At 61.2% G+C, this 47,233-nt stretch carries 53 protein-coding genes and 2 tRNA genes (1 of these 55 running past the window's edge); 25 read left to right on the top strand and 30 right to left on the bottom strand.

Annotated elements, in window-relative coordinates; translation table 11 throughout:
- The first annotated feature begins 455 nt into the window (after positions 1 to 455).
- The 4 genes from ACR0J1_RS11980 (at position 456) to ACR0J1_RS11965 (ending at position 4,338) form a co-directional block, all read left to right on the top strand.
- Positions 456 to 1,205, top strand: coding sequence for a 5-oxoprolinase subunit B family protein (locus ACR0J1_RS11980; RefSeq protein WP_480733041.1), 750 nt, complete (start codon positions 456 to 458; stop codon positions 1,203 to 1,205).
- On the top strand, positions 1,202 to 2,197 hold the full coding sequence (locus ACR0J1_RS11975; protein WP_480733040.1) for a 5-oxoprolinase subunit C family protein: 996 nt from the start codon (positions 1,202 to 1,204) through the stop codon (positions 2,195 to 2,197). Before ACR0J1_RS11980 ends, ACR0J1_RS11975 begins: the two co-directional genes overlap by 4 nt.
- 12 nt (positions 2,198 to 2,209) lie before the next feature.
- Positions 2,210 to 2,971, top strand: a complete 762-nt coding sequence (locus ACR0J1_RS11970) for a LamB/YcsF family protein (RefSeq protein WP_480733038.1) — start codon at positions 2,210 to 2,212, stop codon at positions 2,969 to 2,971.
- Between the two features lie 119 nt (positions 2,972 to 3,090).
- Complete coding sequence (locus ACR0J1_RS11965; protein WP_480733037.1) at positions 3,091 to 4,338, top strand: hypothetical protein; 1,248 nt, start codon at positions 3,091 to 3,093, stop codon at positions 4,336 to 4,338.
- A 68-nt stretch (positions 4,339 to 4,406) separates the two neighbouring features.
- On the opposite strand, the gene ACR0J1_RS11960 is transcribed toward ACR0J1_RS11965, so the two are convergent.
- Both ACR0J1_RS11960 and ACR0J1_RS11955 read right to left on the bottom strand, forming a co-directional pair.
- A complete protein-coding gene (locus tag ACR0J1_RS11960; RefSeq protein WP_480733036.1) occupies positions 4,407 to 5,780 on the bottom strand; it encodes a D-alanyl-D-alanine carboxypeptidase family protein in 1,374 nt (457 codons plus the stop codon).
- Between the two features lie 281 nt (positions 5,781 to 6,061).
- Entirely contained in the window at positions 6,062 to 6,763 is a 702-nt protein-coding gene (locus ACR0J1_RS11955) for an HAD family hydrolase (protein WP_480733035.1), read from the bottom strand.
- 94 nt (positions 6,764 to 6,857) lie between these two features.
- On the opposite strand from ACR0J1_RS11955, the gene clpS reads away from it, so the two are divergent.
- The 4 genes from clpS to hemF are packed head-to-tail and all read left to right on the top strand — an operon-like array spanning position 6,858 to position 9,899.
- A complete protein-coding gene (gene clpS / locus ACR0J1_RS11950) occupies positions 6,858 to 7,199 on the top strand; it encodes an ATP-dependent Clp protease adapter ClpS (protein WP_480534657.1) in 342 nt (113 codons plus the stop codon).
- A gap of 9 nt (positions 7,200 to 7,208) precedes the next feature.
- Entirely contained in the window at positions 7,209 to 8,171 is a 963-nt protein-coding gene (locus ACR0J1_RS11945; RefSeq protein ID WP_480733034.1) for a class I SAM-dependent methyltransferase, read from the top strand.
- 37 nt (positions 8,172 to 8,208) lie between these two features.
- A complete protein-coding gene (locus tag ACR0J1_RS11940) occupies positions 8,209 to 9,009 on the top strand; it encodes an SDR family NAD(P)-dependent oxidoreductase (RefSeq protein ID WP_480534661.1) in 801 nt (266 codons plus the stop codon).
- A gap of 5 nt (positions 9,010 to 9,014) precedes the next feature.
- The gene (gene hemF, locus ACR0J1_RS11935; RefSeq protein ID WP_480733033.1) at positions 9,015 to 9,899 is read left to right on the top strand and encodes an oxygen-dependent coproporphyrinogen oxidase; all 885 of its coding nucleotides are present in this window, start codon (positions 9,015 to 9,017) and stop codon (positions 9,897 to 9,899) included.
- A 3-nt stretch (positions 9,900 to 9,902) separates the two neighbouring features.
- Here the strand turns inward: hemF and ACR0J1_RS11930 are convergent, their stop codons facing one another.
- From ACR0J1_RS11930 to modA, 4 genes are all read right to left on the bottom strand, one after another.
- Positions 9,903 to 10,310, bottom strand: a complete 408-nt coding sequence (locus tag ACR0J1_RS11930) for a hypothetical protein (protein WP_480733032.1) — start codon at positions 10,308 to 10,310, stop codon at positions 9,903 to 9,905.
- 119 nt (positions 10,311 to 10,429) lie between these two features.
- A complete protein-coding gene (modC, locus tag ACR0J1_RS11925; RefSeq protein WP_480733031.1) occupies positions 10,430 to 11,527 on the bottom strand; it encodes a molybdenum ABC transporter ATP-binding protein in 1,098 nt (365 codons plus the stop codon).
- Entirely contained in the window at positions 11,524 to 12,216 is a 693-nt protein-coding gene (gene modB, locus ACR0J1_RS11920) for a molybdate ABC transporter permease subunit (protein WP_480733030.1), read from the bottom strand. Before modB ends, modC begins: the two co-directional genes overlap by 4 nt.
- A gap of 4 nt (positions 12,217 to 12,220) precedes the next feature.
- Positions 12,221 to 12,973: a molybdate ABC transporter substrate-binding protein gene (gene modA, locus ACR0J1_RS11915; protein WP_480733029.1), complete on the bottom strand. Its 753-nt coding sequence runs from the start codon at positions 12,971 to 12,973 to the stop codon at positions 12,221 to 12,223.
- A gap of 186 nt (positions 12,974 to 13,159) precedes the next feature.
- On the opposite strand from modA, the gene ACR0J1_RS11910 reads away from it, so the two are divergent.
- Together ACR0J1_RS11910 and ACR0J1_RS11905 are read left to right on the top strand one after the other, a co-directional pair.
- The gene (locus ACR0J1_RS11910) at positions 13,160 to 14,413 is read left to right on the top strand and encodes an aminotransferase class V-fold PLP-dependent enzyme (protein ID WP_480733028.1); all 1,254 of its coding nucleotides are present in this window, start codon (positions 13,160 to 13,162) and stop codon (positions 14,411 to 14,413) included.
- Between the two features lie 78 nt (positions 14,414 to 14,491).
- Positions 14,492 to 14,567, top strand: a tRNA-Val gene (locus ACR0J1_RS11905).
- 203 nt (positions 14,568 to 14,770) lie between these two features.
- Here the strand turns inward: ACR0J1_RS11905 and ACR0J1_RS11900 are convergent.
- Complete coding sequence (locus ACR0J1_RS11900; RefSeq protein WP_480733027.1) at positions 14,771 to 15,007, bottom strand: hypothetical protein; 237 nt, start codon at positions 15,005 to 15,007, stop codon at positions 14,771 to 14,773.
- Positions 15,008 to 15,480: 473 nt separating this feature from the next.
- On the opposite strand from ACR0J1_RS11900, the gene ACR0J1_RS11895 reads away from it, so the two are divergent.
- Positions 15,481 to 15,921 carry a hypothetical protein gene (locus ACR0J1_RS11895; protein WP_480733026.1) on the top strand — a complete coding sequence of 147 codons (441 nt, stop codon included), beginning with the start codon at positions 15,481 to 15,483 and terminating at the stop codon, positions 15,919 to 15,921.
- 165 nt (positions 15,922 to 16,086) lie between these two features.
- A complete protein-coding gene (locus ACR0J1_RS11890; protein ID WP_480733025.1) occupies positions 16,087 to 16,536 on the top strand; it encodes a hypothetical protein in 450 nt (149 codons plus the stop codon).
- A gap of 22 nt (positions 16,537 to 16,558) precedes the next feature.
- Here the strand turns inward: ACR0J1_RS11890 and ACR0J1_RS11885 are convergent.
- The 3 genes from ACR0J1_RS11885 to ACR0J1_RS11875 form a co-directional block, all read right to left on the bottom strand.
- Positions 16,559 to 16,635, bottom strand: a tRNA-Arg gene (locus ACR0J1_RS11885).
- Between the two features lie 22 nt (positions 16,636 to 16,657).
- The gene (locus ACR0J1_RS11880) at positions 16,658 to 17,134 is read right to left on the bottom strand and encodes a GNAT family N-acetyltransferase (protein WP_480733024.1); all 477 of its coding nucleotides are present in this window, start codon (positions 17,132 to 17,134) and stop codon (positions 16,658 to 16,660) included.
- Entirely contained in the window at positions 17,135 to 17,446 is a 312-nt protein-coding gene (locus tag ACR0J1_RS11875) for an ETC complex I subunit (RefSeq protein ID WP_480733023.1), read from the bottom strand.
- A 146-nt stretch (positions 17,447 to 17,592) separates the two neighbouring features.
- On the opposite strand from ACR0J1_RS11875, the gene ACR0J1_RS11870 reads away from it, so the two are divergent.
- Both ACR0J1_RS11870 and uvrB read left to right on the top strand, forming a co-directional pair.
- Positions 17,593 to 18,054, top strand: coding sequence for an SRPBCC family protein (locus ACR0J1_RS11870; protein ID WP_480733022.1), 462 nt, complete (start codon positions 17,593 to 17,595; stop codon positions 18,052 to 18,054).
- Positions 18,055 to 18,123: 69 nt separating this feature from the next.
- Complete coding sequence (gene uvrB / locus ACR0J1_RS11865; RefSeq protein ID WP_480733021.1) at positions 18,124 to 20,310, top strand: excinuclease ABC subunit UvrB; 2,187 nt, start codon at positions 18,124 to 18,126, stop codon at positions 20,308 to 20,310.
- Between the two features lie 8 nt (positions 20,311 to 20,318).
- Here the strand turns inward: uvrB and ACR0J1_RS11860 are convergent, their stop codons facing one another.
- The 3 genes from ACR0J1_RS11860 to ACR0J1_RS11850 form a co-directional block, all read right to left on the bottom strand.
- Positions 20,319 to 21,122: a DUF3800 domain-containing protein gene (locus ACR0J1_RS11860; RefSeq protein ID WP_480752349.1), complete on the bottom strand. Its 804-nt coding sequence runs from the start codon at positions 21,120 to 21,122 to the stop codon at positions 20,319 to 20,321.
- A gap of 200 nt (positions 21,123 to 21,322) precedes the next feature.
- The gene (locus ACR0J1_RS11855) at positions 21,323 to 21,613 is read right to left on the bottom strand and encodes an antibiotic biosynthesis monooxygenase family protein (protein ID WP_480733019.1); all 291 of its coding nucleotides are present in this window, start codon (positions 21,611 to 21,613) and stop codon (positions 21,323 to 21,325) included.
- A gap of 186 nt (positions 21,614 to 21,799) precedes the next feature.
- Positions 21,800 to 22,153: an MmcQ/YjbR family DNA-binding protein gene (locus ACR0J1_RS11850; RefSeq protein ID WP_480733018.1), complete on the bottom strand. Its 354-nt coding sequence runs from the start codon at positions 22,151 to 22,153 to the stop codon at positions 21,800 to 21,802.
- Positions 22,154 to 22,233: 80 nt separating this feature from the next.
- On the opposite strand from ACR0J1_RS11850, the gene ACR0J1_RS11845 reads away from it, so the two are divergent.
- The gene (locus tag ACR0J1_RS11845; RefSeq protein WP_480534694.1) at positions 22,234 to 22,464 is read left to right on the top strand and encodes an aspartate aminotransferase; all 231 of its coding nucleotides are present in this window, start codon (positions 22,234 to 22,236) and stop codon (positions 22,462 to 22,464) included.
- 60 nt (positions 22,465 to 22,524) lie between these two features.
- Here the strand turns inward: ACR0J1_RS11845 and ACR0J1_RS11840 are convergent, their stop codons facing one another.
- The 3 genes from ACR0J1_RS11840 to ACR0J1_RS11830 all read right to left on the bottom strand — a co-directional run bounded on the left by ACR0J1_RS11840 (position 22,525) and on the right by ACR0J1_RS11830 (position 23,781).
- Positions 22,525 to 22,917 (bottom strand): excalibur calcium-binding domain-containing protein, encoded by a 393-nt coding sequence (locus tag ACR0J1_RS11840; protein WP_480733017.1) that lies wholly within the window; start codon positions 22,915 to 22,917, stop codon positions 22,525 to 22,527.
- Between the two features lie 64 nt (positions 22,918 to 22,981).
- Complete coding sequence (locus tag ACR0J1_RS11835) at positions 22,982 to 23,389, bottom strand: universal stress protein (protein ID WP_480733016.1); 408 nt, start codon at positions 23,387 to 23,389, stop codon at positions 22,982 to 22,984.
- A 65-nt stretch (positions 23,390 to 23,454) separates the two neighbouring features.
- A complete protein-coding gene (locus ACR0J1_RS11830) occupies positions 23,455 to 23,781 on the bottom strand; it encodes an antibiotic biosynthesis monooxygenase family protein (RefSeq protein ID WP_480534699.1) in 327 nt (108 codons plus the stop codon).
- Positions 23,782 to 23,911: 130 nt separating this feature from the next.
- Here ACR0J1_RS11830 and ACR0J1_RS11825 point away from each other — a divergent pair, with 130 nt between their 5' ends.
- On the top strand, positions 23,912 to 24,598 hold the full coding sequence (locus ACR0J1_RS11825; protein ID WP_480733015.1) for a hypothetical protein: 687 nt from the start codon (positions 23,912 to 23,914) through the stop codon (positions 24,596 to 24,598).
- Positions 24,599 to 24,604: 6 nt separating this feature from the next.
- Here the strand turns inward: ACR0J1_RS11825 and ACR0J1_RS11820 are convergent, their stop codons facing one another.
- The 4 genes from ACR0J1_RS11820 to ACR0J1_RS11805 all read right to left on the bottom strand — a co-directional run bounded on the left by ACR0J1_RS11820 (position 24,605) and on the right by ACR0J1_RS11805 (position 29,744).
- On the bottom strand, positions 24,605 to 26,890 hold the full coding sequence (locus ACR0J1_RS11820; protein ID WP_480733014.1) for a glycosyl hydrolase family 28-related protein: 2,286 nt from the start codon (positions 26,888 to 26,890) through the stop codon (positions 24,605 to 24,607).
- A gap of 126 nt (positions 26,891 to 27,016) precedes the next feature.
- A complete protein-coding gene (locus ACR0J1_RS11815) occupies positions 27,017 to 27,418 on the bottom strand; it encodes a DUF4864 domain-containing protein (protein WP_480733013.1) in 402 nt (133 codons plus the stop codon).
- 48 nt (positions 27,419 to 27,466) lie between these two features.
- Complete coding sequence (locus ACR0J1_RS11810; RefSeq protein ID WP_480733012.1) at positions 27,467 to 29,041, bottom strand: lysine--tRNA ligase; 1,575 nt, start codon at positions 29,039 to 29,041, stop codon at positions 27,467 to 27,469.
- A gap of 229 nt (positions 29,042 to 29,270) precedes the next feature.
- Positions 29,271 to 29,744: a hypothetical protein gene (locus ACR0J1_RS11805; RefSeq protein WP_480733011.1), complete on the bottom strand. Its 474-nt coding sequence runs from the start codon at positions 29,742 to 29,744 to the stop codon at positions 29,271 to 29,273.
- A gap of 216 nt (positions 29,745 to 29,960) precedes the next feature.
- Here ACR0J1_RS11805 and ACR0J1_RS11800 point away from each other — a divergent pair, with 216 nt between their 5' ends.
- A complete protein-coding gene (locus ACR0J1_RS11800; protein ID WP_480733010.1) occupies positions 29,961 to 30,383 on the top strand; it encodes a tellurite resistance TerB family protein in 423 nt (140 codons plus the stop codon).
- Here the strand turns inward: ACR0J1_RS11800 and dacB are convergent.
- From dacB to ACR0J1_RS11785, 3 genes are all read right to left on the bottom strand, one after another.
- Positions 30,380 to 31,861: a D-alanyl-D-alanine carboxypeptidase/D-alanyl-D-alanine endopeptidase gene (dacB, locus tag ACR0J1_RS11795; RefSeq protein WP_480733009.1), complete on the bottom strand. Its 1,482-nt coding sequence runs from the start codon at positions 31,859 to 31,861 to the stop codon at positions 30,380 to 30,382. The genes ACR0J1_RS11800 and dacB overlap by 4 nt on opposite strands.
- A gap of 67 nt (positions 31,862 to 31,928) precedes the next feature.
- Positions 31,929 to 32,549, bottom strand: a complete 621-nt coding sequence (locus ACR0J1_RS11790; protein ID WP_480733008.1) for a nicotinate-nucleotide adenylyltransferase — start codon at positions 32,547 to 32,549, stop codon at positions 31,929 to 31,931.
- Between the two features lie 32 nt (positions 32,550 to 32,581).
- Positions 32,582 to 32,944, bottom strand: coding sequence for an MOSC domain-containing protein (locus ACR0J1_RS11785; RefSeq protein WP_480733007.1), 363 nt, complete (start codon positions 32,942 to 32,944; stop codon positions 32,582 to 32,584).
- Between the two features lie 246 nt (positions 32,945 to 33,190).
- Here ACR0J1_RS11785 and ettA point away from each other — a divergent pair, with 246 nt between their 5' ends.
- A complete protein-coding gene (gene ettA, locus ACR0J1_RS11780) occupies positions 33,191 to 34,858 on the top strand; it encodes an energy-dependent translational throttle protein EttA (protein ID WP_480733006.1) in 1,668 nt (555 codons plus the stop codon).
- Positions 34,859 to 34,865: 7 nt separating this feature from the next.
- Complete coding sequence (locus tag ACR0J1_RS11775) at positions 34,866 to 35,459, top strand: hypothetical protein (RefSeq protein ID WP_480733005.1); 594 nt, start codon at positions 34,866 to 34,868, stop codon at positions 35,457 to 35,459.
- Between the two features lie 84 nt (positions 35,460 to 35,543).
- Here ACR0J1_RS11775 and ACR0J1_RS11770 read toward each other — a convergent pair whose 3' ends face one another.
- Positions 35,544 to 36,137, bottom strand: a complete 594-nt coding sequence (locus ACR0J1_RS11770; RefSeq protein WP_480733004.1) for an REP-associated tyrosine transposase — start codon at positions 36,135 to 36,137, stop codon at positions 35,544 to 35,546.
- A gap of 327 nt (positions 36,138 to 36,464) precedes the next feature.
- Between ACR0J1_RS11770 and ACR0J1_RS11765 the strand changes: the two genes are divergently transcribed.
- Both ACR0J1_RS11765 and ACR0J1_RS11760 read left to right on the top strand, forming a co-directional pair.
- On the top strand, positions 36,465 to 36,671 hold the full coding sequence (locus tag ACR0J1_RS11765; protein ID WP_170378838.1) for a cold-shock protein: 207 nt from the start codon (positions 36,465 to 36,467) through the stop codon (positions 36,669 to 36,671).
- A gap of 166 nt (positions 36,672 to 36,837) precedes the next feature.
- On the top strand, positions 36,838 to 37,392 hold the full coding sequence (locus tag ACR0J1_RS11760; RefSeq protein WP_480733003.1) for a L,D-transpeptidase: 555 nt from the start codon (positions 36,838 to 36,840) through the stop codon (positions 37,390 to 37,392).
- Here the strand turns inward: ACR0J1_RS11760 and ACR0J1_RS11755 are convergent.
- A complete protein-coding gene (locus tag ACR0J1_RS11755; protein WP_480733002.1) occupies positions 37,389 to 38,003 on the bottom strand; it encodes an SOS response-associated peptidase in 615 nt (204 codons plus the stop codon). The two genes, ACR0J1_RS11760 and ACR0J1_RS11755, sit on opposite strands and share 4 nt — an antisense overlap.
- Before the next feature lie 10 nt (positions 38,004 to 38,013).
- Positions 38,014 to 38,634, bottom strand: a complete 621-nt coding sequence (locus ACR0J1_RS11750; protein WP_480733051.1) for an arylesterase — start codon at positions 38,632 to 38,634, stop codon at positions 38,014 to 38,016.
- A gap of 68 nt (positions 38,635 to 38,702) precedes the next feature.
- On the opposite strand from ACR0J1_RS11750, the gene ACR0J1_RS11745 reads away from it, so the two are divergent.
- Both ACR0J1_RS11745 and ACR0J1_RS11740 read left to right on the top strand, forming a co-directional pair.
- Entirely contained in the window at positions 38,703 to 39,398 is a 696-nt protein-coding gene (locus ACR0J1_RS11745; RefSeq protein ID WP_480733001.1) for an ABC transporter ATP-binding protein, read from the top strand.
- Positions 39,395 to 41,923 (top strand): ABC transporter permease, encoded by a 2,529-nt coding sequence (locus tag ACR0J1_RS11740; RefSeq protein ID WP_480733000.1) that lies wholly within the window; start codon positions 39,395 to 39,397, stop codon positions 41,921 to 41,923. Before ACR0J1_RS11745 ends, ACR0J1_RS11740 begins: the two co-directional genes overlap by 4 nt.
- 2 nt (positions 41,924 to 41,925) lie before the next feature.
- Here ACR0J1_RS11740 and ACR0J1_RS11735 read toward each other — a convergent pair whose 3' ends face one another.
- Complete coding sequence (locus ACR0J1_RS11735; protein WP_480732999.1) at positions 41,926 to 42,372, bottom strand: RrF2 family transcriptional regulator; 447 nt, start codon at positions 42,370 to 42,372, stop codon at positions 41,926 to 41,928.
- Between the two features lie 94 nt (positions 42,373 to 42,466).
- Here ACR0J1_RS11735 and ACR0J1_RS11730 point away from each other — a divergent pair, with 94 nt between their 5' ends.
- Positions 42,467 to 43,036 carry a gamma-glutamylcyclotransferase family protein gene (locus ACR0J1_RS11730; RefSeq protein WP_480732998.1) on the top strand — a complete coding sequence of 190 codons (570 nt, stop codon included), beginning with the start codon at positions 42,467 to 42,469 and terminating at the stop codon, positions 43,034 to 43,036.
- 145 nt (positions 43,037 to 43,181) lie between these two features.
- On the opposite strand, the gene gltX is transcribed toward ACR0J1_RS11730, so the two are convergent.
- On the bottom strand, positions 43,182 to 44,507 hold the full coding sequence (gene gltX, locus ACR0J1_RS11725; RefSeq protein WP_480732997.1) for a glutamate--tRNA ligase: 1,326 nt from the start codon (positions 44,505 to 44,507) through the stop codon (positions 43,182 to 43,184).
- A gap of 206 nt (positions 44,508 to 44,713) precedes the next feature.
- Between gltX and ACR0J1_RS11720 the strand changes: the two genes are divergently transcribed.
- The gene (locus ACR0J1_RS11720; protein ID WP_480534737.1) at positions 44,714 to 45,646 is read left to right on the top strand and encodes an MBL fold metallo-hydrolase; all 933 of its coding nucleotides are present in this window, start codon (positions 44,714 to 44,716) and stop codon (positions 45,644 to 45,646) included.
- Positions 45,647 to 45,650: 4 nt separating this feature from the next.
- Here the strand turns inward: ACR0J1_RS11720 and ACR0J1_RS11715 are convergent, their stop codons facing one another.
- Both ACR0J1_RS11715 and ACR0J1_RS11710 read right to left on the bottom strand, forming a co-directional pair.
- Positions 45,651 to 46,982 carry an NAD(P)/FAD-dependent oxidoreductase gene (locus ACR0J1_RS11715; RefSeq protein ID WP_480732996.1) on the bottom strand — a complete coding sequence of 444 codons (1,332 nt, stop codon included), beginning with the start codon at positions 46,980 to 46,982 and terminating at the stop codon, positions 45,651 to 45,653.
- A gap of 150 nt (positions 46,983 to 47,132) precedes the next feature.
- Positions 47,133 to 47,233 carry the final stretch of a hypothetical protein gene (locus tag ACR0J1_RS11710; RefSeq protein ID WP_480732995.1) on the bottom strand. Its footprint extends 166 nt past the window's final position, so 101 of the gene's 267 nt are visible here — the last part of the coding sequence; its start codon lies off the right edge, out of view — the gene reads right to left on this strand; the stop codon is at positions 47,133 to 47,135.

The raw sequence follows: 47,233 nt of genomic DNA, 5'->3' as shown, positions 1-47,233 counted from the left end.
ACCGTCTCTCCGATGCGTCTCAACCGTCTCTCCGGTCCGTCCCCGCCGTCTCCAGCGTCCCAACAACAACCTCAGCTGCGCCGGTGAAGGGCGTTCTAAGGTTTACTGTCTGCCTCCGCAAGAAGAAAAACACAAAATGTGCAATTTTTTTGCCGATCACGATTTTACCTATATTTATCAAACATCTAACCCGGACCATCCGCCACAATAGACCCCACCTCTGGGGCGCTCCATATGCAGGAACATACCAATACCCCCGGCCCGATACGGCGCCAACACCAGATATAGTAAGGTAACATGGCGCGCCCACAACAGCGCCGACTCGGATCGGGGCGGGCGATTCACACTGCGCGAGGGAAAACCCGCGATTCTGCGGCGGGTGAGACCACTTCAAAGTCTTGCGCATCGCCGCCGGATACGTTCAGGTCGCACAAAGCCTCCGACGCGGAACGATGATGACCCAAGCCGATCCCTTTCCCCTGATGCGCCCTGTCGGTCTTGATGGCCTGCTGATCACGTTTGCCGACACCATGACCGAACCCTCGAACCGCGCGGCACTGGCCTTTCGGGGCGCGGTTGAGGAACTGCAGATGGACGGTGTGCTTGAGACCTCGGCCTCGCTGGCGTCGGCTTATATGAGGTTCGATCCGCTCAGGCTGCCTCATGCCGAAGCCGAGGCCCGGATTACCCAGCTGCTGGACAGTCGCGACTGGTACAACGCGCCCCTGCCCGCCGGGCGGCGGTTCTGGCGGGTGCCGACGGTTTACGGCACCGATCTTGCGCCGCAGCTTGAGGACGCCGCAGCCGCCGCCGGGCTTACACCTGCGCAGGCCATCGAACGGCTGAGCCAGACGCGAGTGCGGGTTCTGACCATCGGCTTTGCGCCGGGGCAGCCCTATCTTGGCCCTTTGGGCCCTGAGTTTAACATTCCGCGCCTCAAGGAACTGACGCCGATGGTGCCCGAGGGGGCTCTGGTGCTAGCGATCTCGCAATTCGTGCTGTTCTCGGGGCCAACGCCGACCGGGTGGCGGCATGTGGGCCAGACCGCATTTCGCTGCTTTCGGCCCGATATGGAGCAGAGCTTTGCGCTCAACCCCGGGGATGAGATGCAGTTCATCCCCGTCTCGCGCAATGCGCTGGACGAGATCCGAGCAACCTGCACCGATGGCACCGGCGGCGCGCGTTGTGAGGAGATCGCGTCATGACCCTGATCGTCCACCGCATCGGCCCGGCCTGCACTATTCAGGATCACGGGCGCACCGGGTATCTGGCTCAGGGGCTGTCGCGCTCGGGGGCGACGGATGTTCTGGCCTTGCACGAAGGGGCGGCGTTGCTGGGGCAGAGCCCGGATTGCGCTGCACTGGAAATGGCGGGGATGGGCGGTACCTTCGAGGCGACCGCCCCGACAGCCATAGCGCTGACGGGCGCGCGGATGCAGGCCAGCATCGATGGCAGCCCCGTGATGTGGAACGCCTCGCATCAGATGGAGGCCGGGCAGCGGCTGGAGATTGGATCGGTGCTGCAGGGCGGCTATGGGTATCTGCATCTGGGCGGCGGGATTGAGGCCGAGATGGTGCTGGGCTCCCGTTCGGCACATCTAACCGCCAGAATCGGGCGCGCGGTGCAGGTAGGGGATACCTTGCCCGCGGTCGGAACCGGCAAAACGGGCCTGAAGTTGCGGGCAGACGACCGGTTCTCGGGCGGGCTGCTGCGGATGGTGGCCAGTTTTCAGACGTCATTGTTTGATGACGAAACGCTGACACGTTTCACGGACACCGATTTCCGACGCGGCGCGCGGGCCAACCGGATGGGGATGCAGTTGGAAAGCAAAGGCGAGGGGTTTGCCGCAAAGGGTCAGCTCAACATCCTGTCCGAGGTTATCACCCCCGGTGATATCCAGATGACCGGCACCGGCGCGCCCTTCATCCTGCTTCCCGAATGCCAGACCACCGGGGGCTATCCCCGCATCGCAACCGTCCTGCCCTGCGACCTGCCCCGCGCGGCGCAGACGCCCGCGGGCGGGCAGGTGCGGTTTCAGTTCGTCTCGCTGGACCAAGCCATCGCTTTGCAGGCTGCGTTTGACGCCGAACTCGCGCGTCTGCCGGGCCGCGTCGAGCCTCTGGTTCGCGACCCCCATGACATCCCCGACCTTCTGTCCTACCAATTGATCAGCGGAATGATCTCTGCCACCGAATAAGGAGTTACGCCCATGCCTCACGTCGATCTGAACGCCGATATGGGCGAAAGCTTTGGCCCGTGGAAGATGGGCGATGATGCAAGCCTGCTAAAGATCATCACCTCGGCCAATATCGCCTGCGGCTTTCATGCGGGTGACCCGGATGTGATGGCGCAGACCATGGCTCTGGCGGCTGAAAACGGTGTGGGGATCGGCGCGCATCCCGGGTTTCCCGATCTGCAGGGGTTTGGGCGACGCAATATGAAGGTGCCCCATGACAGCTTGCGCAATCTGGTGCGTTACCAATTGGGCGCGGCGATGGGCATGGCTAAGGCGGTCGGCACCGAAGTACGTCACCTGAAGCTGCACGGGGCGCTGGCCAATATGTGTTCGGTCGATATCGACATGGCGCGGGCCTGTTATCAGGGTGCATTGGACGTGGACCCGGACATCATCATCATGGTGCTCGCCGTCACCAAACAGGAAGAGGCGGTGCGCGAGCTGGGCTGCAATTGGGTGGGCGAGATCTTTGCCGACCGCGCTTATAACGACGACGGCACTCTGGTGGACCGGTCCCTGCCCGGCGCGGTGATCCATGACCCGGCGCTGGCGGGTCCGCGTATCCTGAACATGGTCAAAGAAGGCGCTATCATCACTGAATCCGGCAAGCGGTTGGAGACCTCGATCGACACGATCTGCCTGCACGGCGACGGCCCCACGGCGGTTCAGATCGCCCGGTCCGTGCGCGAAAACCTGATCGACGGCGGTGTCGAGGTCACCAAATTCATCCGCTGATCATCCGGGCCTAACCTGCGCGCCCCATGTCCGGGGTGTTGCCCGGGCAGGCCCAAGCGCCTAGCATGGGGCCAAGTGCATGTTCTGACTGCCACAAATCTGCGCATGGAGATGAGCCAATGTCATTCGACCTGATGTCCTATGAACCCCGGGGCGACAAGAAGAACTCGGACTTTTTCACCGAATACCTGCCGAGGATTTACGAGCGCCGCACCAGTTCAGGCATCGCCGATCAGGTCGGTGCGATGCGCGCGATTGTCATCCAGGTCGAACCCGGCTCGCTGTTTGACACGCTGGTCGAGCTATATGTGATGACGCCCTACCGCCACACGGCCAGCTATCTGGGGCGGACGCACAAGTTCTCAGTCCTGCATTCGCATCCCGACTACCCGGCGCTGATCGTGATGGCCCCGCTCAGCCCCGCGTTCGAGGATTTCATCCCCCGCATCAACCGCATGTACCCGCTGGCGCGCAGTACACCGCAGACGCGCTATGTGGGCGAGATTTACGGGGCCTCCGATCTGAAGGCGCTGACCGGGGCACTGGAGGATCAGAATATTCGGTTCGAATATTCTGGGGACACCGAAAACCCGTTCTATACGCTGGAGGGATTCCGCTTCACCACTCCGTCGGATTTCACCTGCAATCGCGTTGGCTATTCCACGCATGATTTCAACGACACCGACAGTCTGGGTCTGGGCGACCGGGTGCTGCTAAGCGATGCCGAGCAAGCCCGGCTCGATCAGGCCGCCGCCTTTGGCGCAGACAGCAAGATTGCGCCGCTGATGCTGGGCATCGACCATCTGGCAACCCGCGTGCTGGCGGGGGAACGCGAGGACGCGATCCTCGAATTTCTGACCATGGTGCCCTATTACTTCTGGGGGGCGTACAACATCTTCGACATGAATTCGTCGACCAACGTGAACCGCAACGCGAATGTGGATGACGACAAGAAATCGCCTGCCAAGGTGTTCACGGCGAACAACACGCCCTCGTTCGTGAATTCCTTCGCCAAGCTGCCGATGCCCACCGAGGATTTCGTGCGCAATTTCGGGCGCCGCCTGCATCATATGGCGGTTGAGATTCAGGACGGCGATCATGGAGCAGGTGAGAAGAACGTCGATTTCGTGGTCAATACACTCAAGGACAAAGGCGTGCCGTTCCTCGCGCATGTCGTGGGCGAGTGCAAAGACGATCCGAACCTGAAACAGATCTTCTCGAAACACTCGAAACATACGCTGCTAATCACCGAGTATATCGAGCGGTGTCACCACTATGACGGCTTCTTCACCAAGGACAATGTCGCCGCCCTGACCGCTGCTGCCGGGCAGGATGAGCAATACCAGCATGGTCATGTGTTCGACTGATCAGACATAAAAAATGGGCTGCGAGAGTATCGCAGCCCAGGCCCATCCAGGAGAGAATATGCCGGGTCTTATGACGGCCCGATCATGAAACAGGTGACATTCCGCGCCTGCAGCCTGCGGCAGGCCAGATCGGCCTGTTCGCGGGTCATGCCCTGAAATGTCGCATCAAAGCCGCGCGCGCTCTGGTTCACTTTGCGCAGCGTGCCTTCCAGCGTCGTCATTTCCGACAGGGCGGTTTTCAACAGAATCTTTTCGGCCTCGTATCGCGTGGTATAGCGACCCACATTCACGCCCCACAGATGCCCGCCGGATGTGGACAGGCGGGTGACAACCTCGGGCTCGGGTTCGGGCTGCGGAGCAGGTTGGGCCGAGGCCAGAACAACCTCGTCGGGCCGCGCTTCGGGGCGGGTTGCATCGGAAGGTGCAATATCCGCCGCGGCGATGGCTGCGGCGATGCCGTCCTTGATCCGCGCGCCGTTCTTCTCGGCGGTATCTGCCACCGAACCGGCAACCTGTACTGCCGGGGCGGGACGCAGCACCGGGCGCAGGCTGGACTTGGGCGGACCAGCTTGCGCGACCTGAACGGTCCCGCCGATGCCGGTATTCCCTGCATAGGCTGGCCGTGCTGGTTTACGGATCGGCGCACGCGAGGGGGCACGGCGGAAACCCATATCCAGCAGTTCAGCAACGCGCGCATTGCGCGAGGCACCCGATTTGCCGCCAAAGACGGTGGCGATGATGCGTTCATCCTTGCGCTTGGCCGAGGCCACAAGGTTGAAACCAGCCGCGCGGGTATACCCTGTCTTGATCCCGTCCGCGCCGCGATAGGCGGCCAGCAGACGGCGGTTGGTGTTGGGCACCGTCTTGATCCCGGCATGAGTCGATTGGCGCGAGAACAGGTTGTAGTATTGCGGGTAATCATACAGCAGATGACGGCCCAGCGTGGTCATGTCGCGCGCGGTCGACAGGTGGCCCGACTCGGTCAGGCCATGGGCATTCTTGAAGGTGGTGCGGCTCATCCCCATCGCCTTGGCGGTGCGGGTCATGCGGCGCGCGAATGCCGCCTCGGACCCGCTGAGCGTGATGCCGATGGCCGTAGCCGCGTCATTGGCCGACTTCACAGCCGCTGCGCGGATCAGATAGCGGAATGCAATTGTCTGTCCCGCCCGAAGACCCAGTTTCGAGGGCGGCTCGGCCGCGGCTGCCTTGGTGATGCGGACCTGCGTGTCCAGCGTGATCTCACCATTCCGGACCGCCTCAAACGCGATATACAGCGTCATCATCTTGGTCAGCGAGGCCGGGTGCAGCCGCGAATCCGCATTGCGCGAATGCAGCACCTCACCGGTGCGCGCGTCGATCACCATGGCCGCATAGGGGGCCGCGATGCCGGGAAGTGGTGCAAAAGAAAGCAACCACAGAAATGCTATAAGGAATAAGCCCATTCGGGCCGGAACTGTCCGCCGAATCTGCACGATCTTTGCCTCTGTCTGCCTCGCGCCGCCGGGTTTTCCCGGTCAGCAATTCTTATTGTAATATCGTTCAGGCTAGCACAGAGACGCCCTTAAAGAAACTGAAAGCTGCGTGACCGGGGATCATATTTCTCGCCCGCGCAACCCTATATCTGGTGGGTTAAAACGCGACACACACAATACCAGCGATTGCGCCAAAATTCAGGCAGGCGACACCTTCGATTTTCGGGAAACTGCGGCGAAACGGCAACAGGTCAGGAAATCCCGCCCACCAGCGCCGCCAGATCACCCAGATCGCGCAACTCGCGGAACCGGGGATTCGTCTCCGGCGCTTCGGCCTGCTCGATCTCCCAAACCAGCCCATGGGGCACATGCACCCCCCAGCACCCGGCCTGGATCGGGGCCACCACATCCGAACGCATTGAATTGCCCACCATCATCGACGCCGCCGGGCCATCCCCGTGCTGCGTGAAAATCGTGCTGTAGGTCTGTGCGGTTTTCTCCGAGACGATCTCGACCCCGTCAAACAGCTCTCCCAACCCCGATTGCGCCAGCTTGCGCTCCTGATCAATCAGATCGCCCTTGGTGATCAGCAGAACCCGGTGCGTCGCGGCCACCGCCTCAATCGCCTCGCGGGCGTGGGGCAGCAATTCGATGGGATGGGCCAGCATCTCTTGCCCCGCTTCGATCAACTGGCGGATCACCTGCGCCGGAACCCGGTCCTCGGTCACTTCGATGGCGGTTTCGATCATCGACAAGGTAAAGCCTTTGATCCCGTAGCCATAGTGCCGGATGTTGCGCTTTTCAGCGACCAACAGGCGTTCCATCAGATGATCCCGCTCGGCATGATCGGCCAGCAGCGCGGCAAAGTGATCCTGTGTCAGTTGAAAGAACCGCTCGTTATGCCACAATGTATCATCGGCATCGAACCCGATTGTGGTCAGTTTGTCCTGCATCGCAATTCCGACTCGTTGCTCTTTTCTCTGGCCATGGTGACGTTATATAAGCCCTCAAACAAACCCGAAGCATGAATCGGATTCTCATACAGCAATGCGTGAACACCAGTGGATCATGTCTGACAAGGACGATCAGGACGACGACACGTCGGTCCTGCTGCAAACGCGTCCCAAGACCAAGCGCCCGCCGCTTTATAAGGTGCTGCTGCTGAATGACGACTATACGCCGATGGAGTTTGTGGTGCATGTGCTGGAACGCTTTTTCGGCATGACCCACGCACAGGCGTTCGAGATCATGCTGACCGTGCACAAGAAAGGTGTCGCGGTGGTTGGCGTCTTCAGCCATGAAATTGCCGAGACCAAGGTCGGACAGGTGATGGACTTCGCCCGCCGCCATCAGCACCCGCTGCAATGCACCATGGAACGCGAAGAATAACGCGCGGCTATGTCTCCTCGCCTTGATCTTGCCTTGAACAGCGGGCTTTGCCTGTCGCAACCGCTGAGCGTGCTGGCCCCGACAATTGATCACGACCTGTCGGACCTGCCGCACGAGACGCAGGTGGTGCAACCGTTCAAGCCGTTTCATGATCATTTCGCCGCCCAAGGTTTTGACGCGACGCCCGAAGCGGATGCGCCCTGTCAGGATGTCATCGTCTTTCTGCCTCGCGCCAAGGCACTGGCCCGGGCGCTGGTGCATCAGGCTTGCACCCGCGCCAGCGGCGTGGTCGTGGTAGACGGGGCCAAAACCGATGGCGTCGACAGCCTGCTGAAAGACATCCGCAAACGGGTTGCGGTCGAAGGGCCGATCTCGAAGGCGCATGGCAAGATTTTCTGGTTCCAATCCAACGCCGAGGCCTTTGCCGACTGGGCCGCGCCCAAGGCCCAAATGGTCGACGGCTTCCGCACCGCACCGGGCGTGTTTTCCGCTGATGGTGTCGATCCGGCCTCAGCCCTGCTGCTGAAGTCGCTGCCCGCCAAACGCGGCACCCGCATCGCCGATCTGGGCGCGGGCTGGGGATTTCTGTCCGCCAACCTAGCCCATGACAAGCTGCACACCCTGCATCTGGTCGAGGCCGACCACACCGCCCTCACCTGCGCCCGCACCAATGTCACCGATCCGCGCGCGCAGTTCCACTGGGCCGACGCCACCACATGGACCGCGCCCGAGCCGCTGGACATGGTGGTCATGAACCCGCCCTTCCACACCAGCCGCAGCGCCGATCCGGCACTGGGTCAAGGCTTTATCGCCAGCGCTGCACGCAATCTGACCCGCAATGGCAGCCTCTGGATGGTTGCCAACCGCCATCTGCCCTACGAGGCGACGTTGGCCGAGACTTTCGCCCGCGTCGAGGAGATCGCCGGGGACAACCGGTTCAAGGTCTTCCATGCCTCTCGCCCTCGGGCGTAACCCCCGCTAACCTGCGCCAGACCTCAGGAGGATTCGCATGTCGTTTTCCATCGCGGGCAAGACCGCAATCGTTACCGGCGGCGCCAGCGGCATCGGGCTGGCCATCGGGCGGCACTTTGCCGACGCAGGCGCCAACGTCATGTTCGCCGATATGGACGAAAAACGTCTGGCCGAAGAACTGGGCGAACAGGCCGACGACAGCAACATCCGCTATTTCGCGGGCGACCTGCGCGAGAAGCTGACGATTGCCAACCTGCTTTCGGCGACGCTGGATGCGTTCGATCAGGTTGATATCCTGATCAACGGCGCGCGGCAGGTGATCCCTTCGGACCCGCTGGACGCCGACGATGATTCAGTGCGCACGCTGTTGAACCAGAACCTGATGCCTGCGCTGCGGCTTAGCCAGGTGGTGGCCAAGCGGTTCATCAAGCAGGCAGGGGACAACGATGAGCACCCTGCGGGCTCGATCATCAACCTGTCGTCGATTGCCGCCCGGCGCACCCATCCCGACCTGATGGCCTATTCCGTGTCGACCGCCGCGCTGGACCAGATGACCCGGTCGTTGGCCGTGGCGCTGGCCCCAAACCGCATCCGCGTAAATTCCATCGCTCTGGGCTCGGTCATGAGCGCCTCGCTGCAATCCACCCTGAAAGAAAACCGCGACTTCCGCGACGATATCGAGAAACACACGCCGCTGGCCCGCATCGCCGCCCCGAACGAACTGGTCGAAACCGCACAATTCCTAGCCTCTGACGCGGCGGGTTTCATGACCGGGCAGATCCTGACCATCGACGGTGGCCGCACCCTGCTGGACCCCGTCGCAGCCCCGGCGCATTGATCCCGATGTTTGACACCGAAAAATCCACCGCCTCCGCCTGGTTTCGCCAGTTGCGCGATGAAATCGTCACGGCCTTCGAAGCGCTGGAGGACAGCCACGATACCGGACCCTTCTCGGACGCCAAAGCGGGCCGGTTCGAGGTCAAGGAAACCACGCGGCAATCCGACGATGTCTCGGACGCGGGCGGTGGGCTGATGTCGGTGATGCGCGGGGGCCGCGTGTTCGAGAAAGTGGGCGTCAACGTCTCGACCGTCTACGGCACGCTGGGTGATCGCGCGCAGGCCGCGATGGCGGCGCGCAAGGGCATTCCGGGGATGAAGGATGACCCACGCTTCTGGGCCTCGGGCATCAGTCTTGTGGCACATATGCAGAACCCGCACGTGCCTGCGGTCCACATGAACACGCGTATGTTCTGGACCCCTCATGCGTGGTGGTTCGGTGGCGGCTCTGACCTGAACCCCTGCATCGAATATGACGCCGATACCGCCCATTTCCACGCCACCCAAAAGGCCCATCTGGACCCGCACGGACCGGGCCACTACCCGCGCCTCAAGGATTGGGCGGATGAGTATTTCTATATCCCCCACCGCAAACGCGCGCGCGGTGTGGGCGGCATCTTCATGGATGACTACTGCACCGGCGATTGGCAGGCGGATTTCGCCCTGACGCAGGATATTGGCCGCGCCTTCCTGCCCGCCTTTCTGCCGCTGGTCGAAACGCGCCGGGTGCAGGGCTTCTCGGACGATGACAAGAACACCCAGCTTGTTCATCGCGGGCTCTATGCCGAATACAATCTGGTCTATGACCGGGGCACGAAATTCGGGCTGGAAACCGGCCATGACCCGGATGCGGTGCTCATGAGCCTGCCGCCGCTGGCGAAATGGGTCTGAGCCTCAGAACCCGAAATCCAGCAGGTTGTCATAGCAATACCCCTGCGCCGTCGCGGCGGTCATATTGGCCCCGACAGTCTTGACCGTGACCGAATAGGTCTCGGACGTATCGCCCCCCTCGGGCGGCGTCAGCGAAAACTGCACGGTCCGCACCCCCCGCTCATAGGGTTTCGAGATATAGATACGTTGCGTGGCCGAGGTCCGCAGGGTGCGGATTGCGTAGTCTCCGATCCCGCACCAATAGGCGACGGGGGCCGAGGTCCCGCTGGCCGAAACCTCATAAGTGCCGTCCTGCAAAGGTGTCACCGTGGTCTTGAACCCGGGACGCAAACCGACGCCAAAGCCCGCCGCCTGCACCACAACAGGGGTCAGAGCCATCAGGAACAGGCAGGCTGGTTTCAGAAATCGCATATCCATACACCTCTTACGCGCCATATCCCCTGGCGGGCAACGCCCGAGGCAGGCCATTGACCTAACATGACAATATAAACGGCCCCAACGCAACGTCCATGCTGCGGGGCCGGGCGGCGTCAGGGCAGGTCGACCCGCCCGCCCACATCCTGCGGGGCCAGCGCCACGGTCTTGATCACCGCATGGCACGGGCCGCCGATCTGCAACCCCAGCGCCGCGACCGAGCGGCGCGTCATCCGCGCCAGGACCACACCTGCCGGGGTACGCACAGACACGATGGCCCCCGGCCCCCCCCCTGACCGGATCGCCTCGACGGTGCCCGCAAGGATGTTCAGCGCCGAAAGACCCTCGGGCTTGCGATTGGACAGGATCACATCCTGTGCCGGGATGCGGATGCGCAGCGCGTCGCCCACCCGGTGCGGCAGGCGCGGCAGGAACAGGCGGGTGCCGCTCGCGTCGATCTCGCTCAAACCGTCATCGTGATGGCGGACGACCCGCGCCTGCAGAAGCGCCCCCACCGCCCGGATACCCGCCGGGGCCACTGACGGGTCGGCCAGCACCTCGGACGCCGGGCCATGGCGCACGGCGCGCCCATCCTGCAGCGCCACGACCGAGGTGGCCAGCCGCGCGACCTCGGCTGCCGAATGGGTCACATACAGGATCGGGACCGAGACCTCATCCCGCAGCCGTTCGAAATAGGGCAGGATCTCGGCCTTGCGCGCATCGTCCAGCGCCGCCAAGGGCTCATCCGCCAGAATAAGGCGCGGGCTGGCCAGCAGCGCGCGGCCAATAGCGACGCGCTGTTTTTCACCCCCCGACAGCATCGCAGGGCGGCGGTCCAGCAGATGACCGATGCCTAGCATCTCGATCACCCGATCCGGTTTTTCACGCTGCGCCTCCCGCGGCGCGAACCAGCGGCCATAGTTCAGGTTCTGGCGTACGGTCAGATGCGGGAACAGGCGGCCTTCCTGAAAGATATAGCCCAGACGCCGCCGATGCGGCGGCAACCATGCCCCCCGGTCGGTGTCGAACAGAACCCAGTCATCGACCGCGACGCGCCCAGCCTCGGGTCGCAACAGCCCCGCGACCGCGTTCACCACTGTGGTCTTGCCTGAGCCCGAGCGCCCGAACAGGACCGTCACACCCGATGGCGCATCGAAATCCAATTCCAGCGCGATCCCAGGCAGCTGGTGTTGCAGGCGGACAGACAAGCTCATGACCCTGCCACCCGATCCGCCACGCGGCGACCCACATATTCCGACAGCAGAAGCGCGCCCATGGCGATGATGATCGAGATGACCACGAGACGCGTCGCCGCTGCCTCGCCGCCCGGTACTTGCAGAAACGCGTATACGGCTGAAGGCAGCGTCTGCGTCTGGCCCGGGATGTTCGAGACAAAGGTGATGGTCGCCCCGAACTCTCCCATCGCCTTGGCGAAGGCCAGAATGGCCCCTGCGATCACCCCGGGCAGGATCATAGGCAGCGTCACGGTTGCAAAAACCATCAGGCGCGAGGCGCCCAGCGTGGCCCCGGCCTGTTCCAGCTTGGGGTCCACCGCCTCAATCGACAGCCGGATGGCACGCACCATCAGAGGGAATGCCATGATCCCGGCAGCCAGCGCCGCGCCGGTCCAGCGAAAGGCAAAGACAATGCCCAACTCGGCCAGCGGCCCGCCCAACGGCCCCTGAATGCCGAAGGTCAAAAGAAGCAGATAACCGGTCACCACCGGCGGCAGGATCAGCGGCAAATGCACCAGACCGTTCAACACCTGCCGCCCTGGAAACCGCCAGCGCGCCAGCGCATAGGCCACGAAAATCCCAAACGGCAGCGTCACCAGCGTCGCCCAGAAGGACACACGCAGCGACAGGCGCAGGGCTTCTATTTCTGCCGGTCCCAGCCAGCCCATCGCTTTAACCTTCGGGCAGGGAGAAACCCTGCCTCAGAAATTCCGCCCGCGCCCCGTCCGATTGCAGATAGGCCAGAAACGCCGGAGCCTCTGGCTTCGCAGATACGGTCAGAGATGCCGGATAAATGATCGGAGGATGCTGATCCGCCGGGATGTCCCCGATCACCGCCACCCGATCCTCGGCCCGCGCGTCCGAACGGTAGACAATCCCCAACGGGGCCGCGCCCGCCGCAACCAGCGCCAGCGCCGCGCGTACGTTGTCCGTCTGCGCGATCTGGCCCTGCACATCATCCCACAGACCCAGCCCCTGCAGCGCCGCCTTGCCGTAAATCCCCGCAGGCACCGCATCCACCAGCGCCATGGCCAGATAGCCGTCGCCCAGCCGGGTGGTCAGATCGAAACCCGACCCGACCTCGGCGTGTTGCGCGCCCGGCGCGCCAATCAGGACCAGCCCGTTGCCCAAAAGATCGACGCGCGAACCGGACTCAAGCAGACCCTCTTGCTCAAGCACATCCATCCAATCCTCATTGGCCGAGATAAACAGATCCGCCGGAGCCCCCGCCTGTATCTGCCGCGCCAGCACCGACGAAGCCGCGTATGATACCGTAACCTTGTGCCCGGTCTCGGCCTCGTACCCGGGCGCGATCGCATCCAGCGCGGTCTTGAGGCTGGAGGCCGCGAAGACCAGAACGCCCTCGGCCCGAACCGGGACGGCCAGCAGCGTGCAAAAGGCCAGGGCTGCGATCAGACAGCGCATCTTGTGCCTCCGGTTCAGAGGGTTGCAATCCCTCTGGGCATATCGGAGGCGGCACGGGGCAGGCAAGGCCCTTTGCCTGCCCGACCGGCGATGCGACCCCAACGGCACGCAATTGTGTCGCAATTGGGATTGATCCCCGCCCCGCTTCGGGCCGATGCTGAGCCGATCACAGACAGGACCCGCCCCATGTTGCACCAGACCCCCGGCCTTATCGACGAAATCCGCGCGCGCTTTGCCCATGTGGACGCCTGCCCGTTTCAAGGGCCGCGCATCTTCTTTGAAAATGCAGGCGGCGCGCTGACATTGAACTCGGTGGTCGAAACCTCGGCCAAATTCGCGGCGATCCCGGACAATCAGGGGCGAGACAACGCGGCCAGCCACGCGCTGGTCGAGATCATCAACCGCGCCAAGGCGGACCTGTCGATCTTCATGAACGCGCCGACTGGGCAGTTCTTCGTCGGCGAAAGCGGCACCGAGCTGCTGTTCCGCATGATCCGCACCGCCTGCGTGAATGCGCCTGCGGGCGGCAAGGTGATCGGAAGTTCAATCGAGCACCCCGCCAGCCGCAGCGCCGCCCGCCGCTGGGCCGGGATCGCCGGGCTGGATTACATCAACGTGCCCCACAACGACGCAACCGGACTGGTGACTGCCGAAGATTATGCAAAGCACATAACCCCGGATGCAGCGGTGGCGACGATCCTGCACGCCTCACCCGTAACCGGCATGGGCATGGACGTGGCCGCCATCGCGCAGGCCATCCGCGCGGTCGCGCCCGAGTGTTTCATCATCGTCGACGGCATCCAGCACGCCGCCCACGGTCAGATGGATATCGACAGCTATGGCGTCGATGGCTATGCGATCTCGCCCTACAAAGTGTTCTCACGCCACGGATATGGCATCGCCTGGATTTCAGACCGCTTCACCGCCCTGCCCCACGATCAACTGATCGATGCCCCCATCGAAGGGTGGGAATTCGGCACCCGCGACACCGGCGCTTACGCCACCATGTCTGACGTGATCAACTATTTCGACTGGCTGGGCGGGCAGGTCTCGGACGAGGCGGATCGCAGTGACCGCATCCGCGCCGCCGGCCGCGCAATCCATGCCTATGAGACCCACCTGACCAACGCCATGATCAACGGCACCGGCAACCTGCCCGGCCTGCGCGACATGGACCACATCACCATTCTGGCTGGCGCCGACAATCCCGCCCGCGAAGGTCTGGTCTCGATCACCGTGCAAGGTACGCCCTCCGCCGACGTGGTGACCCGCCTGAACCAACAGGGCATCCGCACCCACACCCGCAAGGCGGACCACTACAGCGGCAATGTCCTGAACCCGCTGGGCCTGAGCGACTGCATCCGCATATCGCTGTGCCATTACAACACCGAACATGAGGTCGCTCAGCTACTGGCCGCGCTCAAGGACATGGGTGTCTGAGGGCGACATGAGATAACGCAAGAAATTCTGCCCCACCCTCTTGCGCCTGCGCACGGGCTTGGCTACATGACCCCTCACGGGTGATTAGCTCAGTTGGTAGAGCGCTTCGTTTACACCGAAGATGTCGGGAGTTCGAGTCTCTCATCACCCACCATCCCCTTCATTCTCAATAGTTTTCTCAGGGTCTTGTAACGAGAACTTGTAGACTATTTGAGGATGATTGTAGGGGAATCGAAAGCCCAAAACCGTGTCGGACGACCCAGAGCATTGTCAGGGCCAACCTGCGGGCTTGGCAAAGACCCGCCCCGCATTCGTCAGGACAGCGTCGGCGATGAGGATGAACAGGGCACCGCGGCCCTATGATCCGCACGCCTTGCCACGCTCGATAGCGGCAAGCTGGTCGAACATCTCTGCCCGCTGCGCGGCGGACAGGTTTGCGGGCAGATACATCCGCACCGCACCACTGCCGCAAGGCATGTCGAAGACCAGCTCGGCCGTGCGCATGGCCGAGGTCATGGTCAGCTTGCCGACCCGACTGATGGCATCGTCGCCGGCGTAACCTCCGGCGGTGAAAATGCTCTGACCATCTGGCATTGCGAACCCTCCCTGTCTGCCTGAACCCTATGTGGGAAGGCCGGGCGCATTATCCAAATTAGGTTTTGTTAACAATGTGTCAGACGACATCAGGCCCCGCACGCGCGGTTTCTGCCCAGTACGGATCCTGCAGAACCAAAAAAGGGCAGCCAGCGCTGCCAACTTTCGCGGGGTTTGTTCCATTGCGTCACAAATCCCATCAAGCGGATGTAGCAGGGGGTCGCGGCTGAAATTCGTTTCAATACGCAAAGAGCTTTCTGGTCATCAGGTGGCGTGAGCTGAGCTACTCAAACATCTTGGGTTGCTGCGCGTCCCAATACCGCTCAATCTAGCACCGATAGTTTGGGCCTTTAGCTTGGCTCGTTGACGTAATCAGAGATTAAGACCTTTTGACTTGAGCGTTTGCAGCAGACAAAGCGGACACTGGTCGGATTTGTCTGACGGTTTCTGCGCATCTAGGAGAACTCCTGTTTATGGCCAAGAAGACTATAGCTTTCAGCTGCTTGATGGCAGTATTCCTAGCCTTTTGGGCTGTAGGATTTAGCTCATCAATCTTGGCCGGTCGTTGCATGAACACGGACATTGATATTCACAGCAGGATGGCCGCGTGCAACTGGGCATCCAGAACGACGCTCTCGAAGTATGTCAGTGCAGACCACAGTGAGTATGCTGCAATGGAACTGGAACGAGTAATAGTTCTTGCCGAAGCCGGGCATTTAGAAGCAAGCGCATCAGCATTGCGCGACCTTCTTGTTTGGGCATCTATTGATGGAGCGCGTCAAGGAAACACCGGAAAAACAAGAGATGATAGGGTTGCTGCGGTGTTTTTTTTGCGGGTCCAAAAGCTAGATCGAAACTCAAACAGCTTTCTTGTTTTTGCGCGAGCGTTTGGCCATCAAGAGGACCCGAGCTAGGCAGTATCTGGTCATCCTTGCCGAGCAATACAGACGAAGCATCTCGAACAAGATGGCTCAGTCATATCACGAAGTACTTCATACCAAGGAAAGACGGCGCCCCGAACAGCAGTCGCCATACCGGCACCCGGCCTAGCACCCTGCATAATCGAGGCGAAATATGCTATGCTGGCCGCGCTGATATTTGAGCAGTTTTATTACCTTCGCATTCAAACAGGAGAATTTTTCATGCACATCAAGGCTCTATCTGTTCTCACCGCTGCGTTTTTCGTCACCTGTTCAGCACCAGGCAGCGCCTCGGCCCAGCAATTCATGACTCAGGAACAGCTGCTGCTGGCCATTCCGGGATCAACCCTGCAGGGCAAGGACAAGAAGGGCGTGCCATGGGCGCAGGCCTATGCGTCGTCCAATGGCGGCAAGAAGAAGGGGAAGATCGCCGGGAATTACGACGGCTCGATCTTTGAATCGAAATGGTATGTCGACGGCAACAAGTGGTGCGAGGATTGGGGCAGCGGCAGCGAATGCTGGAATGTCGAACAGCTCGCCCCCGGCACCTTTCAGATGTGGAAGCTGAACGGCACCAAACATAACAAACCCTGGCGCAAGCAGAAGTGACACGGCCCAATTGCGGGAAACATGGCGATCCCTGAAGGACTCGAACCCTCAACCTGCTGATTAGAAGTCAGCTGCTCTATCCAGTTGAGCTAAGGGACCGCTTGCGCCCTTCTTGCTGGTTTTAGCGGCGGGGTTCAAGAGCCAAGCGCATGAAGGCGCTGTTGGGGTCCGGTGCGTAGCCATGGATCGGGCCGCAATAGCTGTAGCCCAACGATTCATACAGCCCGCGCGCGGCGTCATATTCGGACAGATGCGCCGCGCCGGTTTCCAAAACCAGTGCAGAAATCCCCTCGGCCTGCGCCAGATCAGCCAGATGGGCCATCATCACGCGCGCCAAACCACGCCCGCGCGCAGCAGCAAGGATATGAACGGATTTCACCTCGGCCGAGCCATCCGGCAACGCCTTGAGAGCGCCGCACCCCAGCGGTCTGCCAGCTTCATAAAGCGCCCAGAACCGCATTCCGGGTTCGCGCAGAGACTCGACATCCAGAGTATGGTTCGAGGTTTGCGGCGTCGCCTCCCAGCTATGGGCAAGGTGAGCCTTTATGATGGGGCGAATGTTCTCGTTACCCGGGTCGACCTCACGGATGTCGATCATTCAGTGGGTCCAGGGACCGCGCCGGTTGGTGGCGAAGTTTTCGCCATAGCCACCCGCGCGCAGGTTCGGCTTGCGCTTGTGCGGGGCAACGACCTGTGCGTCGATGCCATTGTCCTTGGCGTAGTCCAGCGCCTCTTCCTTGCTGTCGAATTTCAACCGCACCTGCGTCTGCGTGTCCGACGACGAGGTCCAGCCCATCAACGGATCAACCTCGCGCGACGAGGCCGGGGCATATTCCAGAACCCATTTCCGGGTTTTGGCCATCCCCGAGGTCATCGCGTTTCGCGAAGGCTGGTAAATCCGTGCGCGCATGTCGCCTCTCCGTACTCACTTGGCTTGGCCCGTTTATGCGCCACAGAGCGCGCCGGGACAAGATGACAAATGTCGCGGTGCGCTGATGTCAGAAGCTGTCATTAGCCCGCGCTAGACCGGGCGCAAATCAAACACAGGACAGCCCCATGATTCACCACGAACGCAGCCTCATCATCAATGCCCGTCCAGAACAGGTCTGGGCCATCCTCAGTCGTTTCATGCGGATCGACGAGTTCGCCCCACAGGTCACATCCGTGGATGCCCTGACCACGGGCGATGACGGGGTGGGATCGAAACGGCGTTGCCACTTTGCAAACGGCACCTCTCTGGTCGAGGACGTCACGGATTGGCAGGCCAACAAGGGCTATACCGTGAAGCTGTCAGAAATGGCGATGCCCCTGCGCGAGGCCTGCGCCGCCATCGCGCTTGCCCCAACGGACGCCGGAACCCGCGCGACTTGGAGCATGGATTACCGGATGAAATACGGCCCCCTCGGCTGGCTGATGGGTCAAACGCTGTTGAAGATGATGATGGGCCGGGTGCTGAGCGAAAACCTGACCGCGCTTGCCGCGAAAGTGCAGGCGGATTCGCAGATGCAGCCCGCCTGATGCCCGATCACCCCTTGCAGATGGACAAAATAAGAACAAATGTAGGGGCCTGATCCCCGGAGCCCACCGATGCCCTATGCCCATTCCGACAAAACCCAGCTGACCGCCGAAGACGTCCGCGCCCGCCTGAAACTGGAAGGCGGCAAGCAATTCGTGATGCATACCGAGTTCAATGCGGCAGGCGACCAGCCAACGGCGATCAAGGAACTGGCAGGCGGCGTGAATGATGGTGATCGCGATCAGGTTCTGCTTGGGGCGACTGGGACGGGCAAGACCTTCACCATGGCCAAGGTGATCGAAGAGACTCAGCGGCCTGCGATCATCCTTGCCCCGAACAAGACGCTGGCTGCGCAGCTCTATGGTGAGTTCAAAGGCTTCTTCCCCGAGAACTCGGTGGAATACTTCGTCTCCTACTACGACTATTACCAGCCCGAAGCCTATGTCCCGCGCAGCGACACCTACATAGAAAAAGAATCGCAGATCAACGAACAGATCGACCGGATGCGCCACTCGGCCACCCGCGCGCTGCTGGAACGTGATGACGTGATCATCGTGGCCTCGGTCTCGTGCATCTATGGTATCGGTTCGGTTGAGACCTATGGGGCGATGACGCAGGACCTGAAGGTGGGGCACGAATACGATCAGCGGCAAGTGATGGCGGATCTGGTCGCCCAGCAATACCGCCGCAACGATCAGGCGTTTCAGCGCGGATCTTTCCGGGTACGCGGCGACAGCTTGGAAATCTGGCCCGCCCACCTTGAGGACCGCGCGTGGAAGCTGTCCTTCTTCGGCGAGGAACTGGAGCAGATCACCGAATTCGACCCGTTGACCGGCGAACGCGCCGCCACGATGGAGCATGTGCGCGTCTATGCGAACTCGCACTACGTGACGCCAAAACCGACAATGCAGCAGGCGATCATCGGCATCAAAAAGGAACTCCGCATCCGGCTTGACCAACTGGTGGGCGAGGGAAAACTGCTGGAAGCCCAAAGACTGGAGCAGCGCACCAATTTCGACCTTGAAATGCTCGAGGCCACCGGCGTCTGCAACGGGATCGAGAACTACTCGCGCTACCTCACCGGCCGCGCCCCGGGCGAACCGCCCCCGACCCTGTTCGAATTCATCCCCGACAACGCCATCGTCTTCGCTGATGAAAGTCACGTCAGCGTGCCGCAGATCGGCGGCATGTACCGGGGCGACTATCGGCGCAAATTCACGCTGGCCGAACACGGGTTCCGCCTGCCCTCCTGCATGGACAACCGCCCCCTCAAGTTCGAGGAATGGGACGCCATGCGCCCCCAATCCGTCTTTGTCTCGGCCACGCCCGCGAAGTGGGAGATCGAACAGACCGGCGGCGTCTTCACCGAACAGGTGATCCGCCCCACGGGCCTGTTGGACCCCGAGGTCGAAATCCGCCCGGTCTCGATGCAGGTGGACGACCTGCTGGACGAGGTGCGCAAAGTCGCCGCCAACGGGTTCCGCACGTTGGTCACGACGCTGACCAAACGCATGGCCGAAGACCTGACCGAATACCTGCACGAGCAGGGAATAAAAGTCCGCTACATGCACTCGGACATCGACACGCTGGAACGGATCGAAATCCTGCGCGACCTGCGGCTGGGGGCCTTCGACGTGCTGGTCGGCATCAACCTGCTGCGCGAAGGTTTGGACATTCCCGAATGCGGGCTCGTGGCCATTCTGGACGCCGACAAAGAGGGCTTCCTGCGCTCGGAAACCTCGCTGATCCAGACCATCGGCCGCGCCGCGCGCAACGCGGACGGACGGGTGATCATGTACGCCGACAAGATCACCGGTTCCATGGAGCGCGCCTTGGGCGAAACCAACCGCCGCCGCGCCAAACAGCTCGCCTATAATCAGGAACACGGCATCACGCCCGAGACCGTGAAGAAGAACGTCGAGGACGTTCTGGCCGGTCTCTACGAAGGCGACGTGGACATGAACCGCGTCACCGCCACCATCGACAAACCGATGCACGGCGCGAATTTGGAGGCGCATTTGGACGGCCTGCGCGAGAAGATGCGCAAAGCCGCCGAGAACCTCGAATTCGAAGAGGCCGCCAACATCCGCGATGAGATCAAACGTCTGGAAGCGGTCGATCTGGCCGTCGCCGACGACCCCATGGCGCGCCAATGGGCGGTCGAGAAAGCGTCCGAGGACGCGGTCAAGTCGCGCGGGAGGTCAACGGCTGGGAGGCCGGGGCAGCGGGGTGGGAATGTGAAGCGGAGGAAGAGGTAATAGTCTGCCTAACTTTCCTTTTTCTTGTAGGCCTTCATGGCAAAAGACATCGTTTGGCCTGACAATCCCATAGTCACAGGCCCTTTGATGTATTTCAGTCCAAAGTGCGCCACCTGTCCAGTATCGGGGCAACGCCAGAACCTTTTTTGAAGTTCGCGCATATACCTTTCTTCGGGCAGCCCATAGTTGCGTTGGCTCTCATTCACACTTTGGAACGTTGCGAATGCAACCAAGTCTGCCAAAGCCAGCAGCGGTTCCTCGTCTTTCGAGCGATCCGTTATCCCAAGCGGATCAATGCTCTGTAAGAAAGCCGCCCGACGGTCCTTTGGAGACTTTCGGATGGCGCTTATGTAAGATCTCAACCTTTGGTAGTCGTGGTTTTTACGCTCAAAGACTATGCTTACATCTTCACTCTTTACGTCGTGGTGGGACATGAACTTCCCGAGTAGCTCCAGCAAATAGTGTGAGCATTTGTTGTAGTAGTCTTGCGCAATATCTTCGTCTGGCGTGCCATCTAAGTAGTCACCCAGCGTGGATTTTTTTGAAATAACACCGAATGCGAGCATCTTGATTGAAGCGGCTTCGCGAGCAAACGCCGCCGTCTGGAAATGATTCAAATCAGCGCAGTGAAGCTTCTTCCCTAAACGACTACTCAAGTCATTTAACCAGTTTAAAGTCGCTTCTATGTACGTTTCTGGGATCAAAACACCGCCAAGAGTCAAATATGGTGACGCACCCCGATCTGAGACACTTTCTCTAATTTTTTTGAGGCCTTGATCACCACTTTCATCAACCAGAAAAACGTATCGCATTGCTTCAAAAGCCACTTAAGTCAAAATGATACTTGAAACTTAAGCGTAGCTTGCCGCCTCAACAAGGTATGAGTATGGGACGACACGCAAGCGTAGGATGGATTTCCAAGCCATCACTTCGGCACCCAACTGCATTAGGATGAGGTAAAACCCCATCCTACACACCACAAAAAAGGGCGGGGAAACCCCCGCCCCGCCGATCACCCCTTATCCCAATGGGCAACCACATCATACCCGACCGGCGTTGGCGGGCTTTCCAGATATTCCGCAAACTGACCCCAGATCTCGGCCACTTTGGAAGCATTCGCGTTCGAGGTCTCCTCGCTTTCCACCACCGAAATCACAAAGCCCGAGCCGTCCTCATTCATCGCGTTCGTAAAACTGTGTATACCGGGCATCCCCATGATTTCCGACTTCAATGCGTTCAGTTTCGCCGTCGCCGCCTCACGCGAACCGGGCTTCATTTTGTATTGAGTAATACGTGCAAACATAACTTTCCTCCCTCGTCTGGCGAAATTGCCATAGGGCGCGACCGGACCGATCCCGCCACGCGCAACCTAGCATGGCGGCCTGTAATCTCGTATTGATACTTGCGGATTCAGAGTATTTTCAACCTGACACCTCAGCAGGGAGCGCTCCCTGACACTTCAAGGTTGCAGCCCCGACCTGTTGCAAGGCTAAATCCCCAACTCAGCCCGCGCCTTCTTGGTCAGTTTCGCCACCACCAGATCATAAGAGGTCACGATATGTTCGCGCAGCGAGGCATCGCTCATGCCCCGTTCCTCATAGACCTGCAGCCATTTCATCCCCCGCGACGCCAGATAAGGCGCGGGGCGGATACCCGGTTCGTCGCTCAGGACTTCAAAGGCCAGGTCGGTGGCCTTGAAGGTGAACGCATCCGCGCCCTCATGCCAGCCGCACAGCGCAAACACCTTGCCGCCCACCTTCCACACATCCGCATTGCCCCATTGCACCACATGGGTGGTGGCCTTGAGGCTGGCGCAAAACGCGTTGAATTCATCCCGGGTCATGGGGCCACAGTGACCGCGACACCCCCCCAAGGCAAGGGCGGTTTACCCGTCCTTAACCTTGATCCGCCATAGCTGCGCATATGCAGAACCAAAACTCTCCGCTCTCGCCCGAGGTCTGGCTGAAAGACCTGTTTGCCTCGAAAGCCGTGCAACAGGGCGGCGTGATCCGACGCAAGGCGCGCGATATCGAACGGTTCGCGGGGATGGAGCATTTCATGGCCGAGATCCACCGCCGCGGTTATCAGGTGGCGGAAAACTCGGGCCAGATCGTGATCTTCTGCAACCGCGCCCCGGTGCGCTGGCTCACCTGAGCCGCGCATCGCTTTCTTGAAAAGAAAGCGGCCCCGAAATCTTTTCAAGATTTCGGCAGCTCAGGGTTTCAGAAACTTGGCCGTCCCGACCGAGCGCTGCTTGGGCACCTGAACCTCCGCCACTCCCGCAGGCGCGGGCCGCGCACAGGCCAGACCGTCCCCATCGGGGTCATTGCGGCGATGATATCCCGGCTCGCCCACGCGAAACGGGCCGGTGCTGATCTTCCGCGAGGCATCGCAGCCCATAAGCGCCACCAGATGCACCACCGCATCATGGCGGTCATACTCGGTGACACGCATATAGACGCCGATCGCAATCAGCCCCGTCGTCACCGGCAGGGCCAGCACCATCGCCAGAATGCGCGGCCCCGACAGCGCCTTCCGCCGCAGCGCCTCGGCACGGCGCTGCCGGCGCAATCGGCGCGGGCTCAGCGGGGGATCGTCCTGGGTCATGCCCCGACACTGGCAGCCCTATGTGGCAAAGCCATGGCCAAACCCACAGTCGGGCGCAAAAACCTCAGCGCACCACATGCACCGCGCATTTCGCGTGCCGCACGACATGAGTCGCCGTCGACCCCAGCAGCAGATCCTGCATCCCCGGCCGGTGCGAGGCCATGATGATCAGATCCGGCTTGTTCACCTCGGCCCAGTCCAGAATGGTGCGGCCCGAATGCCCCTCGATCACCAGCCCGGTGGCATTGGGCAGGCGCGCGGCCAGCGCATCCAGATCGCTCTGGATCGCCTTGCGCGCTTCTGACAGGTATTCGGCAGGCATGTATGAGATGGCATAATCGGGAATATGCTCGACCACATGCAGCAACGTCACCTGCGCCTGGGGTGTGGTCAGCATTTCCGCCAGCTTCAGCGGGGCCGAGATATCCCGTTCGGCATCAAAGGAAATCGGGACAAGAATGTTGTGATACATGACGCACGCCTCCGTAATTGCGCAGCCATTCTGGCGCCTTAGCAGCAATCTGACCTTGATTCAGGTCAGGTATCGCCAAATGTTTCGGCCACGTCATACATGACCGGCTCAAAGCTCTTGCACAGCTCGTTCAGACGCCGGTTGCGCTCGCGCATGTCGGGGGTGCGCAGCATCGCCAGAAAATCCTCGCGCCGCTCCCATTGCGAGTAATTGGCAATCCGCGTCTGGGCGTCATTCACATGCAGACCGGCGGAAATGAACCCGGGCTGTTTCGAGATGAAGGCAGCATAAGCATCGGTCAGCGCCTCAAGAAGGTCCTGACAGGTGCCGGGGGTCATCTCGAAAGTGGTGATGACGGTCTGATAGCTGTTGGTCTTGGAAATCTGCGGCATTGGCTCCTCCTTCTTGGCTGCCCCAAGCCTAGCACAGCTTTTGAAAACGCAATGTTTTTCCTGTCGGGCTCGGGGCACATCAGCGAAAAACTTTCTGATCGGTGAACCAAAAGCTAACGATCCGTTAACCATGTCCGCCGATGCTGCGCCCATGGCACGTCTGGCGTTCATATCCGCTTTGCTTCTGGCCCTCTGCGGCCCGGCCTTCGCCGGAGCGTGGCTGCGCGATCAGGGGTCGGTCTTTACCGCCGCCGCGGTCACCGCCTTCCCCGATCAGGGAGGGGCCTACAGGTACAAGGCCAGCCTCTATTCCGAATGGGGGTTCAGGCCGAACCTGACCATCGGGCTGGACGCAGAAGAGCATCAAGACCTCTATGGTCACGCCCTGATCTTTGCCCGCATCCCGGTGGCCGATTTCGGATCAGCCGGGCGGTTGGCGGCCGAGTTTGGCGCCGGCGCGCATCACCGGCAGCGCCGCACCTGGGCGCTCTACAAGGCCACGCTGTCTTATGGAAAAGGTATCCGGACCGGCCTCGGCGCGGGGTGGATCGCGCTGGATACGGCGCTGGAATACCGCACCCACGACGCACTGATCCGCAAGCTGGACTTTACCGCAGGCTTGTCCTCGGGGCGGCGACTGGACCCGCTGCTGCAGGTCGAAACCTCATACGTGCCGGGCCGCCCCTGGTACTGGAGCGCCCGGCCCGCGCTGATCTATCGCCCGAAAACCGGCAGGACCAGCTGGATATTCGGGGCCGAGAGGAACTCGGCCCGCGACAATACCGGGTTCAAACTTGCCCTCTGGCTCAGCTACTGACCCCGGTCAGCTGTCCATCCGCAAGATGGCCGAGACCGAGCCCTTCAGCGCCTCGGACCAGCGCAGGCGAATGTCGCGCTGACCCGATCCCTGCTTCAGCTCGACATAGGGCGCAGTGTAGCGGCGCGAATTCAGCACATTCCTCAGCGACCCGATGGCGACCACCGCATCACAGCCCCGCGCCCGGCCGCCAAACGGCAGGCGCTCTCGCGAACTGATAGTCCAGGCCGAGGAATGCGAGCTTTGCGAATGACGCACCCGCAGCGGGCTTGCGCTATGGGTATCGATCCCGTGGAACGTGTTGTTCTCAAAGCTGACATTGCTGTGTCGGTCCGCGTCCAGGTTGGCGAAACTGGTATCCACCCGCTCGACCCGCTCGGTATCGTCCCCGCTGATGCGGAACTTGTTGCCAGTCACGGTCAGGCCGTTCAGGTAATGCCCGGATCCGTAGGGGCGGATCACGAAATAGCTGAACCAGGGGGCCACGTTGCTGGCATAGAAGATGTTGTCGGTAACGCTCAGCGCGCTGAAGGAATAACCCGAGCTGTAATCGGGGTCCTCGTCCCGCTCGTTGGTCCATTCGATAAAGCAGTTATCGACATAGTTCTCGGCCACCGAGGAACTGTTCGAGCCCCCGATCAGCACCAGCCCCGCGTTGCGCACGCCGTTGGGCACGCCATCGCCCTGAAAGAAGTGGTTGCCCAGCACCAGATTGTTGTCGCCGCCCAGCACCGCGAAATGGTGAAACCGCGTCGCCCGGTTGTGGCGCAGTTTCACGTCATTGGCGTTGGAATTCAGCGCAATCGAACTGCGGTCGGCCACGTCCAGCCCCTCTTCGGTCGACAGGAACTGACACCCGTCGATCAGCATCCCCTGACAGCCATTCCCGATCGAGGTGATGCCGCGATCCTTGGGACGGCTGACAAAGCAATCCTTCAACACGAACGTATTGCCTCCCGGCGACAGGCGGATGGCGCTGCAGCGGCCATTGCACTGGAACTCGATCCCTTCCATGTTGAACTTCTGCACCGCGCTGAAGCCGCTGAAATCCAGCAGGTATTTGAACGCGGTAAAGGTAAAGTTCTGCGTCCCCGCCGCGTCGTAGATCGGCGCGTTCAGCGTGATCTCACCGGCGTTGTCATCTTTTGAACGCACATAGATCTCTCGTCCAACACCGCTGCCGGTGACCAGAGATCCGACGGGGATATTGGCGATATTGACCACATTGGTCAGCTTGCGCGAATCCGACGGATCATAGGTCGCGACCGAGGTGAACGTCTCGGTATCCCACGCCGCGCTGCTTTTGACATCGAACTGCCCGTTACGCACCACCCGGCGGGTGGCATAGCCGGTGCGGTTGGGCACTGCCGCCGCCATGTCGATCGGACCCGAGACTGACACTTTGCGCCCGCCCAGATCCAGCGATTCATGGTCCGAGTTGTTCAGCAGCGCCTGAAACGCCTTCTTGAAGGCCAGCGTCTCATCCCCGAAAGCCGAGATATAGGTGGGCAGATCAAAGTTCTTCGTCAGCAGCAGCATCTTGTCATCGGGCATCGTCACGGTGCCATCGAATTCGATCTCGGACCCCAGAGAGGTGTTCTGATCCAACTGAAACACCCCTTGCGGCACATAAACCTTGCGCCCGTTTGCCGCCTGATCCGCCGCCTCGAACGCCGCGGAATCGTCGGTCGAGCCATCGCCCACAGCACCGAAATCCCGCACATCGACCACGCCGATCATGTCGCGCAGGAACACGCCGGTGATATCCTCGATCTCAAGGTCATCGACCCGCACAACGGCCCCGTTGCTGCCATCGATGTTCAGGCCAAAGTAACCATACAGCGCCGCCCGGCCCCAGGGCATGTCCACGCCGGGCCGCTGCCCGGTGCCGACGATGGCGGTGATCTCATGCACCCGGCCATAGCCCGTCAACTGCGTCGCCGGGCCCTGCTCCACCAGACCCGTGACATGCGTATCACCCGCGCCGCCAGCCCAACCGGCAATGCGCACCTCGGGCAAGGGCCCGCTGATCGCCTTCACCCGTGCCTTGATCTGCAAATAACACCCCGGCAACAGCTGCGTCTGACCCATATAGCGCAGCTGCTGCGTGGCTTGCGTTTTATAGATCTCCAGGCAGCCCGCAAAATCCGCATCCGCCGGAACAAATGCACCTGATCCCGACCCCTCATAGGTCGGCGATCCCGGCGTGCCGTCGCCGCTGGACCACACCCCCAAACCATCCGCAAACGCGGGTGGCATGAACACGATACCGTCGGTGATTGCCTTATTCATATGAAACCTCTTTCCAATCGCGCCATGCGCGCCAAAACCCGTGGCCCGGATGGTTTCCGGGCGCGAAGGTCTTGCTATCGAAAAGGGATTAACCGCCGCTCATATCACCGTGACGGTGGTGTTGCCTTACGCGGCGGGATCGGACTTGCCCAGAAGCTGCACGCCATTGATCTTCCAGCCGTTTTCAAGCGGCACCATCTGATAGTCGAGGATATGGACACGGCCCTCGCCGTCCACGACCTTCACCTTCTGCCACAGGGCGCCGTTGACCTCGCGCAGGTCCAGAAACTGCACATCCGCAGGTCGCCAGACCATCGGATAGCCGCGCTGCACCATGGTGCCGAAATTCTCGGGCGTGCCGAACAGGCGCTGGATGTTGGGGCTGGCAAAGGTAAAGGCGGTGGCAAAATCATCCGCCTTGAACGCCTGTATCTGCGCGGAAATATTCGCCTCGATCTCGGCGCTTTGGGCAAACGCCCCCGAGGCCATTCCGGCACTAAAAGCAACGGCAAGCAGTAAACGACGCATGGGGCCACCTCCTGATGAAAGGGTAGCCCCACGCGGGATCAGGTCAAATCAGACCAGCTCTCCGGCCAGCGCCTTGTCGATCAGAGCGATGGTTTCAGACACGCCATAAAGCGCGATGAACCCGCCGAACCGAGGGCCTTGGCTTGCGCCCAGCAGCACTTCGTAAAGCGCGGTGAACCAGCCCTTCATCGGATCAAACCGCTCACGCCCGATGGAATAAACCACCGATTGCAGCGCCTCATCCTCGGCGGGCCCGTCATAGGCTTCTAGCGCTGCTTTCAACGCCTCCAGCGCCTCGCGTTCCTGATCCGTGGGCGCACGATGCTGGCGCGTCGGTTTGACGAAATCGTTGAAGTAGCGCACCGCAAAGCCCGCCGCCTGATCCAGATCGGGATGCGTCTCGGCCGTGGCCTCGGGCGCATAACGGCGGATAAAGCCCCACAGCGCTTCCTTGTCCTCGGCCCCCGAAACAGACGCCAGATTCAGCAGCATCGCAAAGGGCACCATCAGCGTGGATGCAGGCACATCGCCACCGTGGATATGCCACACCGGATTGTTCAATTGCGCCTTCAGGTCCTGCCCCGGATAAGCCCGCAACTGCTGATGATACTCATCATAGGCTTTCGGGATCACATCGAAATGCATCCGCTTTGCCGTCTTGGGCTTCTGGTACATGAAGTACGCCAGCGACTCGGTGGGCGCATAGGTCAGCCATTCATCAATCGAGACGCCGTTGCCGGACGATTTCGAAATCTTCTGCCCGTTCTCATCGAGGAACAATTCATACGAAAAATGCTCGGGCGCGCGGCCACCCAAGGCCCGGCAGATCGCGTCATAGATCTTCTCGTTGGTGGCATGTTCCTTGCCATACATCTCGAAATCCACGCCCAGCGCCGCCCAGCGCGCGCCGAAATCGGGCTTCCACTGCAGCTTGACATGGCCACCAGTAACCGGAACGGTCCACTCCTTGCCGGTCTCATCGTCAAAGGTGACGGTATAGGTCTCGGCGCAGACCTTCTTCATCGGCACATACATCACCCGCCCGCTTTCGGGATGCAGCGGCAGGAAGATTGAATAGGTCTGCTTGCGTTCCTCGCGCAGGCTTTTCAGCATGATCGCCATGATCTCGTCATAGCGATCGACCGCGCGCTTGAGCACCTCGTCAAACTGCCCGGATTCGTAGAATTCCTTGGCCGAGTAGAACTCATATTCGAAGCCGAACGTATCAAGGAACCGCCGCAACATCGCGTTGTTGTACGCGCCAAAGCTGTCATATTCGCCAAACGGGTCGGGGACCGAGGTCAAGGGGCGCTGCAGATGCTGCTCCAGTATCTCGGGGTTCGGCACATTGGTCGGCACCTTCCGCATCCCGTCCAGATCGTCCGAGAAACAGATCAGCTTGGTCGGAATATCCGACAGCGCCTCGAACGCGCGCTTGATCATGGTGGTCCGCGCCACCTCGCCAAAGGTGCCGATATGCGGCAGCCCCGAGGGGCCATAGCCCGTTTCAAACAGCACATAGCCCTTGTCCGGAGCGCCCTGCTTATACCGTTTAAGCAACCGCCGCGCCTCTTCAAACGGCCACGCCTTGGACGTCATCGCGGTTTCACGCAGGTCGGACATTGATTTGCTCCATCGGGATAAGCGCCGGACACCCCATGCACCCGGACCGGCCCCTGTTATTGTGCGGATGCAGCATGAGTCAATAAAGGCGCGGGGTTTTTCCTGTGTGCACACTTCTGGTTGCCAGCCAATGCATGGCTGGTCTGATGCGCAGACCAAGATTGCATATCAGCGCGGGTTCTTGCTTGCGGCTTCGGGTGCTAAGCCGCAGCGGCCGACAGACGATCGCCTAGCAGTCTTTCCCCCACGACGCCCAGCACTGCAATGTGTAATAGACAGAGTCGACCACCATCGTCACGGATTCAAGATGCGCGACTTCGGTTCCATTCAGAGTCTGGTAATCAAACTGCAGGTCCCCATTCTCGAGGCTCGGATTGCTCAGAGTGACGATTAACCCGACTTGCTTACCGCCGCTGGTTCCGGTCAAAGCCGCGTTGGGCGGATCGGAGGCAAAGCTGTCTTCGCCCGCGCCCCAGTTTTTGACAATCGCATCCACAGGCATGCTCATGGTGTCGCGATAAGGACGATCCGTGAAGAGAACGATCTGATCGTCAATTCCCTTCAGCACCAGCTTGCCATTTTCAAGCGACGCCGTATCCGCCACTTCCATGAACAGCCAACTCTTCTGCTCGTCCGCGACAGCCGCAGCCGACGAGAAGACGATGCCCGCAAGTAGACCCTTAATGAGCAAATGGTTTTTCACGGTCTTCTCCTTCAATCTGATCCTAGTCGAGGCGGCTACAATTCATGGTTTGACTACTATCGATTCATTTACCCTATGGTTGCAAGTTAAGACTGGTTTGGTCTCGACACGTCTTCGCCCCACTTTGGGACCAACCCCCAACCGAAAACAATCGGTTGAACCTCCCCGCCCCCCCTCCTATCGTGCGCCAACAGACCCAGTATGCAGGACGATCCCATGACCGAGCAGACCTCACCCTCCTTGTCCCCGCAGGATTGCCTTGTGGCGATCATGGTCGCGGTGTCGGCCTCGGACGAAAACATCCGCACGGCCGAGCTGGTCAAGATCGAGACCGCCGTGAACATGCTGCCGGTCTTTGCGGGCTATGACATCGACCGCATCCGCGTCGTCTCGCAGATCGTGTTCGACCTGTTCGAACAGGAAGAGGGGCTGGATGCGCTTTTCGGCCTGATCCGCGACAACCTGCCCGAGCGGTTGAACGAAACCGCGTATGCGCTGGCCTGTGACGTGGCCGCCGCCGACGGCGCGCTGGCCGAGACCGAGCTGCGCCTGCTGGAAGAAATCCGCTATGAGCTGAATGTCGACCGCCTGCACGCCGCCGCCATCGAACGCGGGGCCCGGGCGCGGCACACCACTTAGCTGCCGTAGATCGACCCCCAGCGCTCAAGCAGCGCGCGCTGCAGCTTGCGCGACCTGTTGTTCCAGCCGCGCGCGCCCTGCGGCCGTTCGCGATTTGCGCGCGGGATGGTAGCACGATGATCCAGATCGGCGGTGAAGATGGCAAAGGCCATATCCGTCTTGCCATCCGCCGTGGTCAGATACCCGCCCAGACCCGAAACAAAATTCAACGTCCCCGTCTTCGCATCCACCTTGATCGGATGATCCCTGACCGGCCGCCCCTGGCTGTCGGCCAGCGTGAATGACCGCAACAAGGGCCGCAGCGTCGCCTCGTTGCCCACCGCGGCCAGCACCCTGACCAGCGCTGCAGGGTCCATGCGCGAGGCATCGCCCAAACCCGAGTGATCCTCCATCGCGATCCCGTCCGCACCAAAGCTCTCGGCCGCCCATCGGTTCATCTCGGCGGCAGAATCTGCAAGGCTCTGCGGTCTCACCCCGCGTGCCGTTGTCGCGGCCATACCGACCATCTCGGCGGTGATGTTGGTCGAATACTTCAACATCCCCTTCAGAATACTCTCCAGCGGATCGCTCTGATGGACGACCAGCGGCGACCCCTGCGGCGTCTGCCGTGTCACTTGAACCCGACCCAGTACGATGCCATTCACCCGCGCCAGCGTCCTGAACACATCGCCCGCATAAAGCGCAGGCTTGCGTACTGGAAGCCACCGGGCGCCTTCGTTGCCCAGCGCGCCTTTGGCGACGGTCCAACGATCCTGCCGCGCGCTTGGTTGGTAGGTGTAGATCGGCAGGCTGCGATTCACGACCTGCATCATGGCCATATCAACCGACGGATTGTAACGGGCACTGCGCGCATCCATGGTCACGCCGTAGCCGGTGCTCTCGCGTTTCCATTCGAAATGAACCCGGTTGAAATTCAGGGAAATCCCGCTGATCGCAGGGCTATAGCCCAGATGATCGGGTTGTCCGGGGTCAATGCTGAACACATAAGGCAGCGCCCCGTCATAAACCTTGAACGCCCCGCGCACCTCGGTGATGCCCGCCTCGCGCAGGTTGGCCGCCATAGAGGCCAGCGCATCGGTGTCCAGCAGCGGATCACCTCCACCCGCAAGGATCAGATCCCCTTTCAGGATACCGTTTTCAACAGGTCCACCCGCGATCAGAGCCGTCTCGAACCGATAATCCGGCCCCAAGACATCCCGTGCGTAGAGCGCGGTCAGCGCCTTGGCCACGCTGGCAGGCGGCAGGCTCTGGCCATTGCCGAACGCCTCCAGCAGGGTTCCGGTTTTCACATCGGCCACGGCAAAGACAACCTCACCCTTAAGACCGGCAGCCTTTACAAGCCGTTCCGCTCCACTGGGCTGTGGCCCGCGCAGCACTGGGCGCAAAGACACCAAGGGGGCCTCGGCCAGTCCGGTGCCCGGAACCAAAGACGCCCCCAATCCCCCCAGAAACAAACGACGCGAAATACGATCAACCATAGGGCAATTAAAATCCCAGAGCTTAAATGCAGACAATCATCAGATTAAGATTATGCGCCGACCGGAGTCATTCCGGCAACACCCCATCGCCCCAGATGCCGCGATTGCGAAGATCAGTTGAACTGACGTCAACCATCGGCACGTTCACGAAACACCACGCCGGCGCGTCAGCCCGCCCCAACAGATGCCGCGCCTGTCCGTCGATCCGATAACGCGCATAAATCCGCGCCGCCGGAGACACCCGCGCCGAGATCCGATCCCCCGGCCGCGCCACCACACCGACGGGGATGCTGTCCATGATCAACCGCCAGTCTTTCCAGAGATGGAACTGTGCCAGATTGTCGGCTCCCATGATCCAGACAAATCGCACTTGAGGATAAAGCCGCCGGAGGGCCGTCAGAGTATCCGCCGTCGCCCGCGTGCCTGCCAGCGCTTCGATATCGGTGACCTCGACCCGCGGATGCCTCATCACATTCCGCGCCGCCTGGACCCGCCGCTGCAGCGGCGCAGGCCCGTGTTCCTTCAGCGGGTTGCCGGGGGACACCAGCCACCACACCCGATCCAGCCCAAAGGCCTTCATCGCCTCGCGCGTGACATGCACATGGCCCTGATGCGGCGGATCAAAAGACCCCCCCAACAGCCCCACGACCTGCCCGGGCCGCGCATATGGGATTTGGAAACGCTCCATCCTTTGCTGATGTTCAGAACTGTGCTTGGTTGTCAATCGACCGGCTGCACCACATCGCCCAACGCAACCCGTCCCGGACGTATGACCTCGGCACACCATCCCCCATGCCCGCGCACGGCGGAATAGCCGCCCTTGCCCAGCGCCTCTTCCATCCGGCTGCAGGGCGCACAGATCACGGTGAGCCGCAAAACAGCCTCCCCCACCTGCACCTCACGGCCCTTGAGCGCCGCCAGATTGATCCCCGAAATCACCAGATTGCGTCGCAGGATTTCGGGCGCAACCGGCCCCCGCCCCAGATAAGACCCAATCGCCGCCAGATGTTCCTGCTGGATCAATGTCACAGCCCGCTTACCCGCGCGCGCCCTATCACCGTCGAGGCCGTCGGCGGTGATCAAGGCCTCCTCACACGCAGCCATCGCCTCCCGGCGAACAGGGCGCGCGCCAATCCAGGTCAATCGACCGGGCTGTGCCCACCCAGCAATCAATTCCGCCAGTCCTGCCAAAACACCTCCACACCTTGCCGCAATACATCTATTGCACAAACCGTCCGTACAAAATTCACAAAACCACCAGCTTGCCCCGCCCGTCCCGCTCAGATATCCAGCGTTCCAACCCAATTCCCCCGACCCAGAGGACGCGACATGGCCGCCTATCAATATGTCTACCACATGCAGGGTGTCTCAAAGACCTATCCCGGTGGCAAGAAGTGCTTTGAAAACATCCACCTGAGCTTTCTGCCCGGCGTGAAAATCGGTGTTGTCGGCGTCAACGGCGCGGGTAAATCGACGCTGATGAAGATCATGGCCGGCCTCGACACCGACTTCACGGGTGAGGCATGGGCGGCTGAAGGCGCCAAGGTCGGCTATCTGCCGCAGGAACCGAAGCTGGATGAATCCCTGACCGTCCGCGAAAACGTCATGCTGGGCGTCGCCGCGAAAAAGGCCAAAGTCGACCGTTTCAACGAGATCGCCATGGAGATCGCCGAGAACTACTCGGACGAGCTGATGGAAGAAATGACCACCCTGCAGGACGCCATCGACGCGGAAAATCTGTGGGACCTCGACAGCCAGATCGACGTCTCGATGGAGGCGCTGCGTTGCCCGCCGGATGACGCCAACATCGCCAACCTCTCGGGTGGTGAGAAACGCCGCGTCGCGCTCTGCAAGCTGCTGCTCGAAGCCCCCGACATGCTGCTGCTCGACGAACCGACCAACCACCTGGACGCCGAGACCATCGCCTGGCTGCAACAGCACCTGATCGACTACAAGGGCACCATCCTGATCGTCACCCACGACCGCTATTTCCTAGACGACATCACCGGCTGGATCCTCGAACTCGACCGCGGCCGCGGCATTCCGTACGAGGGCAACTACTCCGCATGGCTGGAACAAAAGACCAAGCGGCTGGAACAGGAAGCCCGCGAGGACAAGTCCAAGCAGAAAACCCTGCAACGCGAACTGGAATGGATGCGTCAGGGTCAGAAGGCCCGTCAGGCCAAATCCAAGGCCCGGATCAACGCCTATAACGAACTGGCCGAACAGTCCGAGCGCGAAAAGCTGACCCGCGCCCAGATCGTCATCCCCAACGGCCAGCGCCTTGGCGGTAAGGTAATCGAGGTCGAGGGCCTGTCGAAACACATGGGCGACAAGCAACTGATCGAAGGGCTGGACTTCGCCCTGCCCCCCGGCGGCATCGTCGGCGTCATAGGCCCAAACGGTGCCGGTAAATCGACCCTGTTCAAGATGCTGACCGGGCAGGAACAGCCCGACAGCGGCACCATCACGCTGGGCGACACGGTCGAGCTTTCCTATGTAGACCAATCCCGCGATGACCTGAAAGACAACGACACCGTGTGGGAGGCGATCACCGGCGGCGCCGAGATCATCCAGCTGGGTGACGCGCAGGTCAATTCCCGCGCCTATTGCTCGTCCTTCAATTTCAAGGGCGGCGACCAGCAGAAAAAGGTCTCGCTATTATCTGGCGGTGAGCGCAACCGCGTCCACATGGCCCGCCTGCTGAAAGAGGGCGGCAACGTCCTGCTGCTCGACGAGCCGACCAACGATCTGGACGTCGAAACCCTGCGCGCGCTGGAAGACGCGCTGGTCGATTTCGCTGGCTGTGCCGTTGTGATCTCGCACGACCGCTTCTTCCTCGACCGCATCTGCACGCATATTCTGGCGTTTGAGGGCGACGCGCATGTCGAGTGGTTCGAGGGCAACTTCGAGGATTACGAAGAGGATAAAAAGCGGCGGTTGGGACCAGACGCGCTGGAGCCCAAGCGGTTGAAGCATAAGAAGTTTGCGCGGTGAGGATTAGATGGTCCTAACGCAAATTCTTGCAATTTACGGCGCTATTTTGTCGACTGCGTTGGCCGTGTTTTCAATCTTCCGATATTTGCGCGATCAGAGATACTTGATCGTATCCGTGGATGTGCTGTTCGATGATATCGAAGAACCGTACTTCGAGGTGTGGATGATGAACGCGGGAGCATCATCCATTTCACTCCGAGAAATCTGGGTGGGTTCAGGAAAAAAAGTTCCACGGCTGTCCGTTCAAGGACTGGGTTTCACGCGGCATTCTCCATTGCGGCCCATTTCTGTTATCGCTGAAACGATGACTTCGAGTTTAAAAGATGAATATGGATTAGACGGTAGTATAATCACTATAGATCCAGGCTCAGCGCGAAAGTTTCACTTTAAGAAGAAGGCTCTAGACGAGGCGCTAAATTGGCACCTTCAATTACAAGATGAGATGCGCAACACGAAAGCCGATATTTCAGACTATTGGCATATGCTGGAAATTAGGCACTCACGATCCCAGCACCCCTTCGAAGTGATATTGAAACCTCGAAATACCCCATGGCTACCGGACGACGAATCGTTTGTCCCCAAGTGGATCGAGAGCTTGTGACAAGCGTAGGATGGGTGCTTGCACCCATCACTCCTCAATACTCCAATATCCAACCACATAAATTGATGGGTGAAATCACCCATCCTACGGTTCCCCAAATGCACCTTCTGTGACAACGCCGCTCCATTCCGGATCAACCCGACCTGCGCGAATATCGCGATGGATCGACGAATACGGCCAATCGGTTGGATGCGCCACCAACCCGTGCTTCACCGGATTCCCCCAACAATATTCCACATGATTGCGGTAATCCCGCTCGTCCCGAATCGTATGTTCCCAAAACCGGCGTTGCCAAATCGCCGCCTCACGTTTGTTTTGCCGTAGGCCGGGCTTCAGCCCGGCATATCTGCCAGAGGTCACCACGGGCAGGGATTCGGATGCCGGGCTGAAGCCCGGCCTACGCCTTGCCTTGTTCAAACGCATGGTAAACCGCGCCTTGATCGCACCCCACCGCGTCGAAAAATCCGCATCCCCCGGCGGCAAGGTCCAAACCGCGTGCAGGTGATCCGGCAACACGACAAACGCATCGCACCAGAACGGCCGCTCTCTCTGCGTCACTGCAAAGGCCGCGCGCAAATGTGCCACCTCGCGCACCAACAAATCCGACGAACGGTCGGCCAGAGACAAGGTGAAAAAATACTTGGCCCCGGGAATACGGACGCGTCGATAATCGCTCATCCCGTAACCTGACCATGACGAGGGTTAACGGATTCTGAAGACCCGCCCGGCCCACCAGAGGGATAACCCCACCCTATGGCGCAACCACAAACCGATAACCAAACCCATCGGCGGAATTTTGTACAAGTCGGACGATTGCCCCTCAAACCCTTGTACAAACCCTACAATCCACCCTTGCCACACCGGCTGACCGATGCCATATCCAAGAGGCTTACGTTTTTCTATTTCGACCTACTGTCTCCTTCTACGGCGCTCAGTCTATCGATCCAGACAACGACGCCGGGCTGCCGCAACCCCGTGGGCAGCACTAAACAGGAGACAACGGATATGCCCGCAGGCACCGTAAAATGGTTCAACACCACCAAAGGCTACGGCTTTATCGCACCCGAAGATGGCGGCAAAGACATCTTCGTACACATCTCGGCTGTCGAGCGTTCGGGCCTCACCGGTCTGGCCGACAACCAGAAAGTCACGTACGAGCTGCGCTCGGGTCGTGACGGCCGCGAAAGCGCGGACAATATCGAACTGGCCTAAGCCGTTCAAAGGGCAGGGTTTTTCCCTGCCCTTTTTCGTTGCCACACCGTTTGTGTGGCACGCAGAATACATCACATTTCAGTTATGCCACCCCGGCGATTGACCAAATCGGCTATCATTTCGAAACTAGCGTCATGATTTATTTGGTCATTTAGGGGAACAACCCATGTTCACACGCCGCGTTTTTCTGGCCGGAACTGCTGCCAGCCTGCTGCCGGGCTTTGCCTGGGCCAAAAAGGCTGTGGAATACGATCCAACACCGCAAATCGTTAGAATCAAAAAACAATTCCAGCCTGGTCAGTTGCTGGTCGTGCCCCGATCCTTCTATCTGTACTACGTGACCGAACCGCGTAAAGCGGTCCGTTACGGCTGTGGCGTCGGCAAAGCGGGGCTTGAGTTCACCGGGACCGCCACCATCGACGTCAAGAAGGAATGGCCCACCTGGCGGCCCACCAACGAGATGATCGAGCGTGATCCCGTCGCCTATGCCCGCTTTAAAGATAACGACTACGTCCAACCGGGCGGAGGCGATAACCCCTTGGGCGCGCGGGCTTTATACCTGTTCCAGAACGGCGTCGACACCTATTTCCGCATCCACGGGACCACCCAGCCTCAGACCATCGGGCGGGCGGCGTCCAATGGCTGTATCCGGATGCTGAACGAGCATGTCATCGATCTTTATAACCGTGTGCCCATCGGAACCGTGGTGACGGTGGTCTAAGGGGCCGACCAGTCGACATCGTCAGCCTGCTCGATGCGCAGTCGCCCGTCAGGCCACGGATGCATAAGGCTTTGCACCTGTTCCTCGGTTCCGGTCAGCCAAAGCTGCACCGCATCCCGGTCCAGCAGAACGCCCATTCTGTGATGGATAGGTTCTACATCCGCATTCGGTGCACAAGTCACTGCCGCCACCTGCTCGACGCGCAGCCCGCCGGGCGCATTCCAAGCATCTGTAATCGCGGCGAAAAACAAGGGAGACCCGTCCTTCGCTGCGATGCGCCATGCGGTTTTGCGCCGTTTCTCTCCGGTCCATTCATACCAGCCATCCACGGGAATGACCGCCCGCCCGACGCCATCAAAAGCGCTTTTGTCAAAGACAGTCTCGGAACGGGCATTGATGATCGTCTCCATAACCGGACGCCCGCGGGCATTGACACGCCCCACCGGGATCATGCCCCAACGCATCAGCGACAGCCCGTCGGTCGTCAACACCACCACCTCTTGCCCCGGCTGAATGTTCCGACGCGGGTGCTGCGGCGGCAGATCATCCGCGACACCCAGATCCTCGGCGATCCCCGAGATCGGTCGTGTCAGAAAGAACCGTCCGGGCATCGCCCCCCTCCTATTTTGCGGCCTCCTCGGCGAGTACGAGCACCTCCGGCCCAAGCGCCTCGACGATCAGAGACACTCCTTTCGCATTTGGGTGAATTCCATCCGGCTGCATGTATTGACGCGCTGCTGCTGGGTCGCCAGCGGCTGTGAGACCCGCAAAGAAACTCTCGGCATAGAGCGCGTCGAACTGCTGCGCCAGCTCGGGGTACATCGCATCAAAACGCTGTTTGTAGTCGGCCCCGTAATTGCCCGGGGCCTGCATTCCGATCACCAAAACCTCGACCCCGGACGCACCGGCGGTGTTCAGAATGGCCGTAAGGTTGGCACGCGAGACGTCCGGATCAATCCCGCGCAGCAGATCGTTGCCGCCCAACGCCACGATCATCCCGTCGACCTCGGGCGTCAGGGTCCAGTCCACGCGAGCGGCCCCACCGGCGGTAGTGTCGCCCGATACACCTGCGTTGATCAACCGCACGTCGGCCCCCTGATCCTGCAACCAGCGTTGCAGTTGCGGCACAAACCCATCCTGTTCGGGCAGGCCATAGCCCTGCGTCAGCGAATCCCCCAGCGCTGCGATCACAATCGGCTCGGCCATCGCGGCACAACCGCAACAGATCAGCGCGACGGGCATCAAAGCCTTGCGCAATTTCCGTTTCACGCCATATCCCAATGGACCACACTCCCTTGCCAGGCGGACTGATGACGACACCTGTTCTTACCCTCCAAGATGCCGCTTTATCGCTGGATGGCAATGCCGGACGCGTGGATATCCTGCATGATATCTCGCTGACCGTGAACAAGGGCGAGACGCTGGGGCTGGTCGGTCCCTCTGGTTCGGGCAAGTCCTCGCTGCTGATGCTGATGGGCGGGCTCGAGCAGGCAACGGCGGGAACCGTCAGCGCATTGGGCCACGATCTCGGCACGATGGGCGAAGATGCTCTGGCCCGTCTCCGGCGCGATGCGATGGGTGTGGTGTTTCAGAACTTTCACCTGATCCCGACGATGACAGCGCTGGAAAATGTCGCCACCCCGCTGGAATTGGCGGGCCACAAGGATGCCTTTGCGCGCGCCGAGGCCGAGTTGGACGCCGTTGGCTTGTCCCACCGGTGCGATCACTATCCGGCGCAACTGTCCGGGGGTGAACAACAGCGCGTCGCGCTGGCCCGCGCAGCAGCCCCGCGCCCGCAGATCCTGCTGGCGGACGAGCCCACCGGCAATCTGGACGAAACCAACGGGGCCGCGATCATCGACCTGTTGTTCGGGTTGCGCGACCGCCACGGCGCGACGCTTATTCTGGTCACACACAGCCATACTTTGGCGCAGAAATGCGACCGTGTCATACGGCTGCGGGATGGCCGGATCGCCGAAGACACTCAGCGCGAGGCCGCCGAATGAGCCTGCGCCTGGCTGGGCGTCTGGCACGGCGCGAACTGCGCGGCGGGCTGCGCGGGTTCCGGGTGTTTCTGGCCTGCCTCGCCCTCGGGGTCGCCGCGATTGCGGCAGTGGGCTCGGTCCGGCAGGCGATCCAAACGGGGCTGACGCAGGAAGGGGCCGCACTGCTGGGTGGCGATGCTCAGTTGGAATTCACCTACCGCTTTGCCGACGATCAGGAACGTGCGTGGATGGAGAGCACGGCGCAAGCGGTCTCGGAAGTGGTTGATTTCCGCTCCATGGCCGTCACCGGCGATGGGGATCAGGCACAGCGCGGTCTGACACAGGTAAAGGCGGTGGATGATGCCTATCCGCTGCTGGGCGAGGTGCGCCTGCACCCTCAGATGAGCTTGACGGATGCACTCGCGGGCACGAATGGGTTGCCCGGTGCCGTGATGGATCCGGCGCTTATCGACCGTATGGGCCTTAGCATTGGCGACCCCTTCACCCTTGGAACGCAGTCCTTCACACTTATGGCTGCGTTGGAACATGAACCGGACGGCGCCGCTGATGGGTTTGCTCTGGGCCCCCGGACGCTGGTCCGCACGCAGGATCTGCAGGCCTCTGGCCTCTTGGCGCCGGGCACCTTGTTTTCCACCAAATACCGCCTCGACCTGCCGCCGGGCGCAGAGTTGAATGCACTGGCAACAGAGGCCGGGCAATCCTTCGACGGCACAGGGATGCGTTGGACTGATGCCCGGAATGGCGCGCCGGGCATCTCCGAATTCGTAGGCCGCCTGAGCGCCTTTCTGGTCCTCGTCGGCCTGTCGGGCCTCGCGGTCGGAGGGATCGGCGTCTCCGCCGCCGTGCGCGCCTATCTGTCCCAAAAGACGGAAACCATCGCCACCCTGCGCACGCTTGGGGCGGATCGCGCAACGATCTTTCAGACCTACATGATCCAGATCGGAGTTCTGTCGGGCATCGGCATCCTGCTGGGCCTCGCCCTCGGCGCGGCGCTGCCGCTGTTGCTGGCCCCGATGATCGAAACCCGTCTGCCTGTCCCCGCCGTTTTCTCGCTGTATACGCGCCCATTGGCCGAGGCCGCACTTTACGGCGTGTTGACCGCCTTCCTGTTCACCCTCTGGCCACTGGCCCGCACCGAAGAGGTGCGGGCTGCAACCCTGTTCCGCGACGCGCTTTCGACAGCGCGCAGCCTGCCTCGCCCAACCTATATCGCGGCAGCAGGCACCGGTCTGGCCCTGTTGATCGGCGCTGCCGCGTGGTTCAGCGGTTCGACATGGCTAACGCTCTGGACCAGCGGTGGATTGGCCGGAGCGCTTGTCCTTCTGGCGCTGTCGGCCTTCCTGATCCGCAGGCTGGCGCGGATCGGAACGCCGTGGGCACGGGGTCGGCCGGCGCTGCGATGGGCCTTGTCCGCAATCTCGGACCCGCGCGAAGGGGCGTCCTCGGTTGTCTTGTCGCTGGGCCTCGGTTTATCGGTTCTGGCGGCGGTCGGACAAATTGACGGAACACTGCGCAACGCCATCTCGGGCAACCTGCCCGACGTGGCCCCATCCTATTTCTTCGTCGACATCCAGAAAGACCAGATGTCGGGTTTCACCGAGCGGCTTGAAACCGACCCCGCTGTCAGTCGCATCGAAAGCGCGCCGATGCTGCGCGGGATCATCACCCGGATCAACGGACGGCCTGCCCAAGAAGTTGCCGGGGATCACTGGGTTCTGGACGGTGACCGCGGTGTCACCTACTCGGACCAACCTCCCCAGAACGCGCGCATCACCGACGGCACATGGTGGACCGACGACTACGCGGGCCCGCCACAGGTCAGCTTTGCCGCTGAAGAGGCCGCCGAGATGGGTCTGAAACTGGGCGATGAGCTGACAGTGAATATCCTCGGCCGCGACATCACCGCCGAACTGACATCCCTGCGCGAGGTTGATTTTTCGACGGCAGGCATGGGGTTCATCATGTCGATGAACTCGCAGGCCCTTGCCGGGGCACCCCACAGCTTCATCGCGACCGTCTATGCCGAAGAACAGGCCGAGGCCGCCATCCTGCGCGATCTGGCCGGGCAGTATCCAAATATCACCGCAGTCCGGGTGCGTGACGCCATCGACCGCGTGTCCGGCCTGCTGGCGGGGCTTGCCGCTGCCACGTCCTACGGCGCGGGGGTGTCGCTGCTGACCGGATTTCTGGTCCTGATCGGAGCCGCCGCCGCAGGCGAACCCGCGCGCCGGTACGAGGCGGCAATCCTGAAAACACTGGGCGCAAACCGGGGCCGCATCCTGCGCAGTTTCGCCCTGCGCGCGGTCCTGCTTGGTGCGGCTGCGGGCTGTGTCGCGCTGTTGACCGGAATCTTAGGCGGTTGGGCCGTGGCCACCTACATCTTTGACACCGGGTTCACGATCATCTGGCCCTCGGCGCTTGGCATCGTCCTGGCTGGCGTCCTGGTGACCCTGGGCGCCGGGCTGGCCTTTGCGCTGCGCCCACTCTCGGTCCGGCCCGCACGCATCCTGCGGGCCAGCGACTGAGCTTAGCGCACGCAGGCGACGGGCTGCAGGATTTTCAGCAACTGATCGTTGTCACAAACCAAAGCATCCAGTGTGATCTCATCCAGCGAGGCATAAAACACCTCGGCCGCGTCCTGCAGCGCCAGCCGCAATCGGCAGGCGTCGGTCAAGGGGCAAGTGTTGTCGGCATCCGCAAAACACTCGGCAATCGGCAGACCGCCTTCGACATGACGAAAGACCGAGCCGATGCGGATCTGATCCGCAGGCCGGGCCAGCGTCATGCCCCCATTGCGGCCACGCTGCGTACTTAGATACTCCAACTGGCTCAGCTGGTTGATCACTTGGGCCAGATGGTTTTCCGAGATGTTGCACACTTCTGCGATCTCGGATTTGGTGACCAGCCGATCCTGATGGGCGGCGCAATACATCAGCAGGCGCACCGCTATGTTTGTCCGTTTGGTAATCCGCATGTGGACCTCCCAAATTTCAAGATGCTGCCTTATTGCATGTCTCGTAAAAAGACTGTTTGACATACATCAATCGTCATCGAAGGACATGGCCCACATGGTAGACCCCTATTTCTTTGGCTATGGCAGCCTCGTAAACCTGTCGACCCACGACTTTCCCGACCCTCAACCGGCACGGCTTAAAGGCTGGCGCCGCGCCTGGAGGTACACCGATCTGCGCCCCGTTGCCTTTCTGACTGCAATCCCGGACCCGGATTCGGAAATCGACGGCATGGTCGCGCATGTGCCCGGCGATGACTGGGCCGCACTGGATGAACGCGAATGGGCCTATGACCGTATCCCCGCCACGCACGCCATCACGCACCCGCTGACGCAGGAGGTCGAGATTGCAGTCTACGCCGTCCCACAGCGCAAACACATCAAACCCGACCAGCGGCACCCCCTACTGCTCAGCTATCTCGATGTGGTGGTTCAAGGGTATCTGCGCGCCTACGGTATCGATGGCGCCGACCGCTTCTTTGCAACCACCGAAGGTTGGGACACCCCGATCCTGAACGACCGCGCCGCGCCCAGATATTCCCGCCACCAACAGCTGCACCCGGACGAAACCCGCTGCGTCGATGACCACCTCAACCGCCTCGGCAGCAAGATCATCCACCCCGCATAACAAAAGGGGCGGGCACAACGGCCCACCCCTTCTTCTGTTCAAAAATACTTCCGCCCGAGGGTGAGGGGCGTCCCGGAAACTGTCCGGCGGACAGTTTCAGCCTCGAACGGGCGGAGCCCCGGCCTGCGCCACAAGGCGCGTTCCCTTACCCGCGCGCGCGAATAACCTGCAGCAACGGCAGCAGAGTCGCCATTTCCGGCCCGCGCTCCATACCCGTCAGCGCCTTGCGCAGCGGCATGAACAGGCCCTTGCCCTTGCGGCCGGTCGCCTCTTTCACGGCCTTGGTCCAGTTGCCCCAGGTCTCACCGTCAAACGGGCCTTCTGGCAACAACGCGACGGCCTCGGCTATGAACGTGCGATCTTCATCGTCGATCAGGGGCTCAGCCCCGTCGCGGCACAGGTCCCACCAGCCTTTGAGGTCCGCCAGCGTAGTGATATTTTCACGCGCCATCGCCCAGAACGGCTCGGCCAGATCAGCGGGTACACCCGCCTCGGCCACAGCATCGGCCACGTCAGCCAGCGGCAGCGTCTGCAGATGTTTCGCGGTCAGCGGGAACAGGTCCTGCACATCGAACTTGGTCGGGGCAGCACCGAACCGGGTAACGTCGAACCCCTCGATCAACTCGGCCATATCCGCGCGCAGCTCTACCGGATCGGAAGACCCCAACCGCGCCATCAGGCTCAGCAGCGCCATCGGCTGCACACCCTGCTCACGCAGATCGCGCAGCGCCAGCGTGCCCAGACGTTTTGACAGCGCCTCGCCCTGCGGGCCGGTCAGCAGCGAATGGTGCGCAAAGCGCGGGCACGTGCCGCCCAGCGCCTCGATGATCTGAATCTGCGTCGCCGTGTTGGTCACATGGTCCGAGCCGCGCACCACATCGGTCACGCCCATCTCGGTGTCGTCCACTACTGAGGCAATCGTATAGAGAACCTGACCGTCGCCCCGGATCAGGACCGGATCGGACACCGAGGCAGCGTCGATCGAGATATCGCCCAGAATCCCATCGGCCCACTCGATCCGCTCATGGTTCAGCTTGAACCGCCACACGCCGTTACCACGCTCGGCGCGCAGGGCGTCTTTTTCAGCCTCCGACAAAGCCAGCGCCGCCCGGTCATAGACCGGCGGTTTGCCCATGTTCAGTTGCTTCTTGCGCTTGAGGTCCAGCTCGGTCGGCGTCTCGAATGCCTCATAAAACCGGCCCATCTCACGCAGCTTGTCGGCGGCTTCCGCGTAGCGGTCCAGACGTTCTGACTGACGCTCGACCCGATCCCAGTGAAGGCCCAGCCACTCAAGATCCTGTTTGATGGCGTCGACATACTCTTCTTTCGATCGCTCAGGATCGGTATCGTCGATGCGCAGAATAAACGTACCGCCTGCCTTGCGGGCGATCATGTAGTTCATCAGGGCGGTGCGCAGGTTGCCCACGTGGATGTAACCGGTGGGCGACGGGGCGAAACGGGTGGTGGTCATGGGAGTCTCCTGTTGGCGCGGCTCTTGTCACAGGACAGGCGAATTGTCCAGCGAATGACGAAGGGCGGCAGACCTCCGAGATCGCGACATAAACAAAAATTAACACGTAATGTTCAACCACGCAGCCTAACTGTGCAGGGTATAAGGTGGCCGCAGGCCCCGACTGACCTAGCTGAACCCATTATGCTCTGACAGGGAGAACGACGATGACCATCAAGATGACCCGCCGCGCGGCCCTTGGTACGGCAGCGGCTTTGCCATTTGCAACCGCTGCCGCCCCGGTTCTGGCCGCAGGGGCCGAGACCAAGGCCAATTCGACCATCGCAAAATCGTTTCAGCTGGGGGATTTCACCGTCACCACCCTGCTGGATGGCAGCCTGCCCCGCGACGGGGCCAAAGAGATTTTCGGCGGCGGCGCGTCGGATGAAGATTTCGCCAAGGTCTCGGCCGAGAATTTCATTCCCGCCGACAAGGCACACTTCTTCTTTACGCCCACTTTGGTCAATACCGGATCAGAACTGGTCCTGTTCGACACCGGGCTGGGGCAAGGTGGCATTCAGGCCGCTCTGGCCGATGCGGGCGTGACGCCCGATCAGATTGATGTGGTCGTGATCACTCATATGCACCCCGACCATATCGGCGGCATGACCACCAATGACGCCGCCACTTTTGCCAACGCGCGCTACGTGACCGCCGCGCCGGAATATGACTTCTGGGCCGCGCAGGATGCAGGCAATCGCGTCGGCGATCTGGTTGCCGCCAAGGTCACGCCTCTGGCCGAGAAGATGAGCTTTATCGGCGACGGGGGCGAGGTCGCCTCGGGCATCACCGGCATGGCCGCGTTCGGGCATACGCCGGGCCATATGGTCTATCATCTGGAAAGCAACGGTCAGCGGCTTATCCTGACCGCCGATCTGGCCAATCACTATGTCTGGTCCTTCGCCCATCCCGAATGGGAGGTGCGGTTCGACATGGACAAGGCCGCCGCCACGCAGTCACGGCGCGATGTTCTGGGCCTGCTGGCCGCCGACAAGGTGCCGATGATCGGCTATCACATGCCCTTCCCGGCCGCAGGGTTTGTCGAAACCCGCGGCGACGGGTTCCGCTTTGTTCCGGTCAGCTATCAGATGATGGGCTGACGCCCTAATATCCGGGGTCCGGTCGCACTTTCGACCCGTCCGAGAAACGGGACAGGCGAAATGCGGCCGGGTCAACACAAGGCGTGGTCTGCATCACAAGATCGGCCACCAGTCGCCCGGCACCGGGGCCAATGCCAAAGCCGTGGCCTGAAAAGCCGGTGGCGATGAACAACCCCGGCATCTGATCAACGCCCGAGATCACCGGGATCGCATCCGGGGTCACATCGATCATCCCGGCCCAGCTTTGCACGATCTCTGCCGCATCAAGCGCGGGCAGCGCTTTTCGGGCGCTCGCCCAAGCCTGACGCAGCGCCTTTTGCGAGGGCTCGGGGTCCAGCACCCGGCAATGCTCGAACGGGGTCACATCGCTGGGCAGCCAAGTGCGATCCTGCCGCGCCTCGGTCAGCCAGCGCCGCGACAGGCGGAAACGCAAGGATCGCCATTCCTGACGGAACGCGGGCAGGAATTGCCGAGCCAGACGAAAACTGTCAGGCACGATATCAACCGTGTTCTCATGCCCGGACGCGATCGTGTACCCGCCATCCGCGCGCTTGCGGATGGCAAAATCATCGCTCCACAGCGCCGCGCCGGGACCCGGTTCAGCCGGAGACGTCCGCATCACGGTGTTCAGCACTTTCAACTGCGGCAACGCGATCCCGGCATTGCCCGCAAACAGGCGCGACCACGCGCCGCCCGCCAGAACCACATGGCTGCAGGCGACGCGGCCCCGTTCGGTGAAAACCCCTGCGATGCGCCCCGCCTGCATGTCGATGCTGCGCACCGCGCAATTGGTCATGATCGCCGCGCCGCGGTCGCGCGCCGCCTCGGCTATCGCGGGGGCCGCCCATTGCGGCTCGGCTCGTCCGTCTTGCGGCATATACAGTGCCGATGGCAGGGCCATGGTGTTGTCGGGCAAAAGGGCGTCCAGTTCCGACCCAGAGACTATCCGCGCGCCGGTCTGCAACCCGTCGACATGCCGCAACCACCGCGTCAAGTTACCTGCGCTGCGCGCGTCCGACGCACCAAACAGGATGCCGGATTGGGCATAACCCGTCTTGCGCCGGGTCCGCGCCTCTAACCCTTGCCACAGGTGAACGGACTGCAGCATCAGCGGAATTTCACGCGGGTCGCGCATCCCCAGCCGCACCCAGCCCCAGTTGCGCGAGCTTTGTTCGCCCGCGATACGGCCTTTCTCACAGAGCAAGACCGAGACACCCCGCTCGGCCAGTTCGAGCGCGGTTGATACGCCGATAATGCCGCCGCCAATGACGACAACATCAACAAGCTTGGGAAGGGTGAAATCAGATTCGACAGGCGTCGGAGTCGGGCCAGGCATCAACCGCTCGGGATTAGGTCATCGAAGCGGCATCCAGCCCGAATACAGATGCGCTGACAATGCGCAACAGGCGCGCACCCCGGGGTTTCCCCAGACCTGTGTCCATTCGGCCAAAGCGCGACTCAGATCATCGCGCGATTGCGTCGCAATTCAGGCTGCGCCGGACAGTTGCGCCCATTTCTGGCGCAGCACATCGCCAAAGCCGGGCTCGTCCTGCACGGCGGGCGTTTCCTGCGGCTGCAGCGTCGGAA

This window comes from Ruegeria sp. CJ3 (assembly GCF_056536725.1).
This window is presented reverse-complemented; position numbering and strand designations above follow the sequence as displayed.

Coding starts and splice junctions, on each gene's coding strand:
- ACR0J1_RS11980 (WP_480733041.1), top strand. CDS start 456: ATGACCCAAGCCGATCCCTTTCCCCTGATGCGCCCTGTCGGTCTTGAT.
- ACR0J1_RS11975 (WP_480733040.1), top strand. CDS start 1,202: ATGACCCTGATCGTCCACCGCATCGGCCCGGCCTGCACTATTCAGGAT.
- ACR0J1_RS11970 (WP_480733038.1), top strand. CDS start 2,210: ATGCCTCACGTCGATCTGAACGCCGATATGGGCGAAAGCTTTGGCCCG.
- ACR0J1_RS11965 (WP_480733037.1), top strand. CDS start 3,091: ATGTCATTCGACCTGATGTCCTATGAACCCCGGGGCGACAAGAAGAAC.
- ACR0J1_RS11960 (WP_480733036.1), bottom strand. CDS start 5,780: ATGGGCTTATTCCTTATAGCATTTCTGTGGTTGCTTTCTTTTGCACCA.
- ACR0J1_RS11955 (WP_480733035.1), bottom strand. CDS start 6,763: ATGCAGGACAAACTGACCACAATCGGGTTCGATGCCGATGATACATTG.
- clpS (WP_480534657.1), top strand. CDS start 6,858: ATGCGTGAACACCAGTGGATCATGTCTGACAAGGACGATCAGGACGAC.
- ACR0J1_RS11945 (WP_480733034.1), top strand. CDS start 7,209: ATGTCTCCTCGCCTTGATCTTGCCTTGAACAGCGGGCTTTGCCTGTCG.
- ACR0J1_RS11940 (WP_480534661.1), top strand. CDS start 8,209: ATGTCGTTTTCCATCGCGGGCAAGACCGCAATCGTTACCGGCGGCGCC.
- hemF (WP_480733033.1), top strand. CDS start 9,015: ATGTTTGACACCGAAAAATCCACCGCCTCCGCCTGGTTTCGCCAGTTG.
- ACR0J1_RS11930 (WP_480733032.1), bottom strand. CDS start 10,310: ATGCGATTTCTGAAACCAGCCTGCCTGTTCCTGATGGCTCTGACCCCT.
- modC (WP_480733031.1), bottom strand. CDS start 11,527: ATGAGCTTGTCTGTCCGCCTGCAACACCAGCTGCCTGGGATCGCGCTG.
- modB (WP_480733030.1), bottom strand. CDS start 12,216: ATGGGCTGGCTGGGACCGGCAGAAATAGAAGCCCTGCGCCTGTCGCTG.
- modA (WP_480733029.1), bottom strand. CDS start 12,973: ATGCGCTGTCTGATCGCAGCCCTGGCCTTTTGCACGCTGCTGGCCGTC.
- ACR0J1_RS11910 (WP_480733028.1), top strand. CDS start 13,160: ATGTTGCACCAGACCCCCGGCCTTATCGACGAAATCCGCGCGCGCTTT.
- ACR0J1_RS11900 (WP_480733027.1), bottom strand. CDS start 15,007: ATGCCAGATGGTCAGAGCATTTTCACCGCCGGAGGTTACGCCGGCGAC.
- ACR0J1_RS11895 (WP_480733026.1), top strand. CDS start 15,481: ATGGCCAAGAAGACTATAGCTTTCAGCTGCTTGATGGCAGTATTCCTA.
- ACR0J1_RS11890 (WP_480733025.1), top strand. CDS start 16,087: ATGCTGGCCGCGCTGATATTTGAGCAGTTTTATTACCTTCGCATTCAA.
- ACR0J1_RS11880 (WP_480733024.1), bottom strand. CDS start 17,134: ATGATCGACATCCGTGAGGTCGACCCGGGTAACGAGAACATTCGCCCC.
- ACR0J1_RS11875 (WP_480733023.1), bottom strand. CDS start 17,446: ATGCGCGCACGGATTTACCAGCCTTCGCGAAACGCGATGACCTCGGGG.
- ACR0J1_RS11870 (WP_480733022.1), top strand. CDS start 17,593: ATGATTCACCACGAACGCAGCCTCATCATCAATGCCCGTCCAGAACAG.
- uvrB (WP_480733021.1), top strand. CDS start 18,124: ATGCCCTATGCCCATTCCGACAAAACCCAGCTGACCGCCGAAGACGTC.
- ACR0J1_RS11860 (WP_480752349.1), bottom strand. CDS start 21,122: ATGCGATACGTTTTTCTGGTTGATGAAAGTGGTGATCAAGGCCTCAAA.
- ACR0J1_RS11855 (WP_480733019.1), bottom strand. CDS start 21,613: ATGTTTGCACGTATTACTCAATACAAAATGAAGCCCGGTTCGCGTGAG.
- ACR0J1_RS11850 (WP_480733018.1), bottom strand. CDS start 22,153: ATGACCCGGGATGAATTCAACGCGTTTTGCGCCAGCCTCAAGGCCACC.
- ACR0J1_RS11845 (WP_480534694.1), top strand. CDS start 22,234: ATGCAGAACCAAAACTCTCCGCTCTCGCCCGAGGTCTGGCTGAAAGAC.
- ACR0J1_RS11840 (WP_480733017.1), bottom strand. CDS start 22,917: ATGACCCAGGACGATCCCCCGCTGAGCCCGCGCCGATTGCGCCGGCAG.
- ACR0J1_RS11835 (WP_480733016.1), bottom strand. CDS start 23,389: ATGTATCACAACATTCTTGTCCCGATTTCCTTTGATGCCGAACGGGAT.
- ACR0J1_RS11830 (WP_480534699.1), bottom strand. CDS start 23,781: ATGCCGCAGATTTCCAAGACCAACAGCTATCAGACCGTCATCACCACT.
- ACR0J1_RS11825 (WP_480733015.1), top strand. CDS start 23,912: ATGTCCGCCGATGCTGCGCCCATGGCACGTCTGGCGTTCATATCCGCT.
- ACR0J1_RS11820 (WP_480733014.1), bottom strand. CDS start 26,890: ATGAATAAGGCAATCACCGACGGTATCGTGTTCATGCCACCCGCGTTT.
- ACR0J1_RS11815 (WP_480733013.1), bottom strand. CDS start 27,418: ATGCGTCGTTTACTGCTTGCCGTTGCTTTTAGTGCCGGAATGGCCTCG.
- ACR0J1_RS11810 (WP_480733012.1), bottom strand. CDS start 29,041: ATGTCCGACCTGCGTGAAACCGCGATGACGTCCAAGGCGTGGCCGTTT.
- ACR0J1_RS11800 (WP_480733010.1), top strand. CDS start 29,961: ATGACCGAGCAGACCTCACCCTCCTTGTCCCCGCAGGATTGCCTTGTG.
- dacB (WP_480733009.1), bottom strand. CDS start 31,861: ATGGTTGATCGTATTTCGCGTCGTTTGTTTCTGGGGGGATTGGGGGCG.
- ACR0J1_RS11790 (WP_480733008.1), bottom strand. CDS start 32,549: ATGGAGCGTTTCCAAATCCCATATGCGCGGCCCGGGCAGGTCGTGGGG.
- ettA (WP_480733006.1), top strand. CDS start 33,191: ATGGCCGCCTATCAATATGTCTACCACATGCAGGGTGTCTCAAAGACC.
- ACR0J1_RS11775 (WP_480733005.1), top strand. CDS start 34,866: ATGGTCCTAACGCAAATTCTTGCAATTTACGGCGCTATTTTGTCGACT.
- ACR0J1_RS11770 (WP_480733004.1), bottom strand. CDS start 36,137: ATGAGCGATTATCGACGCGTCCGTATTCCCGGGGCCAAGTATTTTTTC.
- ACR0J1_RS11765 (WP_170378838.1), top strand. CDS start 36,465: ATGCCCGCAGGCACCGTAAAATGGTTCAACACCACCAAAGGCTACGGC.
- ACR0J1_RS11760 (WP_480733003.1), top strand. CDS start 36,838: ATGTTCACACGCCGCGTTTTTCTGGCCGGAACTGCTGCCAGCCTGCTG.
- ACR0J1_RS11755 (WP_480733002.1), bottom strand. CDS start 38,003: ATGCCCGGACGGTTCTTTCTGACACGACCGATCTCGGGGATCGCCGAG.
- ACR0J1_RS11750 (WP_480733051.1), bottom strand. CDS start 38,634: ATGCCCGTCGCGCTGATCTGTTGCGGTTGTGCCGCGATGGCCGAGCCG.
- ACR0J1_RS11745 (WP_480733001.1), top strand. CDS start 38,703: ATGACGACACCTGTTCTTACCCTCCAAGATGCCGCTTTATCGCTGGAT.
- ACR0J1_RS11740 (WP_480733000.1), top strand. CDS start 39,395: ATGAGCCTGCGCCTGGCTGGGCGTCTGGCACGGCGCGAACTGCGCGGC.
- ACR0J1_RS11735 (WP_480732999.1), bottom strand. CDS start 42,372: ATGCGGATTACCAAACGGACAAACATAGCGGTGCGCCTGCTGATGTAT.
- ACR0J1_RS11730 (WP_480732998.1), top strand. CDS start 42,467: ATGGTAGACCCCTATTTCTTTGGCTATGGCAGCCTCGTAAACCTGTCG.
- gltX (WP_480732997.1), bottom strand. CDS start 44,507: ATGACCACCACCCGTTTCGCCCCGTCGCCCACCGGTTACATCCACGTG.
- ACR0J1_RS11720 (WP_480534737.1), top strand. CDS start 44,714: ATGACCATCAAGATGACCCGCCGCGCGGCCCTTGGTACGGCAGCGGCT.
- ACR0J1_RS11715 (WP_480732996.1), bottom strand. CDS start 46,982: ATGCCTGGCCCGACTCCGACGCCTGTCGAATCTGATTTCACCCTTCCC.